Source organism: Paenibacillus abyssi, assembly GCF_014640295.1.
Taxonomy (GTDB): domain Bacteria; phylum Bacillota; class Bacilli; order Paenibacillales; family Paenibacillaceae; genus Paenibacillus_D; species Paenibacillus_D abyssi.
The window spans coordinates 57,672-108,754 of sequence record NZ_BMGR01000019.1; the positions used below are offsets into that span (position 1 = coordinate 57,672).

Consider the following 51,083-nt stretch of genomic DNA (forward strand, 5'->3'; position numbering starts at 1 on the left):
GGCGGTTTTTTAATTTCAATCCATTGTTTTTTAATTTCAATCCATTAATGAAGACAAATTCGCGTGATTACGCTTCATTCTCGCAGCGCATCAACGGAAAGCTTTATCCGATACATAGATATACCGTTCAAATCTCGCCATCACATGAAACTTTTGCTCCGGGTAGTTCTCATATAAGTACTGGACGAAATGCCCAGGTTTCTCGCTATTAAAGGCAAATACGTCGTAATGCAGCGGAACGGCGGTATCCATCCCAGCAGCCACAGCGAGCTCTGCGGCCTCGCGGTAGTCCATGTTGCCGGCGAGATTATTCGATCTACGGAAAAAATCTCCGCCGTTAATCGGCAGCAACCCCAGATCAATCTTCTGTTCGCTAAGCGTATCGACTAACTCCGGATACATGACGGTATCTCCTGCATGATATACTTTTACACCATTAATCTCCAATAAGTAACCGACATACTTGTGCCGGCCTTGCGAATCGAATTCCATTTCCTCATGTGCTGCTGCCACCGGCTGTACACTGATTTCTCCAAATGTATATCGCTCACCCACGATCGCATCCGTGATGCGCTCCTCCGGGACGCCGCAGCCTAACAGCTGCTGCCTGCAGCAGGCCGGTGCAACATAAGCAGTGTGGGGGCTGTTTTGGGCCATCGCCCGAATGGTTCCTTCATCCAAATGATCGGCATGCTCATGCGTGATCAGGCAGACATCTGCATTCGTAATCGTCTCCGGCGGAAACGGCGCAGGGTAGGCTCGTTGAATGCCCGCTGCATTCTCCAGGTGATCGGATACGTAGGGATCCACATAGACGATCGTCTGCGTTCCTTTCATGATGACGCTTTCTTGACCGATAAACCACACGGCGACAGCGCCATGCGGCAGACTGGAGGCGTTCACTTCCTCCACCCATTGTTTTGGCGTTCTCTTCATTGGCATCATGATTCCCCTCTCATCTTTAGCACTACCCGGACAACCTCCGGCTCTCCAAAAAAAGCTCATCCTATGACGCGGGCTGGTTTCCTTCCACAAATTATACAACGGTAATTTTATTTCTGCCTGCGAGCAGCCTGAGCTCGCGGCTAATTAGCTCATACATCCTGTCGTCCGGATCAAATTCCATTCCATAGAGGAACAACTGACCGCCAACCTGCTGCTGCCAGCGAATCGTACCCTTCAGCTGCAGCGGCTCCTCATTTAATTGAATATGAATGATGAGCTTTATCTTGTTGTGTGTATGGCGCAAATCAAGCTTAGCGGCAAATCTGCAGCCCGCTTTGCTTACATTTATAAACTCGGCTCTGGCCAGTTTGGTATGTACCGCTTTCCCGTTTATATCCACGATTTGAAACCGGCAGCTTTCCGGTTCTTTTAATAAGTATCGAAATGGCTCTTTTCTGCGTGTAAGCACCATATATTTCCCCCACTAACGAAAATAGGATCACATTCAGTATACGCTATTTATACCCATCGTAACTATTTCACCATATTTTCGAGCGTTGAAACAAAAAAAAGGCATAACCCCCTGAGGGCTATGCCGAATAAGCCATTGTATTGCAACTCGCGCTTGCAAATCCAATCCATTGATTTGATGCATTAATCATTAATCACGCCAATGTTTAACGTGCTTCTTCCTTGATTGCTTTCAACCGTTTCATGACGTCATTAGCTCCGCGTCCGAAATAATCGTGCAGCAGGTTGTACTCATGGCACAGCTTATCATACACCGCAACGTTCTCCGGAATCGGCTTGAACGTCTCTTCGCGGACGCGCGCCATATTTTTCGCTGCTTCCACGATGCTGTCATATCCGCCTTTGGCAGCGCCTGCCGCCACCGCACCGAACATCGCTGCGCCGCCCTCTCGGGTAGCTTTGAGCTTGTTATTGTCTTATCCGATTTCCTCTCGGGTAACCTCAAGCCTGTCATTGTCTCATGCTACCCTATCAGGTAACTTCAAGCCAGTCATTGCCTCATAAGGCACCCTCTTTGGGTACCTTGCACTTGCTGCTGCGGCCATCCCGTGCGTCCTCAGTTACACAACGTCGTAGCCTTGATCCTCAATCGCCTCTTTGATTTTCTCCACTGAGACATTCGCCTCATCATAGGAGACTTTAACAGTTTTGGCACCCAGGTCAACTTCTCCCTTTGCACCAAGCTGTTCCATAGCGCCTTCGACTGATTTTACGCAATGACCACACGACATGCCTTCTACTTTCAAGATCACTTCTTGCATCGTTTATCTCTCCTTTATTTAATAAATTTATTACTTGCCATATTAACCTGCCGCTATTTTAACCATACCCCAGTAATGTATAATGGGTTGAAATAAAAGTTGAAATCGCTAAACGTATGACATCATTCAACGAGTTCAACTCCATATCTATTTCACCAGTTTGTTAATCGTTGTCAGCAGTTCATCAAGCACTTCCCGATCGCCAGATTCGATTCGCTCGACGATACAGCTTCGCATATGGCCTTCAAGCAGCAGCTTGCCCACTCCATTCAAAGCCGATTGAATCGCAGCAATCTGGTTTAACACATCATCACAATAGACATCCCGTTCAACCATCCCCTTGACCCCGCGAACCTGACCTTCAATCCGGTTAAGACGCGATACCAGGTTGGACTTGAATTTATCGGAATGATGACTCTTGCGTTCATCTGCGCTGCTTGTATGACAGCTTCCATCTTCGCAAACTTCGGCCATTGCCACATCATGATTGAGATCCATGTGTATCACCACCCTTGTTGAACTGTTTCCGTAATTGAATCTTAACATACCCCCAGTGGGTATGCAACTGTTAATTGTCCGGCGATTCAGCATTCAACAACTGTTAGTCATCTACCAACACTTTGGTTATGCAGCTGTACGCTGTTTAGCGATACTCTGCCAGACGTTTTTGCAAATATTCGATGACATTCTCCGCCATATCTTCCCGCTTCAGCGCCAAATCAATGGTCGCCTGCACGAATCCAAGCTTATCCCCAACGTCGTAACGATTGCCTTGGAATCGATGAGCGGCAATCGATGAGAGGCTGTTCAATTGCTGCAGACTGTCTGTCAGTTGAATCTCTCCGCCTTTGCCGGGTTTGGAAGTTTCCAATAAGCCGAAGATAGCCGGGTCCAACACATATCGTCCGACGACTGCCAGATTGGACGGCGCTTCGCCGCGTGCCGGCTTCTCCACCAGATTGCGGATCCGGTCTGAGCCATCCGGCTCAAGCGATACGATACCATACCGCTCTGTATGATCCCACGGCACCTCCATGACTGCTACCACGGACGACTCATCCTGCTCATACCGATCGATCATCTGCCGCAAACAAGGCGGATTCGACATAAGGATATCATCGCCGAGCAGAACGGCAAACGGCTCATCGCCAATAAAGCTTTTTGCGCACAGAACTGCATGGCCAAGCCCCAGCGGCTCGTGCTGCCTTATATAATAGATTTCCGCCATTTTGGAAATATTGCGAACAAGAGAAAGCGTACAGTCATCCCCGCGTTCCTCAAGTGTTTTTTCCAGCTCAACTGATTTATCAAAATGGTCCTCGATCGCCCGTTTATTTCTGCCCGTCACAATCATAATGCTTTCAATGCCCGACTCGACCGCTTCCTCTACGATGTATTGGATTGCCGGTTTATCGATCAAGGGCAGCATTTCCTTCGGCTGCGCTTTAGTAGCCGGCAAAAAACGGGTCCCTAATCCTCCAGCCGGTATGATAGCTTTTCTCACTTTCTGTTTGCTCATCATTAGACTCCCCTTGATATCAAAATGCAGCTGCCCGGAAATTAACGGCATCCCCTATTCCTATGGCAAAATCATACCATAAATGCATGAAAAAAAAACCTTCTCACCCCTGATTTGACAGACATCACCCATCATGCCAAACTTAATCTGAATCCATACATTCACTAAAGAGGAGTGCATGTCATGTTGAATACGCAGACCCTTCGCACCTCACGCAGGGATGAAATGATCGACATTACGCGTCAAGTATCCGCCATCGTATCGCAATCCGGCATCACCGAAGGCCTTGCCGTCATTTACTGTCCGCATACGACCGCAGGCATTACCATCCAAGAGAATGCCGACCCAGACGTGAAGCTTGACGTACTCATGCGATTGGATGAGGTCTATCCCTGGGAGCACCCCAAATACAGGCATAGTGAAGGCAATACGGCTTCTCACCTTAAAGCCATGACCACGGGAACCTCACAAACAGTCATTATTGATCGCGGCAGGCTGCTGCTCGGAAGATGGCAGGGCATTTACTTTTGCGAATTTGACGGTCCCCGCTCACGGGAATACCACATCAAACTGCTGACTACAGATTGAATGCATATTTTTCTGCGTATCCGCCATCCTAATTCGGGGAATAAAAACAACCCACAATCGGAGGCGAATGAACACATGAATATGAACCAAGGCACAATCCAGCAGCAGCTGCAGCAATGCGGGCAAATGATCGGACAGCTTATCCAACAAACTCAGCAGGCTTCCCAGCTGTATCAGCAAATGCTGCAGCAGGAGCAGCAAAACGCCATGCAGCTGGAGCAATTGGCACATCGCGAGCAGCAGGCCGTACAGATGATTCAACATGCTCTGCAGGGGCATCAGACTGCTATGCAGCAGATGCAGCACGTCGTTTCGATCTGTCATCAGCTCGAGCATGGCATGCAAAGCAGCATAACGGGGATGACGTCCCCTAGTGAGCACTACGGAGCGCAAGCTCCAATGAGCGGCGGCACCATGCACAGCATGAACACTGGCAATCAAAATAGAAGCTTCCAATAATAATGGAAGAAGGCAGTCAGCAACGTTAATCCGTCGCTTGACTGCCTTCTGTCGTTTTTGTACGTTAGTCCTTTTCCACCAGGTTCCGGTCGAGGTAACCTTCCAACGTATTCGAGATCTCAAATACCGTATGCGCCAAATCGTAATTCTCGAAAGCATGCTCGCATTCGGACTGATAGGCGATGTCGTAATCGTAATGGCTTAAATGATTAGCAATGACTTCTTCACTAAGGCCGAGATCACGCTGGCGCTTTTCCACCGTTGCCCGGTCTGCATAGATGAAGAGCCGGATGACGTGATCGCCGTAGGTTTGCTTCAATATTTCCGCTCCGTCGCGGTTCATAATCAGATAAATGCATCCGTTATTGGCAAAGCTATGCTCAATATCGTATTCACGGAGTCCGTATTTATTGTTGTTGATCGTGACGCTTTCTAAAAATTCATTTTGCGATTCCATCTGCTCATACAGATCCATGGAGATAAAATGGTAATCTTGCCCGTCGACTTCCCCAGGTCGTGGATCGCGTGTCGCATAAGAAAGCACCTTTTTCAATCCGAGTGTTGCCCCTACACTATCAGCAACGGTTTTACGGCCTGAACCATCCGGCCCCGTGAAGACAAAAATCAGTTCTCGGTCTTTCAGCTCATACATATCCATAACCTCCTCATCGGTACATTAGGTGCAGCACTTTTTGATAATGACTCACCTTAATGGATTAATTATAAACAAAAATAACCGTACTGGTCAATTAAAGTCAACTTTTCTCACTCATTCCTCAATTTACTCTATAAATCTCTATTTTTCATCGTAAACATACTATTTTCGCATCAGAGATTACACTTGACAAATCGGCCCTTATTTATAATAATTATAAAAAGAGAATTAGTATATATTTTTTGGGAGGGGCGAGCGAAACTGTGACTACTAAATATAATACAATTATAGTCGGGACCGGACCTGCGGGATTGACCGCTGCAATTTATTTGGCAAGAGCGAATATGAACCCATTGGTGCTGGAAGGACCAGAGCCTGGAGGACAGCTTACAACAACTACCGAAGTGGAGAATTTCCCGGGATTTCCCGATGGCATCATGGGTCCTGAGCTGATGAGCAACATGCGTAAGCAAGCGGAGCGCTTCGGCGCCGTGTTCAAAAGCGGCTGGGTAACGAGAACCGACTTGAGCCAGCGCCCATTCAAGCTGGAGGTGGATGGATTCGGCGAGCTGCAAGCGGAGACCATTATCCTCTCTACCGGCGCATCAGCTAAATATTTGGGGATTCCGGGCGAGAGAGACAATGTCGGACGCGGCGTGAGCACCTGTGCGACATGTGACGGCTTCTTCTTCCGCGGGAAAAAGATTATTGTGATCGGCGGCGGCGATTCCGCAATGGAAGAGGCTAATTTCTTAACGCGTTTTGCATCAGAAGTTCGCGTGGTTAACCGCCGCGATGAATTGCGGGCCTCGAAAATCATGCAAGATCGCGCACGTGCCAATGAAAAAATCACTTGGAGCCTGAACCGTACTCCAGTTGAAGTCGTTGCCGGCGGACTTGGCGTAACCGGCTTGAAAGTGCGCAATAACGAAACAGGCGAGGAAGAGCTGCTGGAAACAGATGGCGTATTCGTCGCAATCGGCCATACGCCTAACACCGGATTTTTGGGCGGACAAATAGAAACCGATGAGACTGGGTACATTATTGTAAAGCCAGGCACTTCGGAGACCAATATCCCTGGCGTGTTCGCTTGCGGCGACGTACAGGATAATAAGTACCGTCAGGCGATTACTGCAGCAGGCAGCGGCTGCATGGCAGCGCTCGACTGCGAGCGGTTCTTGGAAGCACATGAAGCAGCTCACGCCTTTGTATAAGGCCAGTTAATTTAAATAGATAAGAGAGGATGATTTGAAAATGAGCACAGCTATACATGAGGTATTAAATCGTCAAATCGCAAGCTGGAGCGTACTGTACGTGAAGCTTCACAACTACCATTGGTATGTGAGCGGACCGCAATTCTTCACATTGCACGCGAAATTCCAGGAGCTTTACGAGGAAGCCGCGCTTCACGTCGATGAGCTCGCAGAGCGTATTCTTGCGCTGCAGGGCAAGCCGGTTGCACGGCTCAGCGACTTCACGACCATGTCCAGCGTAAAGGACGCTGCAGGCGATGAAACCGCCGAGCAAATGGTAGAGGCATTGATCACCGATTACTCCGTACTGATCGCGCAGCTCAAGGATGGCATTGCAAAGGCGCAGGAGCTAAACGATGAAACGACCGCTGATCTGCTGCTGGTTATTCATACAGGTCTGGAGAAACATGTATGGATGCTTAAGGCTTTTAACGGCAGATAAGCTTAACATAAATAAAGGGCAGTCAGGTGAACATTCCCTGACCGCCCTTTTTTGATTTGAGCTGGTTAAAGCCAAGCTTCATCCCAGCTTGATCAGGCAGCTTCCCGCCGGCTTGCCATCCCATAAACATTCCATGCGGTCGCCATCCTGCAGCGCGCCTACTCCCGCCGGCGTGCCGGTAAAGATAACATCTCCCGCTCCCAAGCCATATTGGCTTCCTATATACTCGATCAGCTGTGCCACTGGAAACAACATATCAGCGGCATTGCCCAGCTGCACCTGCTGCCCGTTGCGAAGCAGCGCGAACTTGCTTGCCTTCAGCCCCTCGGCTCCCGGATAAGACATCCATGGCCCGATCGGCGCCGAGCCGAGAAATCCCTTGGCAGCCAGCCAGGGCAGCCCCTTCCGCTTCAGCGTATCCTGCACCTCGCGAAGGGTGAGATCAAGTCCGAGGGCCATTGCATCCACACAGTTGTCCACATCGGTACCGGATGTATAGCTTTTGCCGATTCGCAGCACAATTTCAACCTCGAAGTGAACCGCTCCCCGGTCACCTGGAAGTTCGATCACCCGGCCATCCATCGGGACCAACGAATGAGAGGGCTTCTGGAATACGAGCGGCTCCTGCGGCACTTCATTGCCTAGCTCTAACGCATGAAGCCGATAATTCCGTCCAATACAATATACGTTGCAAATGTCGTTCATCGGAATGTCATCCCCGTTTCTGAGCGGCAATCTTCTCCGCTAATTCGTTCAGCTCTGTCCACCGGTCCATCAATTCTTCCAGCTTGTTCTCCAGCGCCTGCTGCTCCTCCGTTAGCTGCTGAAGCAGCACGGAGTCGCTTCCCGCCGCTTCCATTCGGGACAGCACACTATTCAAACGCTCCTCGGCATCGGCGATCCATTCGTCAATTTGCTCAAAATCCTTTTGGTCTTTGTAGCTCATTTTCAATGATTTTCCGCGCTCCTGCGGGGCGCTTCCCGAGCTTCCGCTGCCTTCAACTGAGTCCGCCGGCTTGCCTGCTCCCCGCGTAACATCCTGCGCAGACCCGGTACCTGCCGCTTCCCGCTGTCCGGCCTGCTCCTGATAATCGGAATAATTGCCGACATGATGCGAGATCACACCATTGCCTTCAAAGGCGATAATCCGATCCACGGTACGATCAAGGAAATATCGGTCATGCGAGACGACAAACACGACTCCCGGGAAGTCGTCCAGATAATCCTCGAGCACGGTTAAGGTCGCAATATCCAAGTCATTGGTCGGCTCATCGAGCAGCAGTACATTTGGCGCGCTCATCAGCACACGCAGCAGCTGCACCCGCCGCTTCTCCCCGCCGGACAGCTTGGCAATCGGCGTCCACTGCATCGGCCCGGGAAATAAGAACCGCTCAAGCATCTGCGTCGCGGAGATCGTTGTGCCATCCCCGGTCTTGACCTGCTCGGCCGCTTCGCGAATATATTCAATGACACGCAGGCTCTCATCCATCTCTTCATGCTCCTGCGTGAACCAACCCAATTGGACGGTCGGCCCGAGCACAACGGAGCCCGCATCCGGCTCGAATTGGCCCGCGATCAGCTTGAGCAGCGTTGATTTGCCGCTGCCGTTGCGGCCGACGATGCCGACCCTGTCTCCCGGCACGGCGATATAATTGAAATCACGTATGAGCTTACGGTCGCCAAACGACTTGCCGGCGTGCTCAATCTCCAATATTTTTTTGCCGAGCCGTGTCGAAGCAACCGACAGCTCCAGCTTGCCGGAAGTTCTCTCCGGTGCTGCCTCTTTCAATTTCTCGAAACGCTCGATGCGCGCTTTCTGCTTTGTCGTGCGTGCCTTCGCGCCTCTGCGGATCCAGGCCAGCTCATTCCTCAGCAGATTTTGCCGTTTGTCCTCGGACGCCGCTTCGCGTTCTTCCCGCTCCAGCTTCAGCTCCACAAACCGGCTGTAATTCGCCGTATAGAAAAACGCGCGGCCGCGGTCCAGCTCCATAATCCGGTTGCTGACACGATCCAGAAAATAACGGTCATGCGTGATCATGAGCAGCGCCCCTCTGCGCTTTTGAAGCATGCTCTCCAGCCAAGCCACCGATTCATTGTCGATATGGTTGGTCGGCTCGTCCAGAATGAGTATATCCGAAGGCTGTATGAGCGCAGCCGCCATCGCTACCCGCTTGCGCTGCCCGCCGGACAATGTGCCAAGCTTCGCGTCAAAAGTCGTGATGCCCAGCTTCGTTAATGCCATTTTGGCGTCACTTTCCAGCTGCCATGCATTCAGCGTATCCAGGCGCTGGTTTGCTTCAATCAGCTTTTCCTGCAAGGCCGTGCTGCCGGGATTGAGTTCCAGTGCCAGCAATGTTTCCTGGTACGCACGAAGCGCGGACATTTCGGCCGAATCGCCCTGGAATACATGCTCCAGCACGGTCATCTCCGGCTCAAACGCAGGATTTTGCGAAAGCATCTGCACCTTTACCCGGCTGCCCACCGACACCTTTCCGCTATCAGGCGGCTCTAGCCCTGCAACCACCTTTAGAAATGTCGACTTTCCCGTCCCGTTGACACCGATGATGCCGATTTTATCGCCTTCGGCTACGCCAAACGTAACGTCCTGAAACAATATCTTCTCACCATAACTCTTGGTTAGGTTTTCTACGGACAATAAATTCATAACTTTCCTTTCCCCTCAGCCCTCTTTATCGACGGCATGGATAACGGTTCGATTCACGCTGATCCGCTTATTTATTCATTCTATCAAAATAAAAAGAATCCCCGCAACGGAGGATTCTTGGTTGATGGAGCTCTGCTGCCCTATAATGAATCTTTTTCACGCTTTACGCGATACAACGACTCCCGATTCACCCCATTCTCTTCAGCATAATAAGCCTTCAGCTTTCTTTCGGCTTCTTGATGGCATTTTCTTATGATCGCCTCCACGTTTGTCTCCGCCACCCTGCCCGTTTCCGTAACCGATGCATGTTCATGTTTAAGTTCCTCAACAATCCCCTGTTCGATCGTGCGGCTGATGATTTCATATAACACACCCAAGCGGGATCACCTGCTTTTTTTAAAAGTATGGAACTGAAAACGCCTTACGACAACGATTGGACGAAGTGCCTTCCGAAGCTCTTGCAGTCCTCCTTTTCCGCAGCAGAGGGATTGAGCGCTTCCTTGAAGATCAAGCACATTGCTTGCGCCGGCATCCTGCAGCTTTTCAATTAGAATATCGACTGTCGCACCATATTGTGCATACGATGAGTCCGGCCGTTTCTCCGTATTGCCGGTCATGCCCGCAACGGGGCCCGCCGTTATTGCCCGATCATTTGAACGCCTTCAAACAAAGTCGCCAGGTACAAGCTGCTGCCGTCCGAATCCATGTCCGTGACCGGGCAGCCCAATTTTACCGATAGGAGCGTGATCTGATTATGTATCGTGGACAATCGGTATAAGCCCCGATCGGAGCACACGAAGACGTTGCTTCCTTTGGTCACTATGGAGAAGATGAACATCCCGGCAAAATTGATCTTATCAAAGCCGCCTCGCTTGTTGCCCTGCAGCAGTTCTCCGCGTTCCGTTACGCCCAGCACAATCCCGTTATAGGCAGCCAAAGAAATAACCGCGCTCCCCAGCGAGTACTCCATCCATGCGCCTGTCAGCCGATCGTAAACGGCAATCCCTCTGTCCAGCGCCAGTACTATAAATTGCGGCAAATACAATACATCATAAACAATCGAATTAGGGTAAGCCGTTTGGCTCCAGTTGCCGCCGAGTCCGCTCCATAATCCGTATTGCGTCGCCGCAATCCCCATCCGGCCGACCTGCTTGTATTGGTAACAACCGATCACCAGGCCGGAAGCCTCCCATACGTCATTGTGCAGATGAAACAACCCTTGATTCGTGCATGCAGTGAGCTGATCCTGATCCGCGTACAACCGGTTGACATGTGTGCCGCCCGGCAAGCCGTTGTTGATGCTCTCCCAATCCTCTGCCTTATCTTTACGAAGCACGCCTTGACCCATGGGTGCTGCGACTAACGATTGCTCCCCTAACACTTTGACCGACGAGAAATGAAACATAAACCAATCCTTCCGGCTGGATCCTTCCCTATCCGCCACGAGAACAGCCTCCTTTTGTAAAAGTAATACGCTTTACAGGTTCTATTCTAATGATAATGATTATCAGTGTCAACTATCTCTCCACATCGTTTACTTTTTCACCTGGCGGCTGTTACCCTACTCGAGAAAAAAAACTTGCATTCCGCTTCCAAATTTTGATATGATATTTTTCGCTCTCTCTACGCAGATTCGCCACCTTTACCAATTAATGGAGGTGTTGCATGCTATTTCTCGTATTGGCGCGCAAAACATATGCGCGCAACCTGCAGTACCGCAGTGCGCATCTGGTGCATAATATTGCCAGCGCCCTGTTCGGCTTTATCTACGTGTCGATCTGGATGGGGATCGGCGAGAACCGGCCGCTCGGCGAATACGGCCTGACAGGGATCGTCAGTTACGTCGCCTTTAACCAAGCCTCCCTCTGGGTTGCCGCTTTTCTCACGAACGGCCTGGGGATGGAGCAATCGGTACGCACCGGCCAAATCGCGCTCGATCTGATGCGCCCCGTCCATCTGTTCTATCACTTGATGTGCAAGGAATGGGGACAGATCGCCTATCAATTCGTGTACAAGTTCCTTCCGATCTATGCGCTCTACTTCTTCGTGCTTCCACTGCATGTCCCTTCTTCATGGCAGACCTTCTTCTGGACTGCCGCTGCTCTGTCACTAGCTGCTTACATTACGATCTGCCTGAACTATCTCATCGGCGCACTCGCGTTATGGACCACTGAATCCCGCTGGCTGTACTGGGTCAATTATGCCTTCAGCATGCTGCTCTCCGGTTTTCTCATTCCGATTGAATGGCTTCCGAAGACTTTGGCCGATATTAGCCGCAGCTCCTTTTACCCCTACCTGCATTATATCCCTACGCGTATCTATCTCGGTATGGAAGACCGCTCCGCGCTCATAGGGGCTGTATGCTGGTGTGCCGCTTTTACCTTTCTCTGCTTGGCTGCAACTGGCTTCATGCGCAGAAAAGTGGAGGTGCAGGGCGGATGATCAAATGGCTGCGCATGTATCGATTACTGATTGCCGCTAGTATACGAAGCCGTATGGAGTACCGGTTCAACTTCTGGTTCTCCACCTTAATGGCCGTTATTATTAATGTCGTTGAATTTCTTATGTTGGCTGTCATCCTGCTGAAATTCGGCCATATCAAAGGATGGACAATGGAAGAATGCGGTTATCTGTATGCCGTGCTCACATTGTCCAAGGCCATTTACCGCACCGCAGCTTCTGATGTCCATCATCTGGAGAAATATTTGGTGGGCGGCGATCTCGATGCGCTGCTGCTCCGTCCCATCCCCATCCTGCTGGCGCTCATGTCGCAAAATTTCCAGCTTAAAGCCGGTGAGCTCATTCAGGGAACAGCTATCCTCACGATATGCATGGGTGTAATGATACGGCAGGGCCAAATGACGTGGACTGCAATACCTCTAACCATGGTCGTTATTATGTCGGGTGCGGTGTTGTTATTCGCGATTGGACTGCTGACCGCCACTGCCGGCTTCTGGATTCTCCGAATCGAAGAGCTCCAGAATATCACCGAGGACGCGGCGCGCACAGCGGCCCAATACCCTATGTCCATCTATCCGAACTGGCTGCAGTGGCTGCTTATCGGCGGTATTCCCGTTGCATTCGCAAATTATTTGCCCTCGTTATACATCGTACGGCAGCAGATGGACTGGTGGATCATTCCACTGAGCTGTGCTGTTGCCTTCCTTGTTCTGGGGGCTGCGCTTGCTGCCTGGCGTGTCGGCATATCCCGTTATCAGAGCACTGGAAGCTAATAAGGAGGTTGAAGATATGATTCAAGTGACGGATTTACAGAAGCAATTTAAAACCTTACGAAAAAAAGAAGGGGCCGCAGGCGGCTTACGAACACTGCTCTCCAGGGATTATCAGGTGAAAGAAGCGGTAGGCGGCATCAGTTTTGCCATTGAGCCTGGAGAATTCGTCGGTTACATAGGTCCCAACGGCGCAGGCAAATCGACCACAATCAAGATGCTCGCCGGCATTCTTCATCCCACCTCCGGTACGGTCTCGATCTGTGGCATGAGCCCTCACCGGGAACGCCGCCGGGTCACAAGGCGGCTGGGGGTACTGTTCGGACAGCGGACCGGGTTGTGGTGGGATCTGCCCGTTAAGGATTCGTACGATATTTTGGCTGCGATGTACGGTCAGGATAATCGAGTGAAAGAGACAAGACTCGCACAGCTCTCAGAGCTGCTGGCGCTGGGCGAATTTATCGATACACCCGTACGAAAGCTATCGCTTGGCCAGCGGATGCGGGCGGATATCGCAGCTGCGCTGCTGCATGATCCGGATATTCTGTTTCTCGACGAGCCGACGATCGGCCTGGATATGATCGCTAAACGCAGCATCCGAAATTTCCTTAAACAAATTAATTGTGAGCTGGGAAAGACGATTTTGTTAACGACGCACGATATGGATGATATTGAGCAGTTATGCAAGCGGGTTATGGTGATCAACCATGGCAAACTCGGATTTGACGGGTCGATCGATAGGCTCAGAAGCAGGATTGGGCTGCCGACTAAGATTCGGGTATGCTATGCATCACAAGTTCCGCCTTGCGGCAGCCTCCCGGATACAAGGCTTCAGCTTATCTCACAAGAAGGGCGCACGCTCACCATAAGCTGCAACCGTGAAGAGCTCAGCGCGATGGAGGCGCTTCGCCTGCTTGAACAGCTCGGCATTATCGAGGATGTCCATATGGAGGAGCCGGACTTTGAGGATATTGTGCATCAGATTTATTGAGAGGTTAGACACAGCAAAGGACCGCCGGCCTGGCGGTCCTTTGCTATCATTTATTGCTGGGTTTGCGATCTTTCCTTTTTAAGCTTCTCTCTTCTTTCCCAACGGAACACTTTATCTAGCATTTTGTATACAAGCTTGGATTCTTTGGTCAGCAGAGGCCCCAAGATCGCCAAGATCAAGACATACAGCGCGGCAAATGGCTGAATGATAGCCAGCAGCCCGCCTGCTTTCCCGATGTTCGCCATGATGATGGAGAATTCGCCGCGGGAGACAATTGTCAAGCCGATGTTCGACGATGCTTTGCCTGACAATCCGGCCGACCGCCCAGCAAGCATGCCAGCCGTGAAGTTACCGAACAGCGTGATGGCAACAGCTCCGAGTGCAAGCAGCCAAACCTGGAGATCGCCGAACATCGTCGGATCAATCGTCAAGCCGAAGCTGAAGAAGAACAACGCGCCGAAGAAATCCCGGAACGGAAGAATCAGATGCTCGATCCGCTTCATATGCTCTGTCTCCGCCAGCACCAGACCTACGAGCAGCGCGCCGATTGCTTCCGCGACATGGATCGTCTCGGAGAAGCCGGCCACCAGGAAAAGAACGCCGAAGATAACAAGCAGGAACAGCTCGTTAGATCGAATGTTTAATGCCTTATTAAGCACCGGCACCATTTTGCGGCCAATGATAATGAACAATAACATAAAGCCTAGTGCATACGACGCCGACAATAAAATTCCGCCCAGTGAAGTCGCACCGCTAAGCACAAGTCCGGACAGGATGGAAATGTAGACGGCAAGGAAAATATCCTCAAACATGATAATCCCCAGAATCATTTCCGTCTCCGGATTGGCGGTTCGTTTCAAATCTACCAGCACCTTAGCCACAATCGCACTGGACGATATCGTCGTGATCCCCGCGATAACCAGCGTTTCATTAAGCGGAAACCCTGTAAACCAACCGTATAGAATCCCCAGCGTAAAGTTAATCAGGATATAAATGGTTCCGCCTACGGCAATCGAACGTCCTGATTTTATGAGCCGGCCTACAGAGAATTCCAGCCCCAAGTAGAACAACAGGAATAATACGCCCAGACGTCCAAGAAAGCTAATGAAGGGTTCACTTTCAATAAAGCGAAAATCAAGCAGTCCAAAATGAGGAGCATGCTCACCGACCGCCATACCGAGCAGGATGTAAAACGGGATGACGGAAAACCGCAGTTTAGCGGATAAAAGACCTACTAATGCGATGAGTATGACAGCTAAGCCGACTTCAAAGACGAGATGGTCCATGGCTTACACACTCCCGCTTTGCAATATTTGTTTCAGAACCTTAAGGTGCTGCCTTTCTCCCGCCACGATCAAAGTTGCTTCCGGTTTAAACACATAGTCTGGTCCGGGATTGATATGCTTCTTCTCTTTTTCCACCACCGCAATGATCGTCGTGCCGGTTTGCTGGCGAATATTCAACTCGCCGATGGATTTGCCGATCGATTTGGCGTTGGGCTCAATCTTATACCACTCGATCGTCAGATCATCCAGGGCGACTTCAATCGTTTCCAAAGCTTTCGGTTTGTAAGTCATTCCGCCGATAATCGCGGCAACCTGGCGCGCTTCGTCATCCTCCAGCGACACCATGGAGATGCTGTCGTCCGGATCGTCATATTCAAAGTGGTACATTTCACGCCGGCCGTCGTCATGAATGACAATGACCAGCTTCTCTCCGCCTCGTGTGTCAATCTGATATTTCTTCCCGATTCCCGGCAAATCCGACTCTCTAATGTTCATTGATAGGATCCCCTTCCGTTCTTGTTGGTTTTTTGTTTAACGAATTTTTCTTAAGCAGTACCCACAGCGGGGCTGCGACAAATACCGTCGAATACATCCCGAAGGCAAGGCCAATCGTTATGGCCAGCGAGAATAACTGAATAGTTGGGCTTCCGAATAAAAATAAGATTAATGATGCCACTAATACAGTTAAACCGGTATTAATCGTACGGGTCAACGTTTGCGAAATGCTTGCATTAACCAGTCTGGTTATATCCTCGGCCGATTTGATCTTGGCAAATCTCAGATTATCCCTAATCCGGTCAAACAGAACGATCGTATCATTAATCGAGTAACCGATAATCGTTAATACGGCAGCTACAAACGGCAGGTTTACTTCCATCCTGAAGATGGAGAAAATACTGACGACGACAAACGCGTCATGCAGCAGCGCAATGATCGCTGCCACTGCAAACCGCCATTCAAACCGGAAACTTACATATGCAATGATGCCCAAGCTGGCTACAAGAACTGCAATAATCGCTTTTAATCCAAGCTCCTGCGCAATACCGGGATCGACCGTATTCTCCTCGCCGGATATACCGTCGCCATACTCTGCCCGGAAGCCGTCGAGGATACGCTCCACCTCACCGGCATCCGAGCTAAGCACCTGATCAAATCTTGCCGATACACGGTCACTGTCATCGCCGCCTATGGTTAAGGTAGCAGGCTCAAACCCCGCCTCACCGATTAAACGTTCCGCGTCTTCTCTAGTGATGGATTCTCCAACGACAATATCCAAGCTGGTACCGGCCTTGAAATCAACGCCGTAATTCAGATTGAAAATTAATAATGACAAAATTCCTATAACCGTTATAGCAATAGAGAAAATAAAATACGGCTTGCGTTTACCGATAAAATCATAGTTAAATTTGTTATTCATCGGAATGACCGCTTTTGATTTGCTTTGCTCCAGCGGTTCAATCTGAGATTGTTTGACCCCTACATATTCCGGCTTCTGTAAGACATTACTGGAAACCAGCAATTGGAGCAGCAACCTCGATAAGAAGACATTGGTCACAATACTAAGCAGGATGCTGAGGATCAGCGTCAATGCAAAGCCTTGAATAGCTCCTGTACCCACATAATAGAGTACTACGCCGGCAAGAATGGTCGTTAAATTGGCATCCATGATGGTGCGGAACGAGCTTTTGGAGCCGGTCCTTAGAGCAGACAGCATGCTTTTGCCGCTGCGCAGTTCTTCTTTTATGCGTTCATACGTAATAATGTTGGCATCTACTGCCATCCCTATACCAAGTATAAATGCCGCGATTCCGGGCAGTGTTAATGTGGCCTGCATCCAATAGAATACAAGCAGCAAAGCCCATGTATAGGTCACCAAAGTGATGCTCGCTATAATGCCGGGAACCCGGTAGATCGCAATCATAAACAACAGGATGAAGATGGAACCGACAATACCGGCATTCACCGTCTGCTCGAGGGATTGTTGTCCGAGCGTCGCGCCGACGGATTGCGTATACTTCTCTGTCAATTTCAAAGGCAATGCGCCCAGATTAATAACATCCGCTAATTCTCTGGCCTCTTCTAACGTATAATCACCGGATATTGTCGCTTTACCGTCTGTTAACACGGCTTGAACAACGGGCGCGGACAGCATTTCCTCATCCAAATAAATGGCGAGCGGCTGTCCCAGCAGCTTCTCGGATACACTTCTTAGCTTTGCTGGATCTTTAACTTCAATTTGAATGATCGGCTGCTGAAATTCATTATAGCCTACTGTAGCCGCGCCTTCGACGAAGTCACTTCCCAGCATTTCCCTGGTTCCATCGGGACCGCGGAAGGTTAACTCGGCAGGTTTTTTCATGACTTCGCGAACGGTTGCTTCATCGGCAACGCCTGCGATTCTTGCGCGAATCCGGTTACTGCCCTCAGGCGTAACCTCCGGCTCGGCAACGCCGTATGCATTGGCTCTTTTCTCCAGGCTTATCGCCGTCTGTCTGAGCGCTTCTCTTGTAACCGTACCACCTTCGGTCAATGGCTCTGCTTCATACAAAATCTCAAAGCCGCCTTTGAGGTCAAGGCCTAGCTTTACTCCGCCCAAAATACCGGGAACCGTTGTGAAGACGATTGCCATTGTTAGAATAACCGTCAGCAAAAATGCCGCGATTCTGCTTTTCTTCATGATTAGATTAATCCCTTCTCATCAAATTCAGACAGGTGTCACTTTGACACAAATCTGGCCTCGTTCACCTTGCATAGCTGGCATTGTCAACCTTAGCCACAAACATCGAGGTGAATTTGATCGGCATGAGAAACAGGCTTTTTAAACGCGCAGGAATAAACATCCTAAAAAACACGGAATGGATCGTTAAGAGATAACACAGGAGGAGTGATAATATGATAATGGGAATCAATAGAGTATAAGACCAATGGGTGTGTGCAATAACCGCCTGTCTTATGCCAAGCATGTCGGTACGCTCGGCTTTGTCCAACATATGGGGAGCTTGAATAATGGGCCCGTTGGTGCTGACAGGCATTAACGGAACACAGACAAATAAGATCAAAAGGAGGACAACAAGTGTTTTCTTAAGCCATCTTTTCATCGGGCGGTTTGAATGCACGGTTGTACCTCCTTTTCTACATTAATTTGCGGTTTCAGCGGCCTGAATGAAACAAAATCTGTTTAAGCGCATTTAGATGCTCTCTTTCTCCGGCAACAATTAACGTGGAGTCCGCTTTAAATACATAATCGGGTCCCGGACTGATATGCTTTTTCTCTTGCTCCACAACCGCGATGATGGTCGTTCCCGTTTTCTGGCGGAAATTCAACTCACCGATTGATTTACCTATGCACGCGGCTTGTTTTCCAATCTTGCACCATTCTATTGTCAGATCATCGAGTGCGATATCGATGGTTTCCAGCGCTTTCGGCTTGTAGGTCATATCCCCCATAATGGCTGCGACCTGTCTGGCTTCATCGTCTTCCAGCGTCAATGTGGAAATGCTCTCATTCGGATCATCATATTCAAAATGATACAGCTCCCGTCTTCCGTCATCATGGATAACGACAACCAGCTTGTCACCGCTTCTGGCTTCGATCTGATACTTTTGTCCAATACCCGGCAAACCGGTTTCTCTAATATTCACTCGTATTTGCCTCCTTTTCTTTTTATCGGTTAATTTTCATTCTATCCTTAGTAACCACAAATAATATCCGGAAAACAACAAAGAGTTCATAAACCATTGGTAAAATGTATGAAAATACCCACGCCAGTGGGCGTTATTTCGGATGTAACAATCGGAATGCCCCGAATACGCTAATCAAATCTTTACCATTAGGCACCAATCTCTATTATAACATGATAAGAAATTGTCTCAACCCCTTTGGCAATAAATGAAATAGGCGCTGCCTATTGCAGCGCCTCCTGTTCTACCGTCTAGACTCCTTTGAACGTAAAAGTAAAGCTGTGATTACGGCTGGCATACAGGGTAAACTCGGCATGTGTGCGGGCCTGCCAGCTGTCGTCGCCGCCTACGCCCATTTGCTTCCCGTTCACCCGTACAACAATCTTGTCGCTCTGCGGCAGCTTGTATCCATGGCTGCTCGTTTCCAATTCCTCCGGCGTAAAAGGCAGAGCGTTAAATTCAACGGTAGGCGCTCCGGCAAACCGCAGGCCTGTCCCCTTATCATCGGTGAGCTCAGCCCAGCGCACATCCACTTTATTGCCGCACTCCTGCGGTTTTAAGTAAGGGACGAGCTGCTCCTGTACAGTGCTCTCATACACGCCCAGCTTCGCACCTGCGCTGCGGTCCCAGTAACTCTCATGCGGGCCTTTTCCGAACCACCTCAGCTTCTCCAGCGAAGCATCCAACACAAAGATGAGGCCGAATTCCGGAATTTCCGGCAGTGATTGAGCGCCTGGAAGCAGCACAGCTGTTACTTGAATAGCTCCGTCGCCTTGCACCACGTAAGTCACCTCATAGATCGATGGCACTGCTGTTTGCAAGGTCCAACGCTGACGAATCGTTACTTGCTCCCGGCCGCCTTCCACTCCCGTCAATGCCGCATTGCCGTGATCCCCGCTTACTTCCTTCCACATCATGCTTCTCTCGTTCAATTTGCTGCCGCGGTCATTATCCGTCCAAGCGCGCCAGAAGTTCGGCACCGGCGGCATAGAGATCAGGGTTTCGCCTGCATAACGGTAAGCGAGCATCTGGCCGGTAGAGGCGTCAAAAGAAACCTCGAAATGTTCATTGAACAGTTTGATTTGCCCATCCGCATGCTGCGTTTCAAGGGCCGGCAGCTCATTCTGTTTCCATGCTGCGTGATTAGCGGTGCCGAGGGAAAGCCGGAATTGGTCCCATGCCACCTCATGGCCTTGCGGCGCCCATGCGCTGTCTTCTTTTAAGACCAGGCTGACGTTTAATCCATACTCATCCGCTGTTTCGCCTGCAATATCAGGCAGCGCATACGTTAGCGTTACTGATGCAGTCTCGCCGGGAGCAACGGGGAAGCTGCCGCGGTATTCGCTCATGATCCCGCCGTCCCGCGTAACCTGCCAGATCCACTCATATTCACCCAGATCGGTAAACAGGAAGTGATTCGTTACGTTTAATTCCCCCGCTGCCGGATCAACGGCTTCGAACCGCACATTCTGGTAGCAGCGCTTCACCTCATACAGCTTCGGCGTCACAGAGCGGTCCGCAAACAGCAAGCCGTTGCCGCTAAAGTTGCCGTCATGCGGCGACTCGCCGAAATCGCCGCCATATGCAAGATATTCGATGCCATCGGCCGTCCTTGTCCGGATCGCCTGATCCACCCAATCCCAGATGAATCCGCCCTGAAGCACCGGATACTTATCGAATAAATCGGTATATTTGTATAAGTTCCCGTTGGAATTGCCCATCGCATGACTGTATTCACATAGAATAAACGGCTTTTTCGGTCCGGGCTTCAGCGCATACTGCTCCACTCCCGCAGGCGTGGTATACATGTGGCTTTCAATATCCGATGCCGCATCATACTTGCGGTGATGAAACGTTCCTTCATAATGTACGACCCGTCCCGGATCATTTTGCTTGAAGAAATCTCTCATATGAATGAAGTTTTGCCCGCCAAACGACTCGTTCCCTAAAGACCAGATGATGATGGAAGGGTGGTTCTTATCCCGTTGGTACATGGAATTGCTGCGGTCGAGCACATTATCCTTCCATTCCGGCTTGCTGCCGGGAAGCGTATCCTCTTCCTCCTGCTGCCCGTAACGCCACAAACCATGCGTCTCCAAATTGACTTCATCAATGACATACAAGCCGTACTCATCACAAAGCGAATACCAGAGCGGCTGGTTCGGATAATGCGAGGTCCTCACGGCATTGATATTATGAGACTTCATCAGAAGAATATCTTTGACCATCGTATCGCAGTCCATCGCCCGCCCATTTTCACAATGGAATTCATGGCGGTTGACGCCTTTAAGCACAATCCGTTTGCCGTTGATTTTCATGATGCCGTCTTCAATAGCAAACACGCGAAACCCTACCTTGCAGCTCTGCGTCTCTATAATCCGTCCCTGTGCATCCTTCAAGCTCACCACAAGGGTATATAGGCTTGGATGCTCCGCGCTCCATTTCAGCGGATTGTTGACGATGACGGATGCCTGCACAATCTCTGCTGATTGACCGTCAAGGTTCGCTTCCATCGATAATGGGGCATCAAGCACCGGACGTCGCTGTTTGTCGTACAGCATCGCTTCCACAGTTACCGTCTCATCGCTGAGCATGTCATAATTCGTAATCTTCGCCTGCACGGTAAGATCGGCATGTTCATAGCTGCTGTCTAGATCGGTTGTGACTTTGTAATCATAGATGTGCGCGTGCGGCGTCGAGTACAAATACACATCCCGGAAAATCCCGCTCAGCCGCCAAAAGTCCTGATCCTCCAGCCAGCTCGCATCACACCAGCGGTACACTTCGACTGCCAGCTTGTTTTCCCCTTCTACTAAGTATGGCGTAAGATCAAACTCCGCAGGCGTGAATGTATCTTCACTATAACCGACCAATTCCCCGTTGAGCCATACATAGAAGGCTGACTCTACACCTTGGAAGCTGATAAATACAGGCTGGTTCCGCCAAGCTTCAGGCATCGTGAAGGTGCGAATGTACGAGCCCACCGGATTATACTTGGTCGGGGCAAAAGGAGGCTTCACCTCCTCGGTATCCTGCCAAGGGTAGCGAATATTCGTGTATTGCGGATAGTCGTAGCCTTGCAGCTGCCAGTGTGACGGAACCGGCATGTCCGCCCAGCCGCTATAGTCGTAGTCTTGCGAATAGAAGTTTTTAATCCGCTGCTCCGGATTTTCGGCAAAGCTGAATTTCCAGCTTCCATTTAAAGAGAAATAAGAGGATGACTGCTTCGGCTTGGCGTCCAATGCTTCTTCTACAGTGGTGTAATGAATCGAATCCGTATGCGCTTCCATCCTGTTCAAGGCAAATATGTCAGGGTTGTTATTCCATTCCGGATACCCGTTGGCGGGTGGGCTGTAGATGAATTTTCTCGGCATGCTCATAACCTCGCTTTTTTCGTTAGTCAAGATCTGCTGCTGCAATATCTAAAGTATAACGAAAGAAATATATTGCCGATACGAGAACTTTTTCATACGGATATAACAATATTCATTTTTAAACACAGCAAAAAAAACCACCGCAAGCGGAGGCTTTATCCGACAATCGGTAACTCCGTTTAATGGCGGGAGGTCGGCGGTGAACCTCCGAGCCTTTCCATCTGCGAGCAAATCTCATGCTGCCAATCCGTATCGTTCGTCATGGAAGCGAGCAGCGAGATATTTCTCAAATGCGCCAGCTCCCGGCAGTAGGAAGCATTCACAGCCAAGCAATGCTCCAGATCCATCCGCTCTTGATCGGTCAACTCCCGGCAGCCCCGGAGCGTCCACAGTTCCGCTAGCCGTTCATGAATGGGTAAAATGGCCACCATACTCCCCCCCTTTCATTTATAGTATCGCCAAAAAGATATCGGATGAAACGGGAAAAGGCTGATCTTTACGTGTGCTATGCTCGAATTTGATTGACAAACGTACCCTACAAGTCTACTATTTGGCTTGCATGGATTGTTTTTTTCCTGTATAGGAAAAATAACGATCACGCAACCTGAACGATGGAGGCATTCCTTTTCTAATGAGGTCGATCACTACTAAGTTTATGAAGCAAATTACCCCGACACAATTTATCGTGCTCGGTTATCTGATTGCCGTGGTGTTGTCCACACTGCTATTAAAACTGCCCATCAGTTGGCGTGATGGGGTCTACCTGTCATGGATGGATGCCCTTTTTACGGCAACAAGCGCGGTCAGCGTTACCGGATTGACCGTTGTTAACACTGCGGAATCATTCAGCGGTTTTGGCAAGATTGCGCTGCTCTTTATGTTTCAGTTAGGCGGCATCGGGATCATGACCCTTGGTGTCTTCTTATGGTTGATTCTCGGACGGAATATCAGCCTCTCCTACCGGAAGCTGATCATGATTGACCAGAACCGCAACAACCTCTCCGGACTTGTCCAATTGCTGCGGCTGGTTTTCATGCTCGCTCTGATCATTGAGGGCGTTGGCGCCATTATCCTCACGGTCTATTTCAGGCTCATGGGTTATTACGATGATTGGTTCACGGCGTTCGTACACAGCATCTTTCATGCGATCTCCGCTTTTACCAATGCCGGCTTCGATATTTTCGGCAACTCGCTCGCGAAATTTTCATCCGATTATTTCGTGCAGACCGTTACGATGCTGCTGCTTATACTGGGAGCGATAGGCTTCCCCGTATTGATCGAGCTGAGGGAATATTTCTTTGGCAAACACCAAAATTACCGTTTCTCCCTTTATACCAAAACGACCGGCTACATGTTCCTGCTGCTTTTCGTCGTCGGGGCGGCCGGCATCTGGTTGATGGAGAACAATCTCTACTACGCGGCGATGCCATGGCATGAGAAGCTCTTCTATTCCTTGTTCAACTCGTTGTCCACACGCAGCGGAGGCCTGGTAACGATGGATGTAGCCATATTCAGCATGCCTACCCAATTGCTGCTGGCTACGTTGATGTTCATAGGCGCAAGTCCCTCCAGTGTAGGCGGGGGGATCCGCACGACTACATTCGCCGTTATTTTGCTTACCTTGTACAATTATGCCTTGGGACGCAGCGATGTTCGCGTGTTTCACCGGACGATCAAGCAAGAAGATATTCTGAAGAGCTTTGTCGTATTTACGGCCGCCTCGATGCTTGTCATCCTAAGCGCCACGGTGCTTGCTTATACCGAGCAATCGCATATCTCGCTGGTCGCGATCTTTTTTGAGATCTGCTCCGCTTTCGGAACGAGCGGATTATCGATGGGGATTACAACAGAGCTCTCCACCGCCGGAAAATGGGTGATCGTCGCGCTCATGTTTATCGGCCGGATCGGCATGCTCTCGCTGCTCTTCATCTTCCGCAAGAACCAGCGCAAGCAAAACTACCATTATCCAAAGGAAGACATTATTATCGGGTAACAAGCGAGGTTGCACACTATACATTAAAATGCTGTCTGATCGTGGTTTACGATCGCCGGAGCATGCGCATCACTCACGGTTCTCCACAAAAAAAGCAGCGCCCCAACCGGGGCGCTGTTTTTATGGTCACATCTTCACATAATTACGCCAAGCATGCACCGGCTGCCAGTTCAGCAGCTGTTTCGCCTTTGCGTTGCTGAGCAGCGACTCGAAACCGTGCAGTTCTGCGCGGAAATCCGTTACCTCAGGGAATTGAGCGGCAAGCAGCTCCCTGCTTGGAATGTCCATGCTGCTGTCGTCAGCCGCAATATTCAGCGCTACGGAGCCCAGCCCCTCCGCTTCTACAGCAAGCCGGCAGGCAACCGCGGCATCCCGCGTATCAATATAACTCCACAGTATCCGATCCCTTTGCTCCGGATCATGGATGAATGACGGGAACCGCTCATACGCCTCCGGAGGAATGACATTCCCTAACCGGAAGGATACAACCTGCATCCCCGTACGGCGGTTGAACATGTCCGCCGTCTGCTCATTCACCACCTTGGACAGTCCATAGCTGTCCTGCGGAAGCTGTGGATGCGCCTCATCTACAGGGACATATTGCGGTCCGAAACGGTTCACCGCGAACACAATTCCGTAAGAGGATTCGCTCGAGGCAATGACCGCCTTGCGGATGCCGAGTCCTGCAGCCGCCTCAAGCACATTATAAGTCGACTGGACATTATTGTGGAAAGTCACCTCATTGGGATGCGAGTATGCGACCGGAATTGCACCCAGATGGACCACAACATCCGCGCCGGCCAATACGCCGTAAGCTTCCCCTAATTGAGTAAGGTCAACAATGACGGTCGGACAGAGCGATTCTTCGGGTTTCTTCCAATCCGCATTCACAACCTCGTAGCCCTGTTCGACGAATTCCTTAACGACCCATTTACCGAGCATTCCGCTACCGCCGGTTATTACCGCCTTTGTCATGCCGCCTCCCCTTTCTTATTCCGCTCCAAGTATGCCTTCGATCCGGTCAATGACCTCTTGCGAGAGCTCCACGCCCGCCGCTTTGGCATTCTCCGTCACCTGCTCCGGACGGCTTGCGCCAACCAATGCGCTCGCTACGTTCTGCTGCCGCAAAATCCACGCCAAGGCCAACTGTCCCACTGTCAGGTCAAGCTCGCCTGCAATGCCCGAGAGCTCGCGCACTTTGGCAATCTTGTCATCTGTTACGCCATTGCGGACCCACTCCAGCTTGGCCGCCCGGCTGTCTGCAGGAATGTCCGCAGCTGAGTTATATTTCCCTGTCAGCAGGCCTTGTGCCAGCGGCGAGAAGACAACCTGACCGATGCCGTTGCGCTCGCCGAACGGGATTACTTCCTTCTCAATGTACCGGTTAAACATGTTATAGACCGGTTGGTTGACGACAATGCGGTCCAGCAAATAACGATCTGCCGCGCCAAGCCCTTCGGCCATTTGCGTAGCCGTCCACTCGCTCACACCCACGTACAGCACTTTGCCCTGACGAACGAGATCGTCGATGGCCCGCAGCGTCTCATCGATCGGTGTCTCCGGATCATAGCGGTGGCAGTAGAAAATATCCACATAGTCCTCGCCAAGGCGCTTCAAGCTGGCATGAGCCTGCTCCATGACATGCTTGCGGGACAAGCCGCGGTCGTTTGGACCTTCACCCATCGGCCAGAACGCTTTAGTCGCCAGCACGTAGCTATCGCGCGGATACGCTTTCAACGTTTCGCCAAGCAGCACTTCAGCAGCGCCTTTCTCGTATACATTTGCCGTATCAAAAAAGTTAATTCCCAGATCATATGCATTTTCAATTGCCTTTACAGCATTTTCCCGTTCCACGTAACCACCGTATGTCAACCAACTGCCAAGGCTGATTTCACTCACCTTCAAGCCGCTTCTTCCCAGTCTCCGAAATTTCATTTTCGCTTTCCTCCTTGAATACGGTTTAATAGAGGGACACCAGTCCCCCTCTTATTCTATAGAAGAATATGCCATAAAAGAAGTAGTGAAATATTTATCATTATATTATACTGTTTATATATACTATACTTTAGGTAACTAGATTTCGTGGAGGAGACTGTCTATGTCAGCAAACAATTATATTCCGAAAGTTCCAGTTGTGATTGATTGCAATATCGAAAAGACCCTCGATGTTTTAGGCGGCAAATGGGCCTTTCTCGTGCTGCGCGAACTGTTCTGCGGAACAAAACGCTTCGGTGAGCTGCAGCGCCTTATTCCGTCCGTCAGTCCCAGAGCCTTAACGAGCACCTTGCGCCATTTGGAGGAAAAAGGCGTTCTGGAGCGTCATGTCTTTCCTACCGTTCCGGTCACCGTGGAGTACACCTTAACACCAAAAGGCAAGGACTTGCACCAAATTCTTAAGGAAATGAAATTATGGGCGGCAAAGTGGGGTTAAATTAGAAAAAGACGCATTGCAGTCGATTGCAGTGCGTCTTTCACATGTTTATCTACTTGAATGAGGGATTCATTTAACGGGGAAATCCTCCCGTAAATAGATGTGTCTTCGTACGAAATGACCCACCAAACTGGAAATCCTCCTGCTAATTCGGCGCTCGAGCGATAAGACGAGTTCAACCGATAAAACTAGCGGGAGGATTTCCATCTTTACTTCTTCCAGAAGCCTTGAAGGATGAATTAACTGGAGGTTTTCCAGGATAGCTTACCTCAACGATAAAGGAACGGCTCAGATCAGTTCGGCCACACCCGTTCTTATTCAACAGGCGCTGCAGCTTGCTGCTCTTGTGCGCCTGCCCCTACGCTGTCCGCTTCATCTGGAGCGGTCTCATTCTGCGGTTTTGCAGGCACGCCGGTCAGCCCGATCTCTTCATCGTACGCATCAAAAATTTTACGCGCGATCGGCGCCGCGCCCCAGCCGCCGTACCCGCCGTCCGGCACAACCACCGCCACCGCGAGCTTCGGATTATCGGCTGGCGCGTAAGCGATAAACACGGCATTCTCGACTCTTTTACGATTGCCGACGTCCTGCTGGGATGTTCCTGTCTTTCTTCTGAAGCTGTATTTAAAGCCGTCAAACCCTTGGACCGGAACAAGATTCATGCCCCGTTCGATCTCTTCCCAATATTCCGTCGGGATATTCACTTCATTCAGAACCTCCGGCTGAAAGCTCTGCACGAGGCTGCCGTCGGAATCTTTAATCTCGTTAACGAACTGCGGTTTCATCCGCTTGCCTCTGTTCGCGAGCATGGATGTGTATTGGGCAAGCTGCAGTGCGGTGTAGCGCCCTTGCTGGCCAAACGACGAATAGATGAGTGCCGCCTGTTCACTGCCGGCCGTTTCGCTGAAATAATCGACAACGCCTCTGGATTCATTGGGCAGGCCGCTCCCGGTTTCGACACCCAGGCCAAACTCCTTCATATACCGGTCCCAAATCTCCAGCCCTTGGCTGCCGGGCAGCATATACAATTTGTTGCCGATCATTTCAGACATGAACGCATTCGACGATTTCGCAATGGCCTGGGCGGGATCAATCGCGCCATTGGCAACATTGCTGGCATTTCTAACTGAAGTCTCATACCCTTTGCGTCCGAAGCTGAATAATCCGCGGTCATAATAAGTGGTCGTAGTCGTAAATAACTTTTCATTCAAACCAAGCAGCACCGAGAGCGGCTTCATCGTCGAACCAAGATATACAAGTGATGAAGGATGGTTCCTGCCGACTTTTGGATCTTCGTAATAAGGGTATACTTCCCTTATGGTTCCATTATTAATGTGGTACTGCAGAAAGTCCGACTGCGCTTGCGTAATGCTGCCATTCCAAACGTTAGGGTCATAGTCCGGCATGCTTGCCATCGCAACAACCTTCCCCGTCTGGACCTCCATCGCTACCGCGTAGCCGGTTCTGGCGTTCACGGCCCGCTCCCGGACATTCGAGGAGGTACGAATCTTCTCCAGATGATTCATGATCGCTTCCTCGGTTTTCAGCTGCACATCCTTGTCGATCGTCAGATACAGGTTATTGCCTTTCTCCGGCACCGTCAATTCCATCGGACCAACAATCCGGCTCATATTATCAACCGGGTATGTTTTGAGGCCGTTTTTGCCGCGCAATTGCTCTTGATACATGTATTCAAGGCCATCATAGCCGACTCTTTCTTTGTCCAGATACTGCTCGGATGGATCCCGATTCAGGTTGTCTTTCTTAATATCCTGATAATACTTCAAGCCATACTGGTCTTGATACAGAGCATTGAAGCCCTTCATGTAACCGACGAGCTGTACGGCAATCGTGCCTTCATCATAATTCCGGATGCTTTCCTCAACAATTTCTATGCCAGGGTAAAGATCGCGGTTTTCCATGAAGTAGGCAATTTCCTTCTCGTTCAGATCCGCCTTGATGCGCCGGGGCTCATAAACATAACTCACTCTGCCGTTAACATCCATAATGTCAAAAATCTCATCAGCGGTCATCGGCTTGGCTGTCGGATCGCCCAGCTTGTTGATTGTGTCTGCAAGCTGCTTCGCCATTTCGCGGGCTCTTTCATCCCCTGTACCGGGTTCAAGCGTATAATAAAGCGACTGTGTCGAGGTAGAATAAGCGATCGGATAACCATGCAAATCATAAATATTTCCCCGGATAGGCGGGATTTTGACATTACGCGTGCCATAGCTGGACTCCATCTCCCTAAGCTCGGGACCTTCTACAAACTGCAGGACAGCCAGACGGACAATCAATACCGAAAACAGGAAAAAGGTAAGAAAGAAAAAGACATTTAACCGGAACGAAAAGTTTCGGCGGTTAATGATTTCCCTTTTCTGTTGTTCTTCCGTTCGTAATTGAGTCATTTCATTCGTTCTCCTTACTTAAGCAAACTTCTTCCCTGCTCCTTATAAGTATACTTGAATTAACGGCCACATCCAAATCTTTTATTATGAGACTTTTATGACAAAAATGCCATAGAGGCCGCCCTAAGCCAGTCCAGCTTCCGGGCAGCCTCTATGAAATCCATCTGTGCCGCATTGCCTTGGAACCGCAGCGAGTTACTGCTTAGCCGCCTTGTAAGCATCGATATATTGGGATGCACGCTTGGCGACAAGCGAATAATCGCCCTGCTTGACCGCTTCGGTCGTCAAGTCAGAGCCGATGCCGACCGCTACGGCGCCGGCCTTGATCCATTCACCAAGATTATCCAGCGATACGCCGCCTGTCGGCATGATGTTGGCCTGCGGCATCGGGCCTTTGATTGCCTTGATCATCGCCGGCGAATACAGATTGCCCGGGAACAGCTTGACAATATCGACGCCAAGCTCGAGCGCTTCTTGTATTTCCTTGACCGTCATGACACCCGGCATAATCGGCACCCGATATCGATTGCACAGCGCCACCGTAGCCGGATTAAGGGACGGCCCCACGACAAATTCCGAACCGCATAGAATCGCGGCCCGCGCCGTCTCAGGATCAAGCACGGTGCCCACTCCGATAATGGCGTATTTTGAAGCGTCTGCTGTTGTGCTTGAATATTTTTTGGCAAGCTCTTCGATTGCGCGAAGCGCGAAGGGCACTGTCATCGTGACTTCAATGACCTTGATCCCCCCCGCGATCGCCTGCTCCGCCATTTCAACGACTTCCTGCGGCGTATCTCCACGAAGTACAGCGACTACGCCTTCATTTGCGATTTGCTGGATGAGTTTGATTTTCTTCACTCTTGCTTCCCCCTAGTTTTATTATGCTTCTCTGTTCCTTGAGCAGACGAAGCAAGAACATCGCGAATAACACTGCGCAAAACCCTATGTAAGCAACCCATAACGTCCTCAAATCGATATTGGGAAATATAACGGTAGAACCGAGCAGCCCGAACATCCATATCTGTGAAAAGGTTCCTACCGCTGTCGACCAGAGGTACGCATTGAAACTAAGCGGAGATATAGCAGCCATAATGGAAGTCACATTGCTGGGCACGAATGGAACGGATCGTAATAAAATAACAACCCACACGCCGTAATGGTCCATGTGCCGCTGCCATTTCTCGTATTTAGCCAACCGCGTGCCAAACCTCTTGATGATCCATGCCTGGATAAATGATCTCCCGAGCATAAAGCAGACAATCGAGGCAATCGTTCCGAGCACCCAACTGATAAACAGACCTTGCATCAGACCCAAGCTTGATACATGCAGAAGAAGCAATGTTGCGAAAGGAAAGATCGTAATAATTCCTTGAATAATGGTTAGAGGTACGGTGAGCAGCAATAAATAATGGCCGCTCAGCTGCGTCATTTCCACCAAGCCCTCAATGGCGGTTTCAATCCACTCCTGCACTGCGCTTCATCCCTATTCAATTTCGAAATTTTTCCTTTTCATTATACCTTATCCATTCCTACGTAAAAAGACCATTCTGAAAACATAAGCTTCCAGAATGGTCAAATGTTGTTTTTTTCCTCATTTTCATTGATTTCTTTCAAATTCCAGCTCCGCTTCCCCGAGCATCGGCATCGTATAGCTTTTGAAAATTATTTTCATCGTGTACATGTCTTCATCTTCGCCCGAGCCAAGCCGCTGCAGCATTTCAGCATCCATTCTCTGTATATCTCCCGGATCCACATAACGATAGTCCCACTCTTCCACTGCAAACAGCCGTTTCGCCGTATAAAGCTCATTAAGAAGCTGAAGAAGACGGCTCTGCGGACCAATGACAGACAGCTCGAATGTGTTCGCTTGGAGCTGATTGTCAGGCTGCGCTTGCGTGCCTTCCATGTCCGGGCCAATTTCCTTCAAATCCGCAAACAACACCCTTGCCTCTTCCATCTCGAGCGCCAGTGTCCCCAGAATGCCTGAGAGCTCTTTGGAGGAAGGAACGGCTTGCAGCAAGCTTGACATCATTTCATCCGTTACTTGATCAGATTCCAATGTATTGTTAACCAGTGCCAGCCTATGCTGAGCTTCCCGCAGCTCATTCTGCTGCTGTTCCCGGTCAAGCCACACCGGCGAGACATAGAATAGTGCGGCAACGATATTGATCAAAGCCGCAAAAGACGCGGCGGTCAAGACGAGCATTAACGGCGTAAGCTTGCTTTTGATTGGTACCGTCTGATTCATCATTTGTCCGCCCCCCACTTCTCCCGGTTAAGCTGAATGTCAACAACAAGCTTATACACCGAACCTGGTACCCGGTCTGCCGATGTTCCGGCATTCGCCATTTCCGGCAGCTCCCGCGCATTTTCCGCCAGATGGTTCAGTTCTCTAACCGTTACGCCTTCAAAATCAGGCACCTGTTCCAATTCATTGATATATAATCGAAGCCGCTCATAGGTATCGAAGTAAAACTGCCCGGTCAAAAGCCCTTCGTTGTTCACATTCATGCTAATCACTGTCGCAGCAGCATACGGGAAATTGCCAAGGACATCTTCCATCACGGGCGCCCATTGCTTCCGGCCTTTGCGCGCCGCTTCGATGATGCCGTCAGCCTGCTTGTACGCTGCAGCGCTGATCCCATCCGTATATTGCCCCTGCAGCAGCTCCTGCTCTACTTGCGTGATTTGCGCACCGATCTGGGAAGCATCCCGTTTCCACTCCACATAAAAATACAGCTGAAGACCTAATATAACTGCAGCAAGTCCCCCAATAATTACACACAGCAGGGTCCTATTTCTATCAATAAAGGAGGGACGAGGGTATAGGTTTATTGATTTCATCTTTGTTTCCCCCTGAGTGCAAGTCCACACGGAGCGGCAAACGCGCTTACATTCCATTCCGAGCTGTCCCCTTCAACAGGGAGCTGGTGCCATTCCAATGGAACAATCTTCTGCGCCATCCTGGATTTCAGTATCGAAATCAGCTTGTCCATGTTCGGCAGATCCCCTGATACAATGACCGAATCAAATTCTTGATCACGGTTGTTCAGCGTATACCGGTAAAAATTAATCAATCGCTCCAGTTCGGATACAAGATCCTGACATGCCGTTTCAAAGGATTGCTCTGGTGACCTAAACTCCGCAAATAAGCCGTTCAAAGGCTCGCCGGATAAAGGATCGGCCGCTGACCCGGGATGGATGAGATTGACTTCAATATTTCGCGTGATTTTTATAACGCCATCGCTGACGATGGAAACATCACAGGCCGTTTGATTGATATCGAGCATCAACCATGTCCCTCTCTCTATAGGCAGGCACTTTTCTTGAAGACGCTGCAATGAGAAGGCTTTGATCTCCATGCTGCGTATGGACAGCCCTAAGGATTCAAGCAGCCGAACATAGGTCTGAAGCAGCTCCATTGGCGCCGCGACCAGCATAACCTCGCACAGCTGAGCCTCTGTCTCTGCGTTTGACCACTCTACATCCGCCGTTTCCAGCAAGGGCTCAGCTTTCCGCACCTCTTCTTCAGCTGCAGTCGGCTTTGGCAATTTAATAAAATCATAAAACGGTTCATCAAACGGCAAATGGAGATTGTGCATAAGCTCGAATTGGATGAGCTTTCTTAGCTCCTTCTCCTTTACATCCGGCAGCTTGACTGTCCGAATCATGACATTCTGGCTTGGAATCGCAAAGTGAATCGACCGGGAGCTCCATTCCCTGTCATCCAGTAAAGTTTGAATAACGGAATGCAGCATGCCTTCGTTGATGATCCGCCCGTCATTCATCGTGCCGGGCGGCAGCGGTCGCATCGCGAAATGGATTACCCGATGGCTCCCATCGGGCAATTCTTGTACCTCGCACATTTTTATATGCTGATCGGTTATTTCCAGACCCAGGGCAGCATGGCCCCGTTTCATGCCGCGCAGCAGCGTTTGTATCATATCAGCGCCCTCCTTTCCTTCAGCTTGCCTGAATACGGCCAGCTAATCTTATTTGGAGCTTCATTTGGAGCTTCTGCCACCAATTCCGTAAGAGGCATCTGCGCCTCCTCCAGTTCCGGAAGGGAAGTAATCAATACAGATGGCATCCGTGCCCACCCTGCCGTTGTTCGCATACCATTCGGGAAATATGGTGTTTCTTCCTGCATAAAAGCCGCCCAGCACATTCGTGGACATATGAATATTATTCGAAAACCGAATATCACGAAGCGCCGCCATATATCCGCCCACAAGCATATGATGGCTCACTACACCGGAAAACCGGATATCGCCTGCAGCAATCATGTCACGCCCGATCTCGATCCGGTGAATACGATCAATGAGAATGGATGATCCGCTCACGAAAGCGCCGCCGACCTGAAGATCCTGCGTGGTGTCATCCAGAATCGTGCTTCCCCCGGTAATTAAATCGCCGCGCACGACCAGTTTTTTCAGTGATTCAAAGGTTAACTCTCCGCCGACCAATAAATCGCCTTCTATGATGATCTCATCGATATTATCGTCAAATTCTATATCGCCTTTAACCAGCAGGTCACCTTTAATATGAATTTTTTTCCCCCCGCCAATGGCCATATCCCCGCCTACCCGGACATGCCCGCCAATCGTTAACGGCTGACTCACATAGTCTGAAAATTCCAGGTCCCCGGCTGCTTCAATGGCAACCCCGTCCGGCAGCGCGTCGATCGTCATGCTGTTCCAGGTTCGGACTATATCGATATCACCCGCATATTTCACGCCCGCTCCGGAGGCATAGATCGTATGCGTCCTATTCTGCGTCACCTTATCATTTATGGATGACACGCCTTTGGGCACATAATCAGGCAGCAGCGCATCGTCAAAATAGAAATCAATATAATTTCTGAACTCTTCCGCGAATTTGGCCCGGTCATAGTTGTTTTCGATAAAGTTCTCTGAAGGCGACTCTGCACCGCAGGCAGCAAAAACCCGATTGAAATCGTCCTTATTCATGACAACCCCGTGCTTATGATAAAATTCTTCCCCTGTGCTGCCGCTGGATGGACCCGTGCCGCCTCCACCACCCGGCTCTGAAGCCGGGGGATTGAGCTGCAGGATGACCACCCGTTCTCTTTCACGGCTCCCCGAGCCCCATCTCGCAGTGAATTCTACAGCGATCGGATCGCCGTTCCCGTTATTCCTTACGGCGATATGTTCTACCACGCCGTTACTTTTCAGACTGGCCTCCAGACTGGCGGCTAAGGCTCGCAAATCCTGCGCCTGCAATCCGGACTGCGCCGCTTCTTCGAATAAACGCGTATAGATGGCAGAAGCCGATTCGGCCATCGAATACGCCTGCTCCGCATGGGAACCGGTTGTCGATTGCAGCATCCCCACATTGACACGGGCTAGCAGCGGAGCCACCATGAGCGTAGCGGCGACAATAAAACCGAGTACGAGAATGAGCGTGTTGCCTTTTTCAGAGCGAAACGATTTCGACATTTTCATTCCATCTTTCAACAAATTAATCTATAGTAAAGGTAGATTGTATTATCCTAGGAGGTGCGGCTGTGAACAATCAAAAAGGCTTGACCTTAATCGAAATATTAGGCTCCGTCACCCTGCTGGCCGTCGCTGTCCTGGCCATCACCGCCCTGCTTCAGCAGACCTCGCTGTTTGCCAAAGATAATGAAGCGATCGACCAATCCGTATCGATCTCCCGGACAGTGATGGAGGAAATAAAGCGCAATCTGGCAAGCCGCGATTCGATCTCGCTATTTGAAGATGGACAGACGCTTGCATTGACCGAGCTGCGAGACAATGCGCCTGCCTATAAGCTGCCTTATTCCATCTACTATCCGAACGCAGCCGACCCCCAATTCGAGGTTAAGGTCGAATCCGACGTGTACAATTTATCAGACATTCATTTTAAAGATCAAACCTATCAGATCACGGACTATTTCCGGCTCATTCGGGTCACAAGCATCAACCTGACCACCAATAAATCGTATATCCTTGAAGGCTATGCAGAGTACAAACCTTAACTTACAGAGGTGAATCCATGTACAACAACGAAAGAGGCGTCTCGCTAGCCGAGGTTCTGGGCGCGTTATCCATCACCGCAATTGTACTTGGCGTAGTACTCGTGATGCTTAATCAGACCCATACGAGCTCTTCGCAAATCACATCCCGCGAAACCATAAAGCAGGAATCCCGCGATATTATAGATCATATGGTCCGTTCCATCCGCACAGGCTTTACTGCATCAGTCAGCGCTGCCGAAACGCTTCGTTTGGAGGGGCCCGAAGGCCAATATATCTCGTATCGCTTGGATGGCAATACTCTGGAATCAGTCTCTTTTCTGATCCCCGACGGAGGAACGGAAAAAGTGCTGATCCGTCGAGTGATGTCTAGCCACGTCGATTACCTCCATGCGGGATTGTCCGAAAGCAATACAAGAGTGGAAATTACGCTTCGCATGCAGCTCCCCAACGGCCAAATAGATACCGCTTCAACCGTTGCCTACACCTTGCGATAACAAGGATAGGTAAGCCTCAATGAAACGATCGCCCCAGAAATAAGCGGTAATGGCCCCGACGGCGATATACGGTCCGAACGGTATCGTCCGTCCATTTTGGTACACGCGCAGCATAAGCTGAAGGATGCCAATGGCAAGGGCGGCTGCGCTAGCCAAGAAAATGCTAAGCAGCGTCAGCTTTATGCCCAGAACCAGCCCGATGAAGACGTAGAGCTTAATGTCTCCTCCTCCCATTGCTTCTTTCTTCAGCAGCTTCCCGCCCGCTATTCCGATCAGCAGCAGAAACCCGCTCCCCGCAATGGCAGCGATCCCATAGTTCCACAACGGTAAGGGATGCGACCAAAGACGAAGCAGGATCGCACCCGCCACTCCGATCAGAACCACCTTGTTCGGGATGATTAATTCGGATAGATCGGTCTGGACCACGATAATCAGGATGGAAATGAAAAACAGAGCTGCTGCCAGCTCCTTTTGCATGCCAAGCTGGAATGCTGCCAAGCCGAACAACAGCGCAGTCGCCAGCCCCATTAACGGGGAGGCCAAGACCGGCCTGTCGGTCCAGTGCAGGGCAAACCGATTCAGTACGCTGCCCAGCAGCAGCCCGGTGATGGCGATAATGATCGGAAATACGATAAACATGATGCTCCCGCCTTGCTACGGTAAGATCGAAAGAAAGGCAACCTGAAGGGCTGCCTTTACAAAATTATGGCGATGAAGGTGCAGTTAATGAAACGGAGTATCTCCCATTTGTTACGGTAATTGTAGCAGTTGCTCTTCTGTTCGCGTCTTTATTCCATTCCGGAACGGCATTCAAATAGCCGAGATCAACAAGGTCGTCATTGGTTGTACCGGAAGTTGCAATAGGAACTGTAGTTGTTGTTGTCAGATTTCGGTCAATCGCATATCTCAGGGCGACTTCCTCGATTAATTTATTTGTTGCTTCATCCGCTTTTTGTTCAGCGTTATTAATCGTTCCTGTAATGGCAGGTACAGCGATCGCCGCAATAATTCCGATAATGACCATGACCGCCAGCAGCTCGATTAACGTAATACCTCTTTGGTTCTTCAGCATGTTTCTCATTGTAATCTCCTCCTGTACCATTTATTTTATAATCCTTGCATCAGTTCAAAAGATGGCATCAGAACAGCCAGCACGATCAGTCCTACGACCCCCGTAAGCACAACGATCATCAAAGGCTCGAGCAGCGACTTCAAACGTTCCGCCATCGCGTCCACATCCGCTTCATAGAAATCCGCGACCTTCTCCAGCATGCTGTCCAATGAGCCTGAACGTTCTCCAACCGCTATCATCTGTACGACCATCGGCGGAAACAGCCACGATTCCTTTAACGACTCCGCCATCGAATTACCGCTGCGCACCTGACCCTTCATGTCCGAGATCACTTTTCCGATCGCCTGATTTCCCACAACATCCGAGACAATGGACAATCCTTGCATCAGTGGTATTGCAGCGGCAAATAAGGAACTGAACGTACGGCTGAAGCGTGCAATCGCCTGTTTGTGCCACAGCTTGCCGAAGACCGGAATCTTAAGCTTGATGTAATCCAGCCGCTCGCGGCCCCACGCCTCTCTGCGGATCAGCCTTATGAGCAGGGACGGCACAAACAACGAGGCGACAACGATGTACCAGTACCCCTGCATAAACTCGCTTGCCCCCATTACAATGCGGGTCGGAAGCGGCAGTTCAATGCTCATGGAAGCAAAGCTCTCCACATACCTCGGAATGACGAAGATCATCATAAAGATGACAACCAGCACCATAATAATCATCATCACTGCCGGATACACCATCGCCGATTTTACTTTCTCTTTCGTGTTGCGCTCCTTCTCGAAAAAGACCGCCAGCCGCTCCAGCATCTCATCCAACTTGCCGGACACTTCACCGGCTCTGACCATGTTGACGAACACGGGTGTAAACACCGTAGGATACGCGCTGACCGCCACCGAAAATTGCGTGCCGCCCTTCATGTCCTCTGCGATCTCAGCGAGCAGCTTACGAAACGGTTTGCCGGGCGATTGCTTACTCAGGATACGCACCGCTTCCACTAGGCCGATCCCCGCTTTGTACATCGTCGCCAGCTGTCTGCAAAACACAGTGAAATGTTCCGTTTTTACCTTTGGACCGCCAAACTCCAGTTCACGGTGGAGCAGGCTCTTGCTCCGGTCAATCAGCTTGGTAACCCACAACCCCTGCTCCCTTAGCAGCTCCGCAGCCTGCTGCTGCGTGGCTGCTTCCAACACACCCGAATAACGCTTTCCACTTCCGTTTACCGCCTTATACTGAAACTTCGGCATGCGAACCAACTCCATTGATGCTTCTTAATCATTCTTGCAGGTTTGCAAATCCGAACATAGCCTGGTTTGCTTCTGCGACTGAGATCCGGCCCTGCTGCAGCAGCTCACGCAGCGCATTCTCCATCGTCTGCATACCCTGCGACCTGCCGGTTTGCATGACAGAGCGAATCTGATGAATCTTCTCTGATCGGATCAAATTCGCAACGGCCGGTGTATTGACAAGGACCTCCATAGCAGCGATCCTGCCGCTTCCATCCGCTTTAGGCAGCAGCCTCTGGGCCATGACACCAAGCAGCACGGCAGATAATTGCATCCGAATCTGCTGCTGGGCCTCCGGTGGGAACACGTCGATGATTCGGTTGATCGTCTGGGGCGCATCGGCTGTATGTAACGTTGCAAACACGAGATGGCCGGTCTCCGCTGCGGTAATGGCCGTGCTGATCGTCTCCAGATCGCGCATCTCGCCAACGAGCACCACATCGGGATCCTGTCTCAGCGCAGCTCGCAAACCGGCAGCGAACGACAGGGTATCCACGCCAATCTCACGCTGGTTAACAATCCCTTTCTTGTGAACGTGCTCGAACTCAATCGGATCTTCCAGCGTCACGATATGTTCACAGCGAGTCCGGTTGATATAATCGAGCATTGCCGCTAATGTCGTTGATTTCCCGCTCCCTGTAGGGCCGGTGACAAGCAGCAAGCCCTGCGGCTTATTCGCCAATTCACCGGCGATTGACGGCAATCCCAGCTCCTCCAGCGAAGGAACCTCAATCGGAATTAACCGGATGCTCAAGCCAACACTGCCCTTCTGTTTGTAGGCATTAATCCGGAATCGCGAGAGCTGGGGAATCACATAGGACAGATCGAAGTCCCCGCGTCCCATAAACTCCTCATACTGGCCTACCGTCATGAGCTGCTTGGCTAACTCCGCCGTGTCCTCCGGGTTTAGCGGTTCCTGGTTAATCGGTTTTAATTGCCCATGGACTCGAAACATGACCGGCGAATGGACAGTGATATGAATATCCGACGCCTGAAGCTTATGGGCTAAAGTAAGAATGTCCGTCGCTTGCCCCATCCGCATCCCCCTTTAGATAATTAACATCCTGTTACTCTTCATGGCTGGTCACGCGGAATACTTCGGCAATCGTGGTGAGTCCCGCCGCCACCTTCTGTAAGCCATCCTCTGCCATCGGAATCAATATGCCTTTATCCATGGCATACTTCATATATTCATTGTCTGAACGTTTGGCCAGAATCATCGAGCGAAGCTCATTATCGATGAGCAGCACCTCATGAATGGCCAGCCGCCCTTTGTAACCGGTACGGCCACAATCGCCGCAGCCTCTTCCTTTCGACAACAGGTCCACAACAATGCCATGGCGCCTCAAAAGTGACGCCTCTTCAGGCAGCGGATCGACCTTCTCACTGCATTTCGGACAAATCCGCCTCACCAGGCGCTGAGCCACGATACAGTTGACCGCCGAAGAAATCAGAAACGGCTCGACTCCCATATCAATCAAACGGCTGATGGAGCTAACGGCGCTGTTCGTATGCAGCGTGCTGAACACGAGGTGACCTGTCATTGCGGCTCGAACCGCAATTTCCGCCGTTTCCATATCCCGGATCTCACCGACCATGACAATGTTCGGGTCCTGCCTGAGGATTGCCCGCAGCCCTCTGGCAAAAGTAAGTCCGGTTACCGGATTGACCTGCACCTGATTGATCCCCTGGAGCTGATACTCTACCGGGTCCTCAATCGTAATGATGTTGACATCGTCGCGGTTAAGATGGGATAACGCCGAATACAATGTCGTCGTCTTTCCGCTCCCCGTAGGTCCGGTAATGAGCACAACGCCGTGCGCCATTTCAATGCCTTTCAGGAAAGCTTCCAAATTTTGTTCAGAGAACGCAAGCCTGCTTATTTTATGAAGGGAATTCCCCAAATCCAATATCCGCATCACCACTTTTTCCCCATGTACGGTTGGCAGTGTGGATATTCGGATATCTACCTTGCGAAATTCAATATCGAGCTCAACTCGTCCATCCTGAGGCAATCTACGTTCTGCAACGTTGAGATTGGCCATAATTTTGATCCGGGCAATAATAACGGCCTGCATATTAGGAGGCAATGTGCGCTCCGTCCGCATGATCCCATCCACCCGATACCGGATCCGGAAGCTGTCCTCCTGTGGATCAAAATGGATGTCGCTGGCACCGAACTGCACGGCTTGCGTAATGATCTGGTTCACCGTCTTGACGACAGGAGAATCCTCTTCCTCCAAGCCCTGCTCCGGTTCTTCTTCTCTGGACAGCAGGTTTTGGCTGATCTGCTCTATCGTCTCCTGTAATCCGTAATAGCGGTTGATTGCGCGCTGCAGCTCATCTTTTGAAGCAATAACGGGTTCAATCCGCAGGCCGGTAGCAATACGAATCTCATCGATCGCAAAATAATCGAGGGGATCAGCCATTGCCAAGATCAGCTTGTTTCCATCCACCCGCAGAGGCAGCACGCCATGCTGGTCAGCTAGCTTTTGAGGGATGAGTTGAATGACCTTAGGCTCAATCTTCTGCCTGTATAATTTGACATGCGGTATGCCAAGCTGGAACTCCAGAACCTCGATGAACTGCTGCTGTGATATGTATCCCTGCGTAATTAACACGTCTCCCAGACGCATCTTCATCTCCGATTGCTGCTTTAATGCCTGCTGCAGCTGTTCTTCGGTAATTACGCCTGTCTCGACTAACAGATCCCCAATCCGCTTGCGGGGTCCGATCATATGCATCACCCCTGCTAAATTTTCATGACTTATGATGCGCCAGAGTAAGATGATCCATGTTAATTATCAAGATAGCCTATGAAAATATAGTATACCATTGTCGAAATCTGTAGAAATATCCTTAAACAAAAACAGGTAATTAGCCATTCTTTGAAGTCCTATATCTCTTTGTAATAATAGTCTAACAGAACTAATTTTCTGAAAAAAGACCCAGTTTCTCTTTACCCTAAAATGATGTTGCTGAAACAGCATTTTCAAAGCTGTCCAGATGGCGCTCGAGTACCAATTTTTACACCTCTACATGCCTACAAAATAAATCTATCATGTGGAAGGTTGACATTTGCTTCATACAGGAGTATAAAAAAGTTAAATCAAACCATTCGTTGACGGGAACAAGTAAGCCCGAACGTCGCGATCTCCAGAGAGTCGGCAGCTGCTGAGAGCCGATGATCCGAGACGGGCCGAATATCCTCCCTGAGAATCCGAGCTGAAGTCGCTGCTTGCGTGTTAGAGTACGTGAAGCGGATGTATGGTAAGCCTCGGACGGGTGTCCGCCGTTACAGGGAACACGTATGACAGTACGTTGCTGAGTGCCGCAGATTTAGTTGGATGACTAACCGATGACGCGGAATAAGGGTGGTAGCGCGAGTATAATCTCGTCCCTGACTGGGACGGGATTTTTTTTAATTTTTAGAAGGGGGATACAACAATGGAGGAAAATAGCGGATACAAACAGGAGTCTGTACAGCAAATCAGTCTGGAGGAAATCGTTTTTGCGCAGCATCTGATCAAGGATACCGTGATCCGCACTCCGCTTCAGCACAGCCGTGTGCTGTCGGAACGTTACGGCTGCAATGTCCTTTTAAAGCGGGAAGATCTGCAGGTGGTCCGTTCCTTTAAAATCAGGGGCGCTTATCATTTGATAAAATCAATGCCTGCCGATAAATTGGCACGGGGGGTCGTCTGCGCGAGTGCGGGGAATCATGCCCAAGGCGTCGCCTATTCCTGTCAGACGTTAGGCATCCCCGGAAAAATCTATATGCCCAGCACTACGCCGCGGCAGAAGGTAAGCCAGGTCTCCTTCTTCGGCGGACAGTATGTTGAAGTCATCCTCGTGGGCGATACGTTTGACGATGCGTATGCAGAAGCGATCGCAGCCAGCGAGCGGGAGGACATGCCGTTCATCCATCCGTTCGACGATCCAAAAATTATAGCCGGCAACGGCACTATCGGCCTGGAGATTATGGATGCGATGGACGATGCGCCGGATTATGTTTTCGTAACGATCGGAGGAGGCGGGCTTGCCGCCGGCGTTGGCGCATATCTTAAGACGGTTCAGCCCAGTGTGAAGCTGATTGGCGTCGAGCCTGAAGGCGCACCATCGATGAAGGCTTCGTTGGAAGCAGGCGTGGTTACCCCGCTGGAGCAGATCGACAAATTCGTTGATGGCGCAGCCGTGAAAAAGGTCGGCGAGCTTACTTTCGAGCTGTGCCGCCATGTTCTGGACGATATCATCGTTGTGCCTGAAGGCAAGGTCTGCACTACGCTTCTTGACCTTTACAACGAGAATGCTATAGTCGCCGAACCTGCCGGCGCCCTTCCGATTGCGGCGCTGGAGCAGTATAAGGACCAGCTTGCCGGAAAGACGGTCGTCTGTGTAATAAGCGGCGGGAATAATGATGTGGACCGGATGCAGGAGATTAAGGAGCGTTCATTGGTATATGAGGGATTAAAACATTATTTCATGGTGAATTTCCCTCAGCGGGCCGGGGCACTGCGTGAATTCCTCGATGATGTATTAGGGCCCGGCGATGACATCACCCGTTTTGAATATACGAAAAAGCATAATAAAGACAACGGTCCTGCCCTCGTCGGCGTCGAGCTCAAGCATCGCAGCGACTATGAACCGTTAATCGACCGCATGAACAAAAAAGGCTTCCAGTTCCTCGAGCTGAATAAAGATCCGCTGCTGTTTAATTTGCTGATTTAAGTCGGTTGGGCACAGGGCCTCCCGGCCCTGAAGCGCCCTAAGCCCAAAAGCTGAATTATCGTGCATTTCTGCTCCTCATTTTAGTGGCATCCGTTTCGTTCGCATTGAATTATAGGCTGAAATAGGAATGACCCTTATCCTTGCTTCTTCGCAGAAAAAGCCCTGCCGGCGCAGGGCTTTCCTAATTTTTGAAACTCCCCGCCGTCCCTGTACGTTATGATAGTAAGAAGCGATCGATAGCGAATTTATGCCATGGCAGCTCCGTTGTCTCCATCTTTTTTGAATGTCCGTTTCAGCCTGGAATATAATGGAATAAATCTCCTGGCAGTTAAGGGGCACCTTACCATTATACGAAAGTGCAAAGGAGTCTGTGTGGTGAGTCGATTTCGCAGCCGATTGCTCGGACCGGAGATGCTTATGCTCTCCATTATCATGCTAATTGTAGAGTTCGTGCGCGGGGCTATACTGATCAGCTTCCTTCCGATCTATGGAGAAAAGGAGCTCGGCCTCACGCTCGATATCATTGGAATTGCGATCACGGCCCATTATTTGACGGATACCGTTTTAAAGTTAGGTATTGGTTATTTGCTCGACCGATTTTCCGTTCGTTTTATTGTCCATTTCGGCCTTTTGATTTGCTTGAGCGGTGTATTTCTGCTTGGCTATGCCGAGTTGCCCTGGGTGTTTATAACGGCTTCTGCTATATACGGAATCGGCATATCTCCGATATGGATCGTTTGTTTAATGAAGGTGACGGATGACAGGCGCGCCACCCAGATGGGATTTTTATATACGATCTGGTTTGTCGGTCTCGGTGCAGGACCGATTGTATGCAATATGCTGCTCGATTTTAATACGTCATTCACGTATTATTTACTTGTCGGCCTTTCCCTGCTGGGCTGGATGCTTTCCTTAATGATCAATTATCGGACAGCCCAAACCGTGCAGACGATTCCCTTCCTTAAGCAATTGGATATACTTAGAGATAAGCTGCGCCAGATGAAGCTGCTGCTGCCCGGCATGATACTGCAAACGACAGGCGCAAGCATGCTTGTCCCGATCCTTCCCAGCTTTGCTGAGAAGCAGCTTGGCATGACCCACACTCAATATTCTTATATTTTACTTGCAGGGGGACTGTTCACCGTTCTGGGACTTATGCCGATGGGGCGTTTATCGGACAAGCTGGGAGGGAAGAAATGGTTCCTCGTTACCGGGTTCGGCCTATTCTCCATCATTCTCTATCTGCTGACATGGAAGCCTCCAATATGGGAATGCATCGTTTTGGCAGCTATGTTAGGTTTATCTTATGCCGTTGTCCTGCCTGCTTGGAACGCGCTGCTTGCCTCCTATATCCCTTCCTCGCAGCAAGGGCTCGGCTGGGGCATGTTCTCAACCATCGAGGGCATTGGCGTCATGATCGGGCCGATATTAGGCGGCGTTCTTGCTTCGTCACGAGGCGAAACATCCGTTGTCTGGATTAGCGCCGTGTTATTCGGGTTAATCGCATTATTATACCTTTGCTTTCCTTTCCGCTCATTTCGTGGGGAGATTAACCGTATTTCTTGAAAAAGGATGGAATTAAATTCATGAGTCAACTACAAGAATGGATACGCGAAATTAGGCAAATAGATCCGGATCAGCTGCAGCAGACACTGGAGAGTTATTCCTCCTGGGGACCGCTTCCCGGGATTATAGCGCCCATGGTGGAATCCCTTCTGCCGTTTCTGCCGTTATTTCTCATCATCGCTGCGAATGCGAATATCTATGGTTTGGGACTTGGCATATTATATTCGTGGATCGGTGTCTCCGCCGGCTGCGTGCTCGTCTTTTGGCTCTCGCGCAAACTGGGAGGCCGCTTCGGGCTCTGGCTGCAAAGACGCTTTCCCAGCAGCTCGCGTTTCTTTCGCTGGATCGAACGGCGCGGCTTCACGCCGATCTTTCTGCTGGCCTGCTTCCCGTTCACGCCTTCTTCCTTGATCAACATCGCAGCAGGTCTGAGCACGGTTCCATTTCGAACGTTTACAATCGCAATCCTGCTCGGCAAAGCGGTGATGATCGCCAGTATTTCCTTATTAAGCTTCGATATTACAGATCTTATCTCCGAGCCATGGCGCATCGCTGTTGCGGCTATTGTACTTATCATGATGTGGCTGATCGGTAAACGGTTGGAGATCCGGTTTCAAACCTGACTTTATCACATTTTCTCCTTCATTCGCTCATAGCTTTCTTCCATTCGAGGCAGACTAATGCTGGAAATGCCAACCGACAGGCGAAAGGAGGAAGATGTCCTCATGTCCGGCACATACCCATCCGACAAACAAAAAGCGGCGAGAAAAGCCCAGTCGATCGCGGATCGTACAGGCGTGAACAAGGAAAAGGCCAGCGACCTGCAATCCGATGCCGACCGCGCTGCCGTTCCGAAACACGGCCTGTAAGGGTCCTGACATCATTCCAGAAGGAGGCGCACAAGCATGAGCGATAAGCATAGCGAGATGAATCCGGTGTCTGGCGAGAAGGTTGAGGTTGACGGGATCTATCAGACCGAATGGGGCCGTGAAGAAGAACTGAAACGCGGCGAACGGTTTCCTGCCGATCCGATACTCGGCAATACCGAATGGGATCTCAAAGAGCTGAGCTACGACAACCATCATGAAGGGCGAACCGACCCTAGGCTTGTTCCCAAGAAAGAAGACCCGACGAACAAAAATTTATCCAGCCCCAGAGGGCACATCGATCGCGGGGATAAATAAGAAAAGACCCGGCAAGCCGCAGTTGCGCTTGACCGGGGTTTTTCTTATTTATCGACTCGCAGGTCCGTACGCTGCTGTACCTGTTCAATCAATCTCTCCAGCCTGCGGAGATGATAGCCATATTCCAGCAGGGCAGCACCGACGAATACTAATCGCTTGCGCTCCTCGGGCTCATCGCTCCAATAATCCACAAGCTGCTCCTCAAACCCTCCCCCAAGCTGTTCATCCGGCACAATACTCACCCCAGGCTTCATCTTATCCTCAGCCTTCAGCAGGATGTGCTCATGATACTTGGTTAACTCCTCGATCTGGTGGTCGAATTCTTTGGCCCATTCCAGCGCCCCCGGCGCGGAGAAATAGTGCTCCTCCACAACATCGAGCAGGTCAGCGCCCTTTTGCAGTGTTTTGATCATTTGCTTGGAGACGATAAGCTGCCTGGCCTGATTGAGCTTGCTGAGCTTCGTAACCGCCCTCTCTTCCTCAAACAGCCGGTAACGCTCATCCAGCTTGCGCAGCATATCGTGCAGCTTTTCTTTTTCCTCATGATGGATCTGTTCCTTCATTTCGTTGGAAATCGCAGTGCGCAGCAGCAGTGACAGCTGATCGAACGCTTGATGCACCTGCTCGGTGAACTGTCGTCTGGGGCGCGGCGGGAATAACAGCACATTAACGGCAAATGCTGAGCCCATACCGCTAAACACCATCGCCAGCCTCTCAAGCGCAAATAACCATCCTTCTCCATGGGCTTCCATTACCGCAACTACCGTGACCAGCGTCAATCCAATTGCACTCTCCATTTTCAGGCGCATGTTGACTAAGATCACCACAATACAGACGAGGCCAACAGCAATCGGCGTACTACCGAACAGCCTGACGGCAGCCAACGCGATCGCCGCTCCGATCAGGTTTGCTTGCAGTTGATCCAGCATTTGCTTCCAAGAACGATAGATCGATGGCTGAATGGTGAAGATGGCCGCAACTGCGGCAATGATCGGGGAAGGAAACCGCAGCAGCTCGCTAACAAAGATGGCCAGCGCAACTGCTAAGCCTGTTTTCAATACACGAGCGCCGATTGTCATAGATGTAAACCTCCCGCAGCCGGCTGGATGAATCCAATTATCTCAGCACGGCCCTTGATGTTATTGCCTGACGTATATTATAGCCGATTCCCCGCAGGAAAACATCGTGAGATAAGCAGAAGCATCTGTCCCGATCAATCTTGTACCGTTAATTTCCTCCACGAAAGCGGCTGATTGGGGTCACCTTCGGAGCTGCGCTTTCTTCCTCGGCAGGGACATATTCCGCATAAGGAAGTGTAATTTCGAATGTCGTACCGATGCCAATCTCACTGTAAGCTTTAATACTCCCCTGATGGTTATCTGCGATTTTATAACTGACCATCAACCCTAGCCCTGTTCCTTTGTCTTTTGTCGTATAAAATGGCTGTCCCATCTTGGATAATTGCTCTTCGGCAATTCCCGGACCCTGGTCTGTAATTCGTATAACCACTTCATCTGCTTCCCGCGTACAGCGGATATGTATTTTACCGCCTTCGCTCATCGCCTCGATCGCATTATTCAGGACGTTAATGAAGACTTGTTTGATTTGGTTCTCCACGCCGCGTACCCACAAAGGAGAAGGATTATATTGCGTTTCCAGTTCGATATTATGCAGCATCGCTTGTCCTTCAAGCAAGGTAACGGTATCCCCCATGGTTTTTCTCGTGTCAATATAGGCCAGATCATAGATCTGCGGCTTAGACAGCATGAGCAGCTCGCTTACGATAGATTCAATACGGCTCAGCTCTGATTTCATGATATCGTAGTAGTTCTTGGTGGCGCATCGTCCGGATGTAATGAGCTGCAGAAACCCTTTAAGCGACGTCAGCGGATTGCGTATTTCATGCGCGATTCCTGCGGCAAGCTGTCCTGCTACATACAGCTTTTCCGAATTAATCAAAAGCTCTTCATTCTTCTTGCGTTCCGAGATATCGCGAATAATGATCTGCACTGCGGGCTTGCCGGCCAAGGCCGTCCTCGTCTCCACTACCTCCGTATACAATAACTTTCCTTTTACCGTATACCACTCCTGCTCCACCGGACCGTGCGAAATCTCGGGTTCCAGCGTGCTCAGCCGCCTGAGCTGCACACTGTGATAATTGGGATGAAGAAAAGTATAGATCGATTTGCCGATTAAATCTTCATCTTGCTCCGCTTCGAACATCCGCATGCCGGAACGATTCACATATTTCCACTGTCCTTCACAACATATTGCAATCATGTCGATTGAATTCTCGACAAGCAGTTTATATTGCTCTCCGACTTGCTCAAGACGCTTGTTAGCCATCGCTGTCATGAGACTGAAGCCGATTACCATCAGTATCCCGATGCCCAGCATCGCGACAAGCATCGTTTGATTGTCACTAAGCCGATCAGCCGTCATAATCTGCGTATATTCGATAGCAACAACTTCGATCGCAATAAATTGCATCACCAGCATCGAGCTTCCGAGCAGCAAGCTGCAAATTAAATTACTGCTCCGCTCTTTCAGCTCGAACAAATAATACGCGCCGAATGCGCACGCCCAACTCAGAATAAACGATAGGAGAACCAAGCCACCGTGAAGTTGATATCCGTTTAATGGCACCGAGAACATACTGACAAAAAACAGGCCGCACGTGGCGACTGATATCAAAAAACTAGCGGCAAGCACTCTGATTAACGAATGCATCCCGCTTCTTAGCAGGAGAAAGGACAGAAAGGACAGTCCCGTCCCGATCAGTAGCAGCAATGACATCTTGACATCAATGATAACCATCGTATCCGAAGCAAGCATGATCAAGAAATGGACGGCCGATACACCAAGTCCAAATACCGCAGCACCGCCAAATAACCAATATCGCTGTCCTGACCGATTCCACTGTTTAAAATTACCGATTAACTGAAACGTCGTATAAGAAGACAATACACTAATCGTCAATGACAACAACGTAAACAAACAGTTGTCGGTGCCGAAATGATCCCTCATTCTTTCCCTCATCTACGCATGAATTAAATAACAAATGTTAAAATTCGACAATTTTACGTAAAATCCTTTTTTATACGTATTTTTATGACAATTCTCTTAATCTGCTTATATATTCAATATGTACTGCTATTCGGGTATAATGGAGCGACAATAATCTTGTGTTAACATTAAAGGAGGATTTATGGGTAACCTTGTGAAAGAGTTCAAAGAATTTGCCGTAAAAGGCAATGTGATTGACTTGGCCGTCGGCGTGATCATTGGAGGTGCATTTGGAAAGATTGTTACCTCGTTGGTTAATGATATTATCATGCCCCCATTCGGGAAGCTGCTGGGTAACGTGAACTTCGCCGATTTGTTCATTAATCTGGAGCCTGAGCGGCGGTTAGAGAACGGCGAACCGATCACTTCACTGGCGCAAGCCACTGGAGCCGGAGTGCCCGTTATTGCATATGGCCAATTTATTAATATCACCATCAACTTCCTCATCGTTGCCTTCTGTATCTTTCTGTTTATCAAAGGCATTAATTCCTTGCGCCGTAAAAATGAAGAGGCTGAAAAACCGCCGGCGGCGCCAACTGAAAAGGAATGCCCGTACTGCTTATCCAAGGTTCCGGTTAAAGCTTCACGCTGCGCACACTGCACATCCCATCTCGTGGAAGAGAAAGCCTGAGCAATGGAGATCTTCGATATTTATGATGAACAGATGAATCCGATCGGTACGGCAAGCCGGGCTGAGGTGCATAAGCTCGGACATTGGCATCAAACATTTCACTGCTGGCTCATACGGCGGGATGGATCCCGCCGTTACGTCTGGTTTCAACTCCGGCAAGCCGGAAAGGATACCTATCCGGACCATTACGATATTACGGCTGCAGGACATCTCAGCGCCGGTGAGACCGTCAGAGAGGCCGTTCGGGAAATTGAGGAAGAGCTCGGATTAAGCGCTGACTTTGAACAGCTCGTTCCGCTCGGTCAATATCGCGAGGAATCCGCCTCGGAAGCCGGCGGCGTCCCATTCATCGATCGTGAACTGAGCCATGTATTCGGCTTGGTCTGCAAGGTTCCTCTTGTTTCATTGAAGCTGCAGGCTGAAGAAGTCGCCGGCGTTTACGAAGCGGAACTCGAGGATATGATCGCCCTCTTCGAGGGACGTATATCCGAAGTAGGCGCCCAAGGCGTCGAGCCTGCCGCGGACGGACAACTGCAGCTCGCGCAGCGGACAGTAACCGCCTCCCGCTTCGTTCCCCGTGAATCTTCCTATTACGCCGGGATCTTCCGCTCGCTTGCGCAGCTCGGCTAACTCGCTTGGCTTAGTCACACACTCCCCGGCCGCAATCTTTTCCCCTCTCTATTATTCTGGTATAGATTTCACCGCTTCTGCCTAGAATAAGAGTAATAGAGGAGGGGATTACCGTGGCTTATTTTTTACTTCTAACGATCTCTTTACTTCCACAGGCATTTATTTGTGCCGTTCTCCATGAAGCTATACGAGTAAAATCCAAACATCTGAAAGAGCGATTAAAAGATAGAGACTGACCTTTGAATGGTTTCCTTGCTATCGGGAGATTATATTATCAATCTGATCTGGAGGATTTGTTCCCATGGATATTAACACGGACAGTTACAAAGTCGCCCCGATAAACGATTACGAACGAGCTATTGAAATCATCAAACAAGCCGAAGCGTCAATTGCCGAATTAACAGGTAACCCTGTAACCTTGATCGCGTATGAAAAAACCGAGGAATGAATCCGCGTCTTCTTCTATTCCAAATGTCGCCAAGCTGCATAGCCGGGCTTGCGCCCGGCAACAAGAAAAAGACGCGGTTCCAATATTCGGAACACCGCGCCGTGACTGATTATATATGGTGCTGATAAAGGGATTCGAACCCAATCAACAAGAGAAAAATATATAATTTCCCCCAGCTTCATCTATACGATTCATCTGCCTATAAAGCGGGTAATGAGTATAAAAAGAAGCAGGGGGAATGTTGATGGCTTATCAAAAGCTGCTTGTCGCATACGATGGCTCAGAACAGTCAGTTCGGGCATTGAAAACCGGGATGACAATGGCGCTTGGCTGGAATGCCTCATTAGAAGTGCTGCATGTTTACGATATACCGGTTATGATCGTGGGAGAAGCGATGATCCCGCCGCCTGTTGAAAATTCAGTGGCCATGGTTGAAGAAGCCGAGCATTGGGCAGCCGAGGCCAGGTCGATCATAGCAGCTGAACCTGGAATCCAAGCGGAAGTGACCGTATTGCAAGGTGATCCAGGCAAGCAAATCCTCGAGACGGCAGCCGAAAAAGAAATCGATCTTATTATTATCGGATCCCGCGGACTAAGCGGCCTCAAGGAACTCTTCGTTGGCAGCGTAAGCCATTATGTGATTCAGAACTCGAAGGTCCCCCTTCACGTGGTTAAATAATAACAAAGCAACCCCCGCCAGTTGGCTCGAGGCCACTGAAAAAGTCCTTTAAACAAAGAAGGTACCGTCCCTCAAATACATTGAGAGAG

General features: G+C 50.1%; 53 protein-coding genes, 1 pseudogene and 1 other annotated feature. Of the genes and pseudogenes, 20 read left to right on the plus strand and 34 right to left on the minus strand.

Going from position 1 to position 51,083, the window contains the following annotated elements:
- Positions 1-90: 90 nt before the first annotated feature.
- The 6 genes and pseudogenes from IEW11_RS22345 to galU form a co-directional block, all read right to left on the minus strand.
- Complete coding sequence (locus IEW11_RS22345) at positions 91-945, minus strand: MBL fold metallo-hydrolase (protein ID WP_229725578.1); 855 nt, start codon at positions 943-945, stop codon at positions 91-93.
- Positions 946-1,036: 91 nt separating this feature from the next.
- On the minus strand, positions 1,037-1,417 hold the full coding sequence (locus IEW11_RS22350; RefSeq protein ID WP_229725579.1) for a PilZ domain-containing protein: 381 nt from the start codon (positions 1,415-1,417) through the stop codon (positions 1,037-1,039).
- 205 nt (positions 1,418-1,622) lie between these two features.
- Positions 1,623-1,877: pseudogene (locus IEW11_RS22355) on the minus strand (ribulokinase); the annotation flags it as partial.
- Between the two features lie 159 nt (positions 1,878-2,036).
- Positions 2,037-2,237, minus strand: a complete 201-nt coding sequence (locus IEW11_RS22360; protein ID WP_188533306.1) for a copper ion binding protein — start codon at positions 2,235-2,237, stop codon at positions 2,037-2,039.
- Positions 2,238-2,384: 147 nt separating this feature from the next.
- Positions 2,385-2,711 (minus strand): metal-sensitive transcriptional regulator, encoded by a 327-nt coding sequence (locus tag IEW11_RS22365; RefSeq protein ID WP_229725590.1) that lies wholly within the window; start codon positions 2,709-2,711, stop codon positions 2,385-2,387.
- A 169-nt stretch (positions 2,712-2,880) separates the two neighbouring features.
- A complete protein-coding gene (gene galU, locus IEW11_RS22370) occupies positions 2,881-3,759 on the minus strand; it encodes a UTP--glucose-1-phosphate uridylyltransferase GalU (RefSeq protein WP_188533308.1) in 879 nt (292 codons plus the stop codon).
- 180 nt (positions 3,760-3,939) lie between these two features.
- Between galU and IEW11_RS22375 the strand changes: the two genes are divergently transcribed.
- Together IEW11_RS22375 and IEW11_RS22380 are read left to right on the plus strand one after the other, a co-directional pair.
- On the plus strand, positions 3,940-4,344 hold the full coding sequence (locus IEW11_RS22375) for a secondary thiamine-phosphate synthase enzyme YjbQ (protein WP_188533309.1): 405 nt from the start codon (positions 3,940-3,942) through the stop codon (positions 4,342-4,344).
- Between the two features lie 75 nt (positions 4,345-4,419).
- A complete protein-coding gene (locus tag IEW11_RS22380) occupies positions 4,420-4,803 on the plus strand; it encodes a hypothetical protein (protein ID WP_188533310.1) in 384 nt (127 codons plus the stop codon).
- Between the two features lie 64 nt (positions 4,804-4,867).
- Here the strand turns inward: IEW11_RS22380 and IEW11_RS22385 are convergent, their stop codons facing one another.
- The gene (locus tag IEW11_RS22385; RefSeq protein ID WP_188533311.1) at positions 4,868-5,455 is read right to left on the minus strand and encodes a guanylate kinase; all 588 of its coding nucleotides are present in this window, start codon (positions 5,453-5,455) and stop codon (positions 4,868-4,870) included.
- Positions 5,456-5,721: 266 nt separating this feature from the next.
- Between IEW11_RS22385 and trxB the strand changes: the two genes are divergently transcribed.
- Both trxB and IEW11_RS22395 read left to right on the plus strand, forming a co-directional pair.
- Complete coding sequence (gene trxB / locus IEW11_RS22390; protein ID WP_188533312.1) at positions 5,722-6,672, plus strand: thioredoxin-disulfide reductase; 951 nt, start codon at positions 5,722-5,724, stop codon at positions 6,670-6,672.
- Positions 6,673-6,712: 40 nt separating this feature from the next.
- Positions 6,713-7,153 (plus strand): Dps family protein, encoded by a 441-nt coding sequence (locus IEW11_RS22395; RefSeq protein ID WP_188533313.1) that lies wholly within the window; start codon positions 6,713-6,715, stop codon positions 7,151-7,153.
- A 78-nt stretch (positions 7,154-7,231) separates the two neighbouring features.
- Here IEW11_RS22395 and IEW11_RS22400 read toward each other — a convergent pair whose 3' ends face one another.
- From IEW11_RS22400 to IEW11_RS22420, 5 genes are all read right to left on the minus strand, one after another.
- Positions 7,232-7,858 (minus strand): fumarylacetoacetate hydrolase family protein, encoded by a 627-nt coding sequence (locus IEW11_RS22400; protein WP_188533314.1) that lies wholly within the window; start codon positions 7,856-7,858, stop codon positions 7,232-7,234.
- A 7-nt stretch (positions 7,859-7,865) separates the two neighbouring features.
- Positions 7,866-9,818 (minus strand): ABC-F family ATP-binding cassette domain-containing protein, encoded by a 1,953-nt coding sequence (locus IEW11_RS22405; protein ID WP_188533315.1) that lies wholly within the window; start codon positions 9,816-9,818, stop codon positions 7,866-7,868.
- A gap of 140 nt (positions 9,819-9,958) precedes the next feature.
- Entirely contained in the window at positions 9,959-10,195 is a 237-nt protein-coding gene (locus IEW11_RS22410; RefSeq protein WP_188533316.1) for a hypothetical protein, read from the minus strand.
- Between the two features lie 6 nt (positions 10,196-10,201).
- Positions 10,202-10,435 carry a hypothetical protein gene (locus tag IEW11_RS22415; protein WP_188533317.1) on the minus strand — a complete coding sequence of 78 codons (234 nt, stop codon included), beginning with the start codon at positions 10,433-10,435 and terminating at the stop codon, positions 10,202-10,204.
- Positions 10,436-10,455: 20 nt separating this feature from the next.
- Positions 10,456-11,262, minus strand: coding sequence for a hypothetical protein (locus IEW11_RS22420; RefSeq protein WP_188533318.1), 807 nt, complete (start codon positions 11,260-11,262; stop codon positions 10,456-10,458).
- A gap of 221 nt (positions 11,263-11,483) precedes the next feature.
- Between IEW11_RS22420 and IEW11_RS22425 the strand changes: the two genes are divergently transcribed.
- From IEW11_RS22425 to IEW11_RS22435, 3 genes are read left to right on the plus strand one after another with little or no spacing between them, the layout of a single operon-like run.
- Positions 11,484-12,260 (plus strand): ABC transporter permease, encoded by a 777-nt coding sequence (locus IEW11_RS22425; protein ID WP_188533319.1) that lies wholly within the window; start codon positions 11,484-11,486, stop codon positions 12,258-12,260.
- Entirely contained in the window at positions 12,260-13,051 is a 792-nt protein-coding gene (locus IEW11_RS22430) for an ABC transporter permease (protein ID WP_188533359.1), read from the plus strand. Before IEW11_RS22425 ends, IEW11_RS22430 begins: the two co-directional genes overlap by 1 nt.
- Before the next feature lie 16 nt (positions 13,052-13,067).
- On the plus strand, positions 13,068-14,039 hold the full coding sequence (locus tag IEW11_RS22435) for an ABC transporter ATP-binding protein (RefSeq protein WP_188533320.1): 972 nt from the start codon (positions 13,068-13,070) through the stop codon (positions 14,037-14,039).
- Between the two features lie 50 nt (positions 14,040-14,089).
- Here the strand turns inward: IEW11_RS22435 and IEW11_RS22440 are convergent, their stop codons facing one another.
- The 6 genes from IEW11_RS22440 to IEW11_RS22465 form a co-directional block, all read right to left on the minus strand.
- The gene (locus IEW11_RS22440; protein ID WP_188533321.1) at positions 14,090-15,325 is read right to left on the minus strand and encodes a cation:proton antiporter; all 1,236 of its coding nucleotides are present in this window, start codon (positions 15,323-15,325) and stop codon (positions 14,090-14,092) included.
- 3 nt (positions 15,326-15,328) lie between these two features.
- A complete protein-coding gene (locus tag IEW11_RS22445) occupies positions 15,329-15,820 on the minus strand; it encodes a cation:proton antiporter regulatory subunit (protein ID WP_188533322.1) in 492 nt (163 codons plus the stop codon).
- The gene (secD, locus tag IEW11_RS22450) at positions 15,810-18,002 is read right to left on the minus strand and encodes a protein translocase subunit SecD (protein ID WP_188533323.1); all 2,193 of its coding nucleotides are present in this window, start codon (positions 18,000-18,002) and stop codon (positions 15,810-15,812) included. Before secD ends, IEW11_RS22445 begins: the two co-directional genes overlap by 11 nt.
- A 473-nt stretch (positions 18,003-18,475) precedes the next feature.
- Positions 18,476-18,967, minus strand: coding sequence for a cation:proton antiporter regulatory subunit (locus tag IEW11_RS22455; RefSeq protein ID WP_188533324.1), 492 nt, complete (start codon positions 18,965-18,967; stop codon positions 18,476-18,478).
- 290 nt (positions 18,968-19,257) lie between these two features.
- Positions 19,258-22,380, minus strand: a complete 3,123-nt coding sequence (gene lacZ, locus IEW11_RS22460) for a beta-galactosidase, LacZ type (protein WP_188533325.1) — start codon at positions 22,378-22,380, stop codon at positions 19,258-19,260.
- Between the two features lie 179 nt (positions 22,381-22,559).
- Entirely contained in the window at positions 22,560-22,811 is a 252-nt protein-coding gene (locus IEW11_RS22465; RefSeq protein WP_229725581.1) for a DUF7667 family protein, read from the minus strand.
- Between the two features lie 200 nt (positions 22,812-23,011).
- On the opposite strand from IEW11_RS22465, the gene IEW11_RS22470 reads away from it, so the two are divergent.
- Positions 23,012-24,373 (plus strand): TrkH family potassium uptake protein, encoded by a 1,362-nt coding sequence (locus tag IEW11_RS22470; protein ID WP_188533326.1) that lies wholly within the window; start codon positions 23,012-23,014, stop codon positions 24,371-24,373.
- Positions 24,374-24,499: 126 nt separating this feature from the next.
- Here the strand turns inward: IEW11_RS22470 and IEW11_RS22475 are convergent, their stop codons facing one another.
- A complete protein-coding gene (locus IEW11_RS22475) occupies positions 24,500-25,348 on the minus strand; it encodes an NAD-dependent epimerase/dehydratase family protein (protein ID WP_188533327.1) in 849 nt (282 codons plus the stop codon).
- A 15-nt stretch (positions 25,349-25,363) separates the two neighbouring features.
- Positions 25,364-26,308, minus strand: a complete 945-nt coding sequence (locus tag IEW11_RS22480) for an aldo/keto reductase family protein (protein WP_188533328.1) — start codon at positions 26,306-26,308, stop codon at positions 25,364-25,366.
- A gap of 163 nt (positions 26,309-26,471) precedes the next feature.
- Between IEW11_RS22480 and IEW11_RS22485 the strand changes: the two genes are divergently transcribed.
- Positions 26,472-26,804: a winged helix-turn-helix transcriptional regulator gene (locus IEW11_RS22485; protein WP_188533329.1), complete on the plus strand. Its 333-nt coding sequence runs from the start codon at positions 26,472-26,474 to the stop codon at positions 26,802-26,804.
- A gap of 314 nt (positions 26,805-27,118) precedes the next feature.
- On the opposite strand, the gene IEW11_RS22490 is transcribed toward IEW11_RS22485, so the two are convergent.
- The 7 genes from IEW11_RS22490 to IEW11_RS22520 form a co-directional block, all read right to left on the minus strand.
- Positions 27,119-29,212, minus strand: coding sequence for a peptidoglycan D,D-transpeptidase FtsI family protein (locus IEW11_RS22490; RefSeq protein WP_188533330.1), 2,094 nt, complete (start codon positions 29,210-29,212; stop codon positions 27,119-27,121).
- A gap of 195 nt (positions 29,213-29,407) precedes the next feature.
- Positions 29,408-30,070, minus strand: coding sequence for a bifunctional 2-keto-4-hydroxyglutarate aldolase/2-keto-3-deoxy-6-phosphogluconate aldolase (locus IEW11_RS22495; RefSeq protein ID WP_188533331.1), 663 nt, complete (start codon positions 30,068-30,070; stop codon positions 29,408-29,410).
- Positions 30,033-30,683 carry a TVP38/TMEM64 family protein gene (locus IEW11_RS22500; protein WP_188533332.1) on the minus strand — a complete coding sequence of 217 codons (651 nt, stop codon included), beginning with the start codon at positions 30,681-30,683 and terminating at the stop codon, positions 30,033-30,035. Before IEW11_RS22500 ends, IEW11_RS22495 begins: the two co-directional genes overlap by 38 nt.
- A 126-nt stretch (positions 30,684-30,809) precedes the next feature.
- A complete protein-coding gene (locus tag IEW11_RS22505; protein WP_188533333.1) occupies positions 30,810-31,463 on the minus strand; it encodes a hypothetical protein in 654 nt (217 codons plus the stop codon).
- The gene (locus IEW11_RS22510; protein WP_188533334.1) at positions 31,460-32,056 is read right to left on the minus strand and encodes a PilN family protein; all 597 of its coding nucleotides are present in this window, start codon (positions 32,054-32,056) and stop codon (positions 31,460-31,462) included. The genes IEW11_RS22505 and IEW11_RS22510 overlap by 4 nt, the downstream gene beginning before the upstream one ends.
- On the minus strand, positions 32,053-33,156 hold the full coding sequence (gene pilM / locus IEW11_RS22515; RefSeq protein ID WP_188533335.1) for a type IV pilus biogenesis protein PilM: 1,104 nt from the start codon (positions 33,154-33,156) through the stop codon (positions 32,053-32,055). Before pilM ends, IEW11_RS22510 begins: the two co-directional genes overlap by 4 nt.
- A gap of 60 nt (positions 33,157-33,216) precedes the next feature.
- The gene (locus IEW11_RS22520) at positions 33,217-34,671 is read right to left on the minus strand and encodes a hypothetical protein (RefSeq protein WP_188533336.1); all 1,455 of its coding nucleotides are present in this window, start codon (positions 34,669-34,671) and stop codon (positions 33,217-33,219) included.
- A 68-nt stretch (positions 34,672-34,739) separates the two neighbouring features.
- Between IEW11_RS22520 and IEW11_RS22525 the strand changes: the two genes are divergently transcribed.
- Positions 34,740-35,213: a type IV pilus modification PilV family protein gene (locus IEW11_RS22525; RefSeq protein WP_188533337.1), complete on the plus strand. Its 474-nt coding sequence runs from the start codon at positions 34,740-34,742 to the stop codon at positions 35,211-35,213.
- 17 nt (positions 35,214-35,230) lie between these two features.
- Positions 35,231-35,707 carry a prepilin-type N-terminal cleavage/methylation domain-containing protein gene (locus tag IEW11_RS22530; RefSeq protein ID WP_188533338.1) on the plus strand — a complete coding sequence of 159 codons (477 nt, stop codon included), beginning with the start codon at positions 35,231-35,233 and terminating at the stop codon, positions 35,705-35,707.
- On the opposite strand, the gene IEW11_RS22535 is transcribed toward IEW11_RS22530, so the two are convergent.
- The 5 genes from IEW11_RS22535 to IEW11_RS22555 form a co-directional block, all read right to left on the minus strand.
- Positions 35,681-36,346, minus strand: a complete 666-nt coding sequence (locus IEW11_RS22535) for a prepilin peptidase (protein ID WP_188533339.1) — start codon at positions 36,344-36,346, stop codon at positions 35,681-35,683. The genes IEW11_RS22530 and IEW11_RS22535 overlap by 27 nt on opposite strands.
- 64 nt (positions 36,347-36,410) lie before the next feature.
- Complete coding sequence (locus IEW11_RS22540) at positions 36,411-36,788, minus strand: prepilin-type N-terminal cleavage/methylation domain-containing protein (protein ID WP_188533340.1); 378 nt, start codon at positions 36,786-36,788, stop codon at positions 36,411-36,413.
- Positions 36,789-36,814: 26 nt separating this feature from the next.
- Positions 36,815-38,023 (minus strand): type II secretion system F family protein, encoded by a 1,209-nt coding sequence (locus IEW11_RS22545; protein ID WP_188533341.1) that lies wholly within the window; start codon positions 38,021-38,023, stop codon positions 36,815-36,817.
- 28 nt (positions 38,024-38,051) lie between these two features.
- Positions 38,052-39,098, minus strand: a complete 1,047-nt coding sequence (locus IEW11_RS22550; RefSeq protein WP_188533342.1) for a type IV pilus twitching motility protein PilT — start codon at positions 39,096-39,098, stop codon at positions 38,052-38,054.
- Positions 39,099-39,129: 31 nt separating this feature from the next.
- Positions 39,130-40,800, minus strand: coding sequence for a GspE/PulE family protein (locus IEW11_RS22555; RefSeq protein WP_188533343.1), 1,671 nt, complete (start codon positions 40,798-40,800; stop codon positions 39,130-39,132).
- 374 nt (positions 40,801-41,174) lie between these two features.
- Positions 41,175-41,467: a binding site (T-box leader), on the plus strand.
- 42 nt (positions 41,468-41,509) lie between these two features.
- Between IEW11_RS22555 and ilvA the strand changes: the two genes are divergently transcribed.
- From ilvA to IEW11_RS22580, 5 genes are all read left to right on the plus strand, one after another.
- Complete coding sequence (gene ilvA / locus IEW11_RS22560) at positions 41,510-42,790, plus strand: threonine ammonia-lyase IlvA (RefSeq protein ID WP_188533344.1); 1,281 nt, start codon at positions 41,510-41,512, stop codon at positions 42,788-42,790.
- Positions 42,791-43,165: 375 nt separating this feature from the next.
- The gene (locus IEW11_RS22565; RefSeq protein ID WP_229725583.1) at positions 43,166-44,356 is read left to right on the plus strand and encodes an MFS transporter; all 1,191 of its coding nucleotides are present in this window, start codon (positions 43,166-43,168) and stop codon (positions 44,354-44,356) included.
- Between the two features lie 20 nt (positions 44,357-44,376).
- Positions 44,377-44,979, plus strand: a complete 603-nt coding sequence (locus IEW11_RS22570) for a TVP38/TMEM64 family protein (protein WP_188533346.1) — start codon at positions 44,377-44,379, stop codon at positions 44,977-44,979.
- 102 nt (positions 44,980-45,081) lie between these two features.
- Positions 45,082-45,225: a hypothetical protein gene (locus IEW11_RS22575; protein ID WP_188533347.1), complete on the plus strand. Its 144-nt coding sequence runs from the start codon at positions 45,082-45,084 to the stop codon at positions 45,223-45,225.
- Positions 45,226-45,261: 36 nt separating this feature from the next.
- Entirely contained in the window at positions 45,262-45,540 is a 279-nt protein-coding gene (locus IEW11_RS22580) for a transposase (protein WP_188533348.1), read from the plus strand.
- Positions 45,541-45,584: 44 nt separating this feature from the next.
- Here the strand turns inward: IEW11_RS22580 and IEW11_RS22585 are convergent, their stop codons facing one another.
- Both IEW11_RS22585 and IEW11_RS22590 read right to left on the minus strand, forming a co-directional pair.
- Positions 45,585-46,619, minus strand: coding sequence for an FUSC family protein (locus IEW11_RS22585; protein WP_188533349.1), 1,035 nt, complete (start codon positions 46,617-46,619; stop codon positions 45,585-45,587).
- A gap of 148 nt (positions 46,620-46,767) precedes the next feature.
- Complete coding sequence (locus IEW11_RS22590) at positions 46,768-48,567, minus strand: ATP-binding protein (RefSeq protein ID WP_188533350.1); 1,800 nt, start codon at positions 48,565-48,567, stop codon at positions 46,768-46,770.
- A 181-nt stretch (positions 48,568-48,748) separates the two neighbouring features.
- Between IEW11_RS22590 and mscL the strand changes: the two genes are divergently transcribed.
- The 4 genes from mscL (at position 48,749) to IEW11_RS22610 (ending at position 50,994) form a co-directional block, all read left to right on the plus strand.
- Complete coding sequence (gene mscL, locus IEW11_RS22595; RefSeq protein WP_188533351.1) at positions 48,749-49,237, plus strand: large conductance mechanosensitive channel protein MscL; 489 nt, start codon at positions 48,749-48,751, stop codon at positions 49,235-49,237.
- 3 nt (positions 49,238-49,240) lie between these two features.
- Positions 49,241-49,867 (plus strand): NUDIX hydrolase, encoded by a 627-nt coding sequence (locus IEW11_RS22600; protein ID WP_188533352.1) that lies wholly within the window; start codon positions 49,241-49,243, stop codon positions 49,865-49,867.
- A gap of 301 nt (positions 49,868-50,168) precedes the next feature.
- Positions 50,169-50,315, plus strand: coding sequence for a hypothetical protein (locus IEW11_RS22605; protein ID WP_188533353.1), 147 nt, complete (start codon positions 50,169-50,171; stop codon positions 50,313-50,315).
- A gap of 244 nt (positions 50,316-50,559) precedes the next feature.
- Entirely contained in the window at positions 50,560-50,994 is a 435-nt protein-coding gene (locus IEW11_RS22610) for a universal stress protein (protein ID WP_188533354.1), read from the plus strand.
- Positions 50,995-51,083: the final 89 nt, after the last annotated feature.

What these genes read in the sequence shown, in the direction of transcription:
- IEW11_RS22345 (WP_229725578.1), bottom strand. Translation starts at nt 945, where the DNA reads ATGATGCCAATGAAGAGAACGCCAAAACAATGGGTGGAGGAAGTGAAC.
- IEW11_RS22350 (WP_229725579.1), bottom strand. Translation starts at nt 1,417, where the DNA reads ATGGTGCTTACACGCAGAAAAGAGCCATTTCGATACTTATTAAAAGAA.
- IEW11_RS22360 (WP_188533306.1), bottom strand. Translation starts at nt 2,237, where the DNA reads ATGCAAGAAGTGATCTTGAAAGTAGAAGGCATGTCGTGTGGTCATTGC.
- IEW11_RS22365 (WP_229725590.1), bottom strand. Translation starts at nt 2,711, where the DNA reads ATGGCCGAAGTTTGCGAAGATGGAAGCTGTCATACAAGCAGCGCAGAT.
- galU (WP_188533308.1), bottom strand. Translation starts at nt 3,759, where the DNA reads ATGATGAGCAAACAGAAAGTGAGAAAAGCTATCATACCGGCTGGAGGA.
- IEW11_RS22375 (WP_188533309.1), top strand. Translation starts at nt 3,940, where the DNA reads ATGTTGAATACGCAGACCCTTCGCACCTCACGCAGGGATGAAATGATC.
- IEW11_RS22380 (WP_188533310.1), top strand. Translation starts at nt 4,420, where the DNA reads ATGAATATGAACCAAGGCACAATCCAGCAGCAGCTGCAGCAATGCGGG.
- IEW11_RS22385 (WP_188533311.1), bottom strand. Translation starts at nt 5,455, where the DNA reads ATGTATGAGCTGAAAGACCGAGAACTGATTTTTGTCTTCACGGGGCCG.
- IEW11_RS22395 (WP_188533313.1), top strand. Translation starts at nt 6,713, where the DNA reads ATGAGCACAGCTATACATGAGGTATTAAATCGTCAAATCGCAAGCTGG.
- IEW11_RS22400 (WP_188533314.1), bottom strand. Translation starts at nt 7,858, where the DNA reads ATGAACGACATTTGCAACGTATATTGTATTGGACGGAATTATCGGCTT.
- IEW11_RS22405 (WP_188533315.1), bottom strand. Translation starts at nt 9,818, where the DNA reads ATGAATTTATTGTCCGTAGAAAACCTAACCAAGAGTTATGGTGAGAAG.
- IEW11_RS22415 (WP_188533317.1), bottom strand. Translation starts at nt 10,435, where the DNA reads ATGACCGGCAATACGGAGAAACGGCCGGACTCATCGTATGCACAATAT.
- IEW11_RS22425 (WP_188533319.1), top strand. Translation starts at nt 11,484, where the DNA reads ATGCTATTTCTCGTATTGGCGCGCAAAACATATGCGCGCAACCTGCAG.
- IEW11_RS22435 (WP_188533320.1), top strand. Translation starts at nt 13,068, where the DNA reads ATGATTCAAGTGACGGATTTACAGAAGCAATTTAAAACCTTACGAAAA.
- IEW11_RS22440 (WP_188533321.1), bottom strand. Translation starts at nt 15,325, where the DNA reads ATGGACCATCTCGTCTTTGAAGTCGGCTTAGCTGTCATACTCATCGCA.
- IEW11_RS22445 (WP_188533322.1), bottom strand. Translation starts at nt 15,820, where the DNA reads ATGAACATTAGAGAGTCGGATTTGCCGGGAATCGGGAAGAAATATCAG.
- secD (WP_188533323.1), bottom strand. Translation starts at nt 18,002, where the DNA reads ATGAAGAAAAGCAGAATCGCGGCATTTTTGCTGACGGTTATTCTAACA.
- lacZ (WP_188533325.1), bottom strand. Translation starts at nt 22,380, where the DNA reads ATGCCGAGAAAATTCATCTACAGCCCACCCGCCAACGGGTATCCGGAA.
- IEW11_RS22465 (WP_229725581.1), bottom strand. Translation starts at nt 22,811, where the DNA reads ATGGTGGCCATTTTACCCATTCATGAACGGCTAGCGGAACTGTGGACG.
- IEW11_RS22470 (WP_188533326.1), top strand. Translation starts at nt 23,012, where the DNA reads ATGAGGTCGATCACTACTAAGTTTATGAAGCAAATTACCCCGACACAA.
- IEW11_RS22475 (WP_188533327.1), bottom strand. Translation starts at nt 25,348, where the DNA reads ATGACAAAGGCGGTAATAACCGGCGGTAGCGGAATGCTCGGTAAATGG.
- IEW11_RS22480 (WP_188533328.1), bottom strand. Translation starts at nt 26,308, where the DNA reads ATGAAATTTCGGAGACTGGGAAGAAGCGGCTTGAAGGTGAGTGAAATC.
- IEW11_RS22485 (WP_188533329.1), top strand. Translation starts at nt 26,472, where the DNA reads ATGTCAGCAAACAATTATATTCCGAAAGTTCCAGTTGTGATTGATTGC.
- IEW11_RS22490 (WP_188533330.1), bottom strand. Translation starts at nt 29,212, where the DNA reads ATGACTCAATTACGAACGGAAGAACAACAGAAAAGGGAAATCATTAAC.
- IEW11_RS22505 (WP_188533333.1), bottom strand. Translation starts at nt 31,463, where the DNA reads ATGATGAATCAGACGGTACCAATCAAAAGCAAGCTTACGCCGTTAATG.
- IEW11_RS22510 (WP_188533334.1), bottom strand. Translation starts at nt 32,056, where the DNA reads ATGAAATCAATAAACCTATACCCTCGTCCCTCCTTTATTGATAGAAAT.
- pilM (WP_188533335.1), bottom strand. Translation starts at nt 33,156, where the DNA reads ATGATACAAACGCTGCTGCGCGGCATGAAACGGGGCCATGCTGCCCTG.
- IEW11_RS22520 (WP_188533336.1), bottom strand. Translation starts at nt 34,671, where the DNA reads ATGTCGAAATCGTTTCGCTCTGAAAAAGGCAACACGCTCATTCTCGTA.
- IEW11_RS22530 (WP_188533338.1), top strand. Translation starts at nt 35,231, where the DNA reads ATGTACAACAACGAAAGAGGCGTCTCGCTAGCCGAGGTTCTGGGCGCG.
- IEW11_RS22535 (WP_188533339.1), bottom strand. Translation starts at nt 36,346, where the DNA reads ATGTTTATCGTATTTCCGATCATTATCGCCATCACCGGGCTGCTGCTG.
- IEW11_RS22540 (WP_188533340.1), bottom strand. Translation starts at nt 36,788, where the DNA reads ATGAGAAACATGCTGAAGAACCAAAGAGGTATTACGTTAATCGAGCTG.
- IEW11_RS22545 (WP_188533341.1), bottom strand. Translation starts at nt 38,023, where the DNA reads ATGCCGAAGTTTCAGTATAAGGCGGTAAACGGAAGTGGAAAGCGTTAT.
- IEW11_RS22550 (WP_188533342.1), bottom strand. Translation starts at nt 39,098, where the DNA reads ATGGGGCAAGCGACGGACATTCTTACTTTAGCCCATAAGCTTCAGGCG.
- IEW11_RS22555 (WP_188533343.1), bottom strand. Translation starts at nt 40,800, where the DNA reads ATGATCGGACCCCGCAAGCGGATTGGGGATCTGTTAGTCGAGACAGGC.
- ilvA (WP_188533344.1), top strand. Translation starts at nt 41,510, where the DNA reads ATGGAGGAAAATAGCGGATACAAACAGGAGTCTGTACAGCAAATCAGT.
- IEW11_RS22570 (WP_188533346.1), top strand. Translation starts at nt 44,377, where the DNA reads ATGAGTCAACTACAAGAATGGATACGCGAAATTAGGCAAATAGATCCG.
- IEW11_RS22575 (WP_188533347.1), top strand. Translation starts at nt 45,082, where the DNA reads ATGTCCGGCACATACCCATCCGACAAACAAAAAGCGGCGAGAAAAGCC.
- IEW11_RS22580 (WP_188533348.1), top strand. Translation starts at nt 45,262, where the DNA reads ATGAGCGATAAGCATAGCGAGATGAATCCGGTGTCTGGCGAGAAGGTT.
- IEW11_RS22585 (WP_188533349.1), bottom strand. Translation starts at nt 46,619, where the DNA reads ATGACAATCGGCGCTCGTGTATTGAAAACAGGCTTAGCAGTTGCGCTG.
- IEW11_RS22590 (WP_188533350.1), bottom strand. Translation starts at nt 48,567, where the DNA reads ATGAGGGATCATTTCGGCACCGACAACTGTTTGTTTACGTTGTTGTCA.
- mscL (WP_188533351.1), top strand. Translation starts at nt 48,749, where the DNA reads ATGGGTAACCTTGTGAAAGAGTTCAAAGAATTTGCCGTAAAAGGCAAT.
- IEW11_RS22600 (WP_188533352.1), top strand. Translation starts at nt 49,241, where the DNA reads ATGGAGATCTTCGATATTTATGATGAACAGATGAATCCGATCGGTACG.
- IEW11_RS22605 (WP_188533353.1), top strand. Translation starts at nt 50,169, where the DNA reads ATGGATATTAACACGGACAGTTACAAAGTCGCCCCGATAAACGATTAC.
- IEW11_RS22610 (WP_188533354.1), top strand. Translation starts at nt 50,560, where the DNA reads ATGGCTTATCAAAAGCTGCTTGTCGCATACGATGGCTCAGAACAGTCA.